Annotated in this window: 53 protein-coding genes (1 of these 53 cut by a window edge); 21 read left to right on the forward strand and 32 right to left on the reverse strand. The window is 70.2% G+C overall.

The genetic code is table 11. The features are described from left to right. Together NTM_RS05345 and NTM_RS05350 are read left to right on the forward strand one after the other, a co-directional pair. On the forward strand, positions 1–817 hold the 3' portion of the coding sequence (locus NTM_RS05345) for an acyl-CoA dehydrogenase family protein (RefSeq protein ID WP_435405119.1). Its footprint begins 359 nt before the window's first position; only the last 817 of its 1,176 coding nucleotides appear in the window; its start codon lies beyond the left edge, outside the window; its stop codon occupies positions 815–817. Continuing rightward, complete coding sequence (locus NTM_RS05350; RefSeq protein WP_163765679.1) at positions 817–1,539, forward strand: GntR family transcriptional regulator; 723 nt, start codon at positions 817–819, stop codon at positions 1,537–1,539. Before NTM_RS05345 ends, NTM_RS05350 begins: the two co-directional genes overlap by 1 nt. Before the next feature lie 52 nt (positions 1,540–1,591). Here NTM_RS05350 and NTM_RS05355 read toward each other — a convergent pair whose 3' ends face one another. From NTM_RS05355 to NTM_RS05365, 3 genes are read right to left on the reverse strand one after another with little or no spacing between them, the layout of a single operon-like run. After that, the gene (locus tag NTM_RS05355; RefSeq protein ID WP_163765680.1) at positions 1,592–2,479 is read right to left on the reverse strand and encodes an enoyl-CoA hydratase/isomerase family protein; all 888 of its coding nucleotides are present in this window, start codon (positions 2,477–2,479) and stop codon (positions 1,592–1,594) included. Continuing rightward, a complete protein-coding gene (gene fadD4, locus NTM_RS05360) occupies positions 2,476–3,996 on the reverse strand; it encodes a fatty-acid--CoA ligase FadD4 (protein ID WP_104864565.1) in 1,521 nt (506 codons plus the stop codon). The genes NTM_RS05355 and fadD4 overlap by 4 nt, the downstream gene beginning before the upstream one ends. 53 nt (positions 3,997–4,049) lie before the next feature. After that, positions 4,050–5,573 carry a carotenoid oxygenase family protein gene (locus NTM_RS05365; protein ID WP_163765681.1) on the reverse strand — a complete coding sequence of 508 codons (1,524 nt, stop codon included), beginning with the start codon at positions 5,571–5,573 and terminating at the stop codon, positions 4,050–4,052. A 97-nt stretch (positions 5,574–5,670) separates the two neighbouring features. Here NTM_RS05365 and NTM_RS05370 point away from each other — a divergent pair, with 97 nt between their 5' ends. Continuing rightward, positions 5,671–6,228 carry a TetR/AcrR family transcriptional regulator gene (locus tag NTM_RS05370; RefSeq protein WP_104864641.1) on the forward strand — a complete coding sequence of 186 codons (558 nt, stop codon included), beginning with the start codon at positions 5,671–5,673 and terminating at the stop codon, positions 6,226–6,228. A gap of 88 nt (positions 6,229–6,316) precedes the next feature. Here NTM_RS05370 and NTM_RS05375 read toward each other — a convergent pair whose 3' ends face one another. The 3 genes from NTM_RS05375 to NTM_RS05385 form a co-directional block, all read right to left on the reverse strand. Beyond that, a complete protein-coding gene (locus NTM_RS05375; RefSeq protein WP_163765682.1) occupies positions 6,317–8,149 on the reverse strand; it encodes a phosphoenolpyruvate carboxykinase (GTP) in 1,833 nt (610 codons plus the stop codon). 197 nt (positions 8,150–8,346) lie between these two features. After that, on the reverse strand, positions 8,347–9,528 hold the full coding sequence (locus tag NTM_RS05380; protein WP_179963887.1) for a hypothetical protein: 1,182 nt from the start codon (positions 9,526–9,528) through the stop codon (positions 8,347–8,349). Continuing rightward, entirely contained in the window at positions 9,525–10,499 is a 975-nt protein-coding gene (locus NTM_RS05385) for a hypothetical protein (RefSeq protein WP_232079624.1), read from the reverse strand. Before NTM_RS05385 ends, NTM_RS05380 begins: the two co-directional genes overlap by 4 nt. A 167-nt stretch (positions 10,500–10,666) precedes the next feature. Here NTM_RS05385 and trmB point away from each other — a divergent pair, with 167 nt between their 5' ends. From trmB to NTM_RS05400, 3 genes are all read left to right on the forward strand, one after another. Next, complete coding sequence (trmB, locus tag NTM_RS05390) at positions 10,667–11,464, forward strand: tRNA (guanosine(46)-N7)-methyltransferase TrmB (RefSeq protein WP_104864643.1); 798 nt, start codon at positions 10,667–10,669, stop codon at positions 11,462–11,464. 2 nt (positions 11,465–11,466) lie between these two features. Beyond that, complete coding sequence (locus tag NTM_RS05395; RefSeq protein ID WP_435405120.1) at positions 11,467–12,171, forward strand: NYN domain-containing protein; 705 nt, start codon at positions 11,467–11,469, stop codon at positions 12,169–12,171. Positions 12,172–12,233: 62 nt separating this feature from the next. Further along, entirely contained in the window at positions 12,234–15,587 is a 3,354-nt protein-coding gene (locus tag NTM_RS05400; protein WP_104864569.1) for an MMPL family transporter, read from the forward strand. A 19-nt stretch (positions 15,588–15,606) separates the two neighbouring features. On the opposite strand, the gene NTM_RS05405 is transcribed toward NTM_RS05400, so the two are convergent. Beyond that, complete coding sequence (locus NTM_RS05405; protein ID WP_104864570.1) at positions 15,607–16,758, reverse strand: AI-2E family transporter; 1,152 nt, start codon at positions 16,756–16,758, stop codon at positions 15,607–15,609. 77 nt (positions 16,759–16,835) lie between these two features. Between NTM_RS05405 and NTM_RS05410 the strand changes: the two genes are divergently transcribed. From NTM_RS05410 to NTM_RS05420, 3 genes are read left to right on the forward strand one after another with little or no spacing between them, the layout of a single operon-like run. Then, positions 16,836–17,969 (forward strand): lysylphosphatidylglycerol synthase transmembrane domain-containing protein, encoded by a 1,134-nt coding sequence (locus NTM_RS05410; protein WP_163765683.1) that lies wholly within the window; start codon positions 16,836–16,838, stop codon positions 17,967–17,969. 9 nt (positions 17,970–17,978) lie between these two features. After that, positions 17,979–19,229 (forward strand): M23 family metallopeptidase, encoded by a 1,251-nt coding sequence (locus NTM_RS05415; RefSeq protein ID WP_179963888.1) that lies wholly within the window; start codon positions 17,979–17,981, stop codon positions 19,227–19,229. Continuing rightward, on the forward strand, positions 19,216–19,608 hold the full coding sequence (locus NTM_RS05420) for a DUF3054 domain-containing protein (RefSeq protein ID WP_163765685.1): 393 nt from the start codon (positions 19,216–19,218) through the stop codon (positions 19,606–19,608). Before NTM_RS05415 ends, NTM_RS05420 begins: the two co-directional genes overlap by 14 nt. Before the next feature lie 8 nt (positions 19,609–19,616). Here NTM_RS05420 and NTM_RS05425 read toward each other — a convergent pair whose 3' ends face one another. The 4 genes from NTM_RS05425 to NTM_RS05440 form a co-directional block, all read right to left on the reverse strand. Next, positions 19,617–20,984 carry a sensor histidine kinase gene (locus NTM_RS05425; protein ID WP_170311966.1) on the reverse strand — a complete coding sequence of 456 codons (1,368 nt, stop codon included), beginning with the start codon at positions 20,982–20,984 and terminating at the stop codon, positions 19,617–19,619. A gap of 48 nt (positions 20,985–21,032) precedes the next feature. Beyond that, the gene (locus NTM_RS05430) at positions 21,033–21,701 is read right to left on the reverse strand and encodes a response regulator transcription factor (RefSeq protein ID WP_170311967.1); all 669 of its coding nucleotides are present in this window, start codon (positions 21,699–21,701) and stop codon (positions 21,033–21,035) included. Positions 21,702–21,784: 83 nt separating this feature from the next. Beyond that, positions 21,785–22,186 (reverse strand): heme-binding protein, encoded by a 402-nt coding sequence (locus NTM_RS05435; protein ID WP_163765686.1) that lies wholly within the window; start codon positions 22,184–22,186, stop codon positions 21,785–21,787. A gap of 146 nt (positions 22,187–22,332) precedes the next feature. Next, complete coding sequence (locus NTM_RS05440; protein WP_163765687.1) at positions 22,333–22,764, reverse strand: hemophore; 432 nt, start codon at positions 22,762–22,764, stop codon at positions 22,333–22,335. A 271-nt stretch (positions 22,765–23,035) separates the two neighbouring features. On the opposite strand from NTM_RS05440, the gene NTM_RS05445 reads away from it, so the two are divergent. Both NTM_RS05445 and NTM_RS05450 read left to right on the forward strand, forming a co-directional pair. After that, positions 23,036–25,972, forward strand: coding sequence for an MMPL family transporter (locus NTM_RS05445; RefSeq protein WP_163765688.1), 2,937 nt, complete (start codon positions 23,036–23,038; stop codon positions 25,970–25,972). An 8-nt stretch (positions 25,973–25,980) separates the two neighbouring features. Continuing rightward, entirely contained in the window at positions 25,981–26,451 is a 471-nt protein-coding gene (locus NTM_RS05450; protein ID WP_232079896.1) for an XRE family transcriptional regulator, read from the forward strand. A 13-nt stretch (positions 26,452–26,464) separates the two neighbouring features. On the opposite strand, the gene NTM_RS05455 is transcribed toward NTM_RS05450, so the two are convergent. From NTM_RS05455 to NTM_RS05475, 5 genes are all read right to left on the reverse strand, one after another. Beyond that, on the reverse strand, positions 26,465–27,736 hold the full coding sequence (locus tag NTM_RS05455; RefSeq protein ID WP_163769379.1) for a glycosyltransferase: 1,272 nt from the start codon (positions 27,734–27,736) through the stop codon (positions 26,465–26,467). Next, positions 27,727–29,886 (reverse strand): MMPL family transporter, encoded by a 2,160-nt coding sequence (locus tag NTM_RS05460; protein ID WP_163765690.1) that lies wholly within the window; start codon positions 29,884–29,886, stop codon positions 27,727–27,729. The genes NTM_RS05455 and NTM_RS05460 overlap by 10 nt, the downstream gene beginning before the upstream one ends. A gap of 101 nt (positions 29,887–29,987) precedes the next feature. Beyond that, positions 29,988–31,436: a glycosyltransferase family 39 protein gene (locus tag NTM_RS05465; RefSeq protein WP_163765691.1), complete on the reverse strand. Its 1,449-nt coding sequence runs from the start codon at positions 31,434–31,436 to the stop codon at positions 29,988–29,990. An 11-nt stretch (positions 31,437–31,447) separates the two neighbouring features. Further along, positions 31,448–32,137 carry a hypothetical protein gene (locus NTM_RS05470; protein WP_104864582.1) on the reverse strand — a complete coding sequence of 230 codons (690 nt, stop codon included), beginning with the start codon at positions 32,135–32,137 and terminating at the stop codon, positions 31,448–31,450. Next, positions 32,134–32,721: an Rv1363c family protein gene (locus NTM_RS05475; protein ID WP_163765692.1), complete on the reverse strand. Its 588-nt coding sequence runs from the start codon at positions 32,719–32,721 to the stop codon at positions 32,134–32,136. The genes NTM_RS05470 and NTM_RS05475 overlap by 4 nt, the downstream gene beginning before the upstream one ends. A 58-nt stretch (positions 32,722–32,779) precedes the next feature. On the opposite strand from NTM_RS05475, the gene NTM_RS05480 reads away from it, so the two are divergent. Beyond that, positions 32,780–34,780: a M13 family metallopeptidase gene (locus NTM_RS05480; protein ID WP_163765693.1), complete on the forward strand. Its 2,001-nt coding sequence runs from the start codon at positions 32,780–32,782 to the stop codon at positions 34,778–34,780. A gap of 7 nt (positions 34,781–34,787) precedes the next feature. Here NTM_RS05480 and NTM_RS05485 read toward each other — a convergent pair whose 3' ends face one another. From NTM_RS05485 to NTM_RS05515, 7 genes are all read right to left on the reverse strand, one after another. Continuing rightward, positions 34,788–35,216 carry a thiol-disulfide oxidoreductase DCC family protein gene (locus tag NTM_RS05485; protein WP_163765694.1) on the reverse strand — a complete coding sequence of 143 codons (429 nt, stop codon included), beginning with the start codon at positions 35,214–35,216 and terminating at the stop codon, positions 34,788–34,790. A 67-nt stretch (positions 35,217–35,283) separates the two neighbouring features. Beyond that, entirely contained in the window at positions 35,284–35,688 is a 405-nt protein-coding gene (locus NTM_RS05490; RefSeq protein WP_163765695.1) for a hypothetical protein, read from the reverse strand. After that, positions 35,685–36,899, reverse strand: coding sequence for a DUF58 domain-containing protein (locus NTM_RS05495; protein WP_163765696.1), 1,215 nt, complete (start codon positions 36,897–36,899; stop codon positions 35,685–35,687). The genes NTM_RS05490 and NTM_RS05495 overlap by 4 nt, the downstream gene beginning before the upstream one ends. Before the next feature lie 4 nt (positions 36,900–36,903). Continuing rightward, positions 36,904–37,857, reverse strand: a complete 954-nt coding sequence (locus tag NTM_RS05500) for an AAA family ATPase (protein WP_163765697.1) — start codon at positions 37,855–37,857, stop codon at positions 36,904–36,906. Beyond that, a complete protein-coding gene (locus NTM_RS05505; protein WP_163765698.1) occupies positions 37,854–38,336 on the reverse strand; it encodes a hypothetical protein in 483 nt (160 codons plus the stop codon). The genes NTM_RS05500 and NTM_RS05505 overlap by 4 nt, the downstream gene beginning before the upstream one ends. After that, on the reverse strand, positions 38,333–39,295 hold the full coding sequence (locus NTM_RS05510) for a DUF4129 domain-containing protein (protein ID WP_163765699.1): 963 nt from the start codon (positions 39,293–39,295) through the stop codon (positions 38,333–38,335). The genes NTM_RS05505 and NTM_RS05510 overlap by 4 nt, the downstream gene beginning before the upstream one ends. A 98-nt stretch (positions 39,296–39,393) precedes the next feature. Further along, positions 39,394–40,410 (reverse strand): L,D-transpeptidase, encoded by a 1,017-nt coding sequence (locus NTM_RS05515; protein WP_163765700.1) that lies wholly within the window; start codon positions 40,408–40,410, stop codon positions 39,394–39,396. A gap of 178 nt (positions 40,411–40,588) precedes the next feature. Here NTM_RS05515 and NTM_RS05520 point away from each other — a divergent pair, with 178 nt between their 5' ends. Beyond that, positions 40,589–40,888 carry a thiamine-binding protein gene (locus NTM_RS05520; RefSeq protein ID WP_104864592.1) on the forward strand — a complete coding sequence of 100 codons (300 nt, stop codon included), beginning with the start codon at positions 40,589–40,591 and terminating at the stop codon, positions 40,886–40,888. Positions 40,889–40,900: 12 nt separating this feature from the next. On the opposite strand, the gene NTM_RS05525 is transcribed toward NTM_RS05520, so the two are convergent. The 4 genes from NTM_RS05525 to NTM_RS05540 form a co-directional block, all read right to left on the reverse strand. Next, positions 40,901–41,977 (reverse strand): glycosyltransferase, encoded by a 1,077-nt coding sequence (locus NTM_RS05525; protein WP_337781385.1) that lies wholly within the window; start codon positions 41,975–41,977, stop codon positions 40,901–40,903. Between the two features lie 553 nt (positions 41,978–42,530). Beyond that, the gene (locus NTM_RS29120; protein WP_435405032.1) at positions 42,531–43,211 is read right to left on the reverse strand and encodes a DUF222 domain-containing protein; all 681 of its coding nucleotides are present in this window, start codon (positions 43,209–43,211) and stop codon (positions 42,531–42,533) included. Positions 43,212–43,265: 54 nt separating this feature from the next. Next, a complete protein-coding gene (ricR, locus tag NTM_RS05535) occupies positions 43,266–43,580 on the reverse strand; it encodes a copper-sensing transcriptional repressor RicR (RefSeq protein WP_104864593.1) in 315 nt (104 codons plus the stop codon). Then, the gene (locus tag NTM_RS05540; RefSeq protein ID WP_163765701.1) at positions 43,577–44,200 is read right to left on the reverse strand and encodes a DUF305 domain-containing protein; all 624 of its coding nucleotides are present in this window, start codon (positions 44,198–44,200) and stop codon (positions 43,577–43,579) included. Before NTM_RS05540 ends, ricR begins: the two co-directional genes overlap by 4 nt. 76 nt (positions 44,201–44,276) lie before the next feature. Between NTM_RS05540 and ilvD the strand changes: the two genes are divergently transcribed. From ilvD to NTM_RS05560, 4 genes are all read left to right on the forward strand, one after another. Further along, positions 44,277–45,986, forward strand: coding sequence for a dihydroxy-acid dehydratase (gene ilvD, locus NTM_RS05545; protein WP_104864595.1), 1,710 nt, complete (start codon positions 44,277–44,279; stop codon positions 45,984–45,986). Between the two features lie 123 nt (positions 45,987–46,109). Beyond that, positions 46,110–46,544, forward strand: coding sequence for a hypothetical protein (locus NTM_RS05550; RefSeq protein WP_104864596.1), 435 nt, complete (start codon positions 46,110–46,112; stop codon positions 46,542–46,544). Positions 46,545–46,646: 102 nt separating this feature from the next. After that, the gene (locus tag NTM_RS05555) at positions 46,647–47,339 is read left to right on the forward strand and encodes a chymotrypsin family serine protease (protein ID WP_104864597.1); all 693 of its coding nucleotides are present in this window, start codon (positions 46,647–46,649) and stop codon (positions 47,337–47,339) included. 79 nt (positions 47,340–47,418) lie between these two features. Then, complete coding sequence (locus tag NTM_RS05560; RefSeq protein ID WP_232079625.1) at positions 47,419–48,600, forward strand: YbfB/YjiJ family MFS transporter; 1,182 nt, start codon at positions 47,419–47,421, stop codon at positions 48,598–48,600. Here NTM_RS05560 and NTM_RS05565 read toward each other — a convergent pair. Then, positions 48,542–49,465: a LysR family transcriptional regulator gene (locus NTM_RS05565; RefSeq protein ID WP_104864599.1), complete on the reverse strand. Its 924-nt coding sequence runs from the start codon at positions 49,463–49,465 to the stop codon at positions 48,542–48,544. The two genes, NTM_RS05560 and NTM_RS05565, sit on opposite strands and share 59 nt — an antisense overlap. A gap of 125 nt (positions 49,466–49,590) precedes the next feature. Between NTM_RS05565 and NTM_RS05570 the strand changes: the two genes are divergently transcribed. The 3 genes from NTM_RS05570 to NTM_RS05580 are packed head-to-tail and all read left to right on the forward strand — an operon-like array spanning position 49,591 to position 51,545. After that, positions 49,591–50,304, forward strand: a complete 714-nt coding sequence (locus NTM_RS05570) for an SDR family NAD(P)-dependent oxidoreductase (protein WP_163765702.1) — start codon at positions 49,591–49,593, stop codon at positions 50,302–50,304. 1 nt (position 50,305) lies between these two features. Further along, a complete protein-coding gene (locus tag NTM_RS05575) occupies positions 50,306–50,686 on the forward strand; it encodes an SgcJ/EcaC family oxidoreductase (protein ID WP_163765703.1) in 381 nt (126 codons plus the stop codon). Between the two features lie 31 nt (positions 50,687–50,717). Beyond that, complete coding sequence (locus NTM_RS05580; protein WP_163765704.1) at positions 50,718–51,545, forward strand: nitroreductase family protein; 828 nt, start codon at positions 50,718–50,720, stop codon at positions 51,543–51,545. An 11-nt stretch (positions 51,546–51,556) separates the two neighbouring features. On the opposite strand, the gene arr is transcribed toward NTM_RS05580, so the two are convergent. From arr to NTM_RS05600, 4 genes are all read right to left on the reverse strand, one after another. Continuing rightward, positions 51,557–51,985 (reverse strand): NAD(+)--rifampin ADP-ribosyltransferase, encoded by a 429-nt coding sequence (gene arr, locus NTM_RS05585; protein WP_163765705.1) that lies wholly within the window; start codon positions 51,983–51,985, stop codon positions 51,557–51,559. 112 nt (positions 51,986–52,097) lie between these two features. Further along, positions 52,098–52,535, reverse strand: coding sequence for a hypothetical protein (locus NTM_RS05590; protein WP_163765706.1), 438 nt, complete (start codon positions 52,533–52,535; stop codon positions 52,098–52,100). Positions 52,536–52,565: 30 nt separating this feature from the next. Beyond that, the gene (locus NTM_RS05595) at positions 52,566–53,462 is read right to left on the reverse strand and encodes a formylglycine-generating enzyme family protein (protein ID WP_163765707.1); all 897 of its coding nucleotides are present in this window, start codon (positions 53,460–53,462) and stop codon (positions 52,566–52,568) included. A 26-nt stretch (positions 53,463–53,488) separates the two neighbouring features. Further along, positions 53,489–53,764 (reverse strand): hypothetical protein, encoded by a 276-nt coding sequence (locus NTM_RS05600; protein WP_104864607.1) that lies wholly within the window; start codon positions 53,762–53,764, stop codon positions 53,489–53,491. A gap of 149 nt (positions 53,765–53,913) precedes the next feature. Here NTM_RS05600 and NTM_RS05605 point away from each other — a divergent pair, with 149 nt between their 5' ends. Continuing rightward, a complete protein-coding gene (locus NTM_RS05605) occupies positions 53,914–56,277 on the forward strand; it encodes a PEP/pyruvate-binding domain-containing protein (protein ID WP_163765708.1) in 2,364 nt (787 codons plus the stop codon). Positions 56,278–56,495: the final 218 nt, after the last annotated feature.

Genomic DNA, 56,495 nt, shown 5'->3' on the forward strand with positions numbered 1-56,495 from the left:
CACCGGTGCGATTCGCGCGACGATGGCCCTGACCGAACCCGGCGGCGGTTCCGACCTGCAGGCGATGGGCACCGTCGCCCGCCGCGACGGGGATGATCTGGTGATCTTCGGGGCGAAGACGTGGATCTCCAACGCCCGCCGCTCGGGGCTGATCGCGCTGCTGTGCAAGACCGATCCCGACGCCACCCCGAAGCACAAGGGCATCTCGGTCGTGCTGGTCGAGAACCCGACCCCGGGGCTGACGGTGTCGCGGGATCTTCCCAAGCTCGGCTACAAGGGCGTCGAGTCCTGCGAGTTGTCGTTCGACGGGTGCCGGGTGCCGGCCACCGCGATCCTCGGCGGCACGCCGGGTGAAGGCTTCTCTCAGATGATGAAAGGGCTTGAGACCGGCCGTATCCAGGTCGCGTCTCGTGCTCTCGGGGTCGCGTCGGCCGCCCTGGAGGACGCGCTGGCGTATGCGCAGGACCGGGAGAGCTTCGGCCAGCCGATCTGGAAGCACCAGGCCGTCGGGCATTATCTCGCCGATATGGCGACCAAACTCACCGCCGCACGACAGTTGACGCTCTACGCCGCCGACCGCTACGACAGCGGTGCGCGCGCCGACATGGAGGCGGGCATGGCCAAGCTTTTCGCATCCGAGGCCGCGATGGAGATCGCACTGAACGCGGTCCGAATCCATGGCGGCTACGGCTATTCCACCGAGTACGATGTCGAACGCTACTTCCGGGATGCGCCGCTGATGATCGTCGGCGAGGGCACCAACGAGATCCAGCGCAACGTCATCGCCGGACAGTTGGTGGCCCGGGGCGGTATCTGATGCCCCCGGCCTATCAGGTTCTGCGCGAGCGCCTCCGCGAGGAGATCGCGGCCGGGCGCTATCCCGACGGCATCCGGCTGCCCACCGAGTCCGAACTCGTAACGAGGTACGGACTTTCACGCCAGACGGTACGGCGGGCATTCCAAGATCTGGTCGCCGATGGCACCGTCTTCCGGGTGCCGGGACGGGGGAGCTACGCCAGCGAGCACGGCCGCCGTTACCTGCGACAGCTCGGTTCCATCGAGGACCTGATGAGCTTGTCCGACGACACCACGATGGAGGTGCTCGACGGTCTGCACCGCCGCGTCGACATCGACGCGGCCAGTCGGCTGCGCCTCGACGGCGACGTCGTGTACACGGTGGTGTTCCGGCGGCTGCACGACGGTGTGGCGTTCGGACACACGACGATTCACCTGCCTCCTGCGGTGGCCGCCGCGGTACTGGACTCCCCCGACCTGGCGTCCGGCGCCGTCAGCACGCACACCGTGATAGGCCTGCTCGAACCGCACCTGCAACACCCGATCGCCGAAGCCGCGCAGTCGATCACGGTGACCGCGGCCGACCCGGCCGCGGCAGCCGCGGTCGGATGCGGGCCCGGCCATCCGATGCTGCGGGTGGACCGGCTCTACGCCGACGAGCAGGGCCGCCCGGTCGAGTTGGCGGTCAGCCAGTTCCTGCCCGAGCAGTACACCTACCGCGTCACGCTGCGCCGGTCGAGTTAGTTGGCGGATCGGGCGCGCTTTACGACGCCTGGCGTCGTTTTGCGCGCCCGATTCACCCGAGCTCGTCGACGAGACGCCACCGCAGCGCCGTCGCGGCATCGATCGACCGGCCCGACAACACCAGATACGCGGTGCGCCAACGTCCGATCCGCCTGGTGATGCTCACCGTGCCGCCGGCGCCCGGGATCAGACCAAGCGCCAACTCGGGCAACCCGAGTACCGCATCGGGGTGACACGACACGGTCCCGCAGAACGCCGCCATCTCCAACCCACTGCCCTGCACCTGACCGTGGATCTGCGCGCGGCATCTGCCCCCCAACCGCGCGGTGATCTCGTCGAGCACGAGGGCGGGGCTGTGCCGGGTGCGGGCGAGGTGCGCACTGGCCGGGTCGGCGAACGTGCCGAACTCCGCGAGATCCCCACCACTGCAGAAGGACGGCCCGTTGCCGGCCAGCACCACCTCGGTCACCGACGGATCGAGCCGGGCCACCTCCAGCGCCTCCAGCAGCGCCGCCCTCGCGTCGGTGGAGAACGCGTTGTGCCGCTGCGGCCGGTTGAACCGGATCGTCAGCCGATCGCCGTCACGTTCGGCGACAACGGGATTCGGGATCACGGGGACCTGCTTGGGTCCGCGTTCGGAGAGCCAGCGCGCGAACTCCGGCCCGGACTGCAGCGTCGAGTACGCCAGCGATTCGGTGACCACCCCGGTGAAGGTCGCACCGCACGGGTCGAACGCCCGCAGTACGTCGTCGCAGACCGCGGCCGCCTGCGGCCAGCGTGCGCAGCGCTCGGTCAGCTCGGCGAGCGCGTCGGGCACGGAACCCACCGTGACCGCGCGCCGGTCGTCGGTCGCGGCCTCGGTCAGCGTGAATGTCGCTTCGTCGGTGGGTGTTTGGAGACCGACGACGATCCCGCCGGCGAGCTCGACCAGATTGCTCACGAGTACTTCTTGATGAGCTCCTGCTTGTACAGCTTGCCGGTGTCGGTGCGGGGCAGCTGCGCCTCGAACGACAGCGACCGCGGACACTTGTAGTGCGCCAGGCGATCCCGCAGCCAGGCGATGAGCTCGTCGGCGAACTCTTCGGTGGCGTCGGCCGGGTCGACGGTCTGTACGACGGCCTTGACCTGCTGGCCCATCTCGTCGTCCGGCACGCCGAACACGGCCGCGTCCATCACCTTCGGGTGCGTCACCAGCAGGTTCTCGGCTTCCTGCGGGTAGATGTTCACCCCACCGGAGATTATCATGTGGTGCCTACGGTCGGTCAGGTACAGGAAGCCCTCGTCGTCGAGATAGCCGATGTCCCCCACCGTCTTCCAGCCCTTCGGGTGGCGGGACGACTTGGTCTTGTCGGGGTCGTTGAGGTACTCGAAGTCGTAGCCGCCCTCGAAGTAGATCTCACCGGCCTGCCCGGGCGGCAGCTCCTCGCCGTCCTCGCCGACGATGTGGATCACGCCGGTCAGCGGCTTGCCGACCGAACCGGGATGCTCCAGCCACTGTTCGGCGGTGATCAGCGTCGAACCGTGCGCTTCCGAGGATGCGTAGTACTCATCGACGATCGGTCCCCACCAGTCGATCATCTGCTTCTTGACCTCGACCGGGCACGGCGCGGCCGCGTGCATGACGCGCTCCAGGCTCGACACGTCGTACTTTTCCCGGATCTCCTCAGGCAGCTTCAACATGCGGGTGAACATCACCGGCACGAACTGCCCGTGCGTGACCTTGTGCTTCTGGATCGCGTCGAGCGCGCCCTCGGCGTCGAACTTCTCCATGATGACCGTGGTGATGCCCCCGGCCTGGGTCTGCATCGACCACACCGACGGCGCGGTGTGGTACAGCGGCGCGGGGCTCAGGTACACCGCGTCGGGATGCATCCAGAACGACACCAGCATGGCCATCATGCCCGGCACCTCGGCCGGCGGCAGGTGCGGCAGTTCGCGTTTGATGCCCTTCGGGCGGCCGGTGGTGCCCGACGAGTACTGCAGCAGGTCGCCGTCGATCTCGTCGGCGATCGGTGTGTCCGGCTTGTCGGCCACGCACTCGGGGTAGCTCTGCCAGCCCTCCAGCTCTCCGCCGGCGACCAGCCGCAGCGGAGGGAGACCGTTGGGCAGTTCGGCTTCGAGACCGGCGAGGGTGTCGGCGAGCTTGGCCGAGCCGACGATCGCCTTGGCGCCGCAGTTGTCGACGATGTAGGCGACCTCGGCGGCGGTGAGGTGGGTGTTGATCGGGACGTAGTACAGCCCGGCGCGGCGCGCGGCCCACATCACGGCGTGGAAGTGCTCGCTGTTCTCCATCAGCAGCGCCACGGCGTCACCCTCGACGAGTCCCGCGTCGCGGAACAGGTGCGCCAACCGGTTGGCCCTGGCTTCGAGCTCTCCGAACGTCACCACCGTCCCGGACGGATACATGATGACGGCGGGCTTGTCGGGCGTGGCGACGGCAGTGTCACGGATCTGCATGGGCTGACTTTACTTGGCTCCACTTGACACGTGTCAAGATCCCGACGAACCCCTCAACGCCGGCGCGCCACGAAGTTCCCGTGGAAACCCTGCGGAAGGTGGCTGGTGAGCTGCGCGGTCGCCACCGGCCCGCGACTCGGGTCCGCGGCATCGAGGACGACCAGCCGCGACGTCTGCTGCGCGGCGCGGAACTCGACCGTCAGCAACCAGCCGTCGTCCTCCGCGGTGGCCCCTGGCCGCGGTACGAACACCGGCTCGCAGAAGCTGTTCCCGGGTTCGGTTGAGCTGTAAGTGCGCTCGGTGCGGTCGGTGAGATCGAGCTTGGTGACCGAGTCGTAGAACGCGCACAGCCGCGTCCTGGTGTTGTAGTACGCGTAGCGATGCGGCCGACCCTCGTACGCCGGGTGATGCCGCGGGAATTCACACGAGTTGTCCGACAGCGGCTCGGTGAGCACCCGCCCGGACGCGGTGATCCGGAACCGGGTGAACACCGACGGCGCGTCGTCGAGCGGGCTGGTCTGGAACCGCGCGATGCGTTCCAGCAGGCATGCGTCGCCGTAGGTGATGACGTCGACGACGACGTCACCGCCGTCGTCGAAGGCGTTGCTGAGGTGGAACTGCAGTATCGCGGCGTGGTCGATACGGCGGATCTTGCCGCCGTCGCGGGGCACCAGGATGAACGTGCTGCCCTTCTCGGGGCGATAGCGCAGGGTGTCCCCGATCGGTGCCCGCCCCAGCAGCACCGCCATCGCGTCGGGCAGGATCGGCGAGACCAGGAACACCAGATAGCGCTCGGTGAGCGCGAAATCGTGCACCATCGCCGGATACGGCAGCGGCGTCGACCGGAAGTGCCGCAGACGTCCGGTCCGGTCGGTGTGATAGATCCGCAGGTGCGGCCGCGGTATCAGCTCGACCCCGAAGTTGAACATCGCCCCGCTGCTCGGGCAGAAGCACGGATGCGCGGAAAATGATCCCAGCCAACGCAATTCACCGCCGAAGCGTCGGACCCCGATGGTTTCCAGGGTGTCCGGGTCGATCTCGTGGGGCGGGCCTGCCTCCCACAGCGCGTAGAGGTGCCCGGCATGTTCGACGACGCCGGTGTTGGCCAGGTTCGGCGGAACCCGGCCGATGTTGGCCCGCCAGCCACCCGGTGCGGCGGTCCCCATGTGGGTGACACCCGTGCGGCCCTGGAAGTGCCGGGTGCGCACGTAGCGGTTGCGATAGCGCACCCCGGCACCGTCCGCCCCGCCGCCGATGGTGAACGCCGACAGCATGCCGTCGCCGTCGAACAGGTGGTGCAGCGGCCGGCCGGTGTGGTCCTGCCAGCGTCCAGGGCCGTTGCGATACAACGTCCCGCAGAGCCCGTCGGGCAGGGTTCCGGTGATCTCGTCGACCCGATAGTCGTGCTCGACCAGTTGCGGTTCGCTGGCGCCGAAGCTGAGCAGGTCCTCGAGCGAGAGCGCCGCGAGCCGGCCAAGCGCGCAACGGCGTTCGTCGCCGGACAGGTGGTCGAGGTAGCGGCGCAACGAGGGGAGCGAGGTCAGATCGACCGACGGCGCCACGGACATATCGGTCATCGATTCCCCCGCTTCTGAGACTGATTTCGAAAGTAGTCTCAGTCGGAGCTGATCGTCAACGCCTCTGCGGCGAGTCGGCTGCGGCAAAATGCGGGTGATGCCCTCGACCCGGTCGTTCGACGCGATGGTGACCTCGGCGCTGCAGCTGATCGCACGCAGCGGCGTGGACTCGTTGACGCTGAGCCAGGTCGCGTCGCACGCGCAGGTGTCGCGCGCGACGGCCTACCGGGAGTTCGGCGACAAGGACGGGCTGATCGGGGCGATCGCGCGCCGCGAGATCGAGCTGATGCTCGCCGCGGTGGGCGCCGACATCGATCCCGCCGCCGACCCGCCGCAACTGGTCGCCTCGATCGTCGTCTCGGTGTTGCGCTACCTGCGCGGTCACGACGCGTTCACCTACGTGCGCGACCACGAGCCGCAATGGCTGCTCAACGCCGTGCTCGCGGTCGGCGATTCACGGATGAACCTGGTGCACACCGTCGCGACGGTCGTCGCGCCGGCGGTCGCGGTCGACGCCGCGCACCTGAGGCTGCCGGTGCTGCAGTCGACGGAGGTGATGGTGCGCGCGATCCTGTCGCACAGCCTGATTCCCGACAGCGCGCTGACGGATCAGGAGGTCGGCGAGGCGGTCGCGCACGCCGTCATCGCCGACTGAGCGCGCCCGAAAAGCACACCGCGAGCGGCGTGTCCCTGTGCAGACACGCGCGCTCGCGGTGCGAAGTGCGGTACGAAACCTCCGGGACCTACTGGCCCTCTTCGGCCAGGCGGGTCTTCAGCGCGTCGAACTCGTCCTTGATGCCGGTCGGCAGCTTCTCGCCGACGAACTCGAACCACTCCTCGATCAGCGGCACCTCGGCCTGCCACTCGTCGACCTTGACGGCCAGCGCCTCGTCGACGTCGGCGGGGTCCACGTCCAGACCCTCGAGGTCCAGATCGGCCGCGGTCGGGACGATGCCGATCGGGGTGCTCTTGCCTTCGGCCTTGTGCTCGATGCGCTCGACGGCCCACTTCAGCACGCGGCTGTTCTCACCGAAGCCCGGCCACAGGAACCGGCCGTCGTCGCCACGGCGGAACCAGTTGACGAAGAACACCTTCGGCAGCTTCGACTCGTCGGCGTTCTTGCCGATGTTGATCCAGTGCGCGAAGTAGTCGCCGACGTTGTAGCCGAGGAACGGCAGCATCGCCATCGGATCGCGGCGTACGGTGCCGACCTTGCCCTCGGCGGCGGCGGTCTGCTCGGAGCCAAGGGTGGCGCCGATGAACACGCCGTGCTGCCAGTCGCGGGCCTCGGTGATCAGCGGGACGGTGGTCTTGCGGCGGCCGCCGAACAGGATCGCCGAGATCGGCACACCCTGCGGGTCGTCCCACTCCGGGGCCAGCGTGGGGCACTGCGAGATCGGGGTGCAGTAGCGCGAGTTCGGGTGCGCCGCTTTGGTTTCCGTCTCACGCAGGATCCAGTCGTTGCCCTTCCAGTCGATCAGGTGATCGGGCTCGCCCTCCAGGCCCTCCCACCACACGTCGCCGTCGTCGGTCTTGGCGACGTTGGTGAAGACGGTGTTGCCTGCGGCGATCGTCTTCATCGCGTTCGGGTTGGAGTCCCAGTTGGTGCCGGGCGCGACGCCGAAGAAGCCGAACTCCGGGTTGGTCGCGTACAGGCGGCCGTCCTTGCCGAAGCGCATCCACGCGATGTCGTCGCCGACGGTCTCCGCGCGCCAACCGGGGATGGTCGGCTGCAGCATCGCGAGGTTGGTCTTACCGCACGCCGACGGGAACGCCGCGGCGATGTAGTACGCCTTGTTCTCCGGGCTGATCAGCTTCAGGATCAGCATGTGCTCGGCGAGCCAGCCCTCGTCGTGGGCCATCGCCGAGGCGATGCGCAGCGAGTAGCACTTCTTGCCCAGCAGCGCGTTGCCGCCGTAGCCCGAGCCGTAGCTCCAGATCTCGCGGGTCTCCGGGAAGTGGGTGATGTACTTCGTGTCGTTGCACGGCCACGGCACATCCTTCTCGCCGGGCTCCAGCGGCGCGCCGATCGAGTGCAGCGCCTTGACGAAGAAGCCGTCGTCGCCGATCTTCTCCAGCGCCGCCGAGCCCATCCGGGTCATGGTGCGCATCGACACGACGACGTACTCCGAGTCGGTGATCTCGACACCGAGCTTGGGATCCTCGGCGTCCAGCGGACCCATGCAGAACGGCACCACCCACAGGGTGCGGCCGCGCATCGAACCGCGGTACAGATCGGTCATGATGCCGCGCATCTCGGCCGGGTCCATCCAGTTGTTGGTCGGGCCGGCGTCGATCTCACGCTCGGAGCAGATGTAGGTGCGCGATTCGACGCGCGCGACGTCGGACGGGTCGGACAGCGCGAGGTAGGAGTTCGGCTGCTTCTCCGGGTTCAGCTTCTGGAAGGTGCCGGCCTCGACGAGCTGCTCGCAGAGCCGGTTGTATTCCTCCTCGGAGCCGTCGGCCCACGCGACCCGGTCGGGCTGGGTCAGCTCGGCGACTTCGCGAACCCACGCGAGGAGACCCTCATGCTTGGTCGGTGCGGAATCCAGTCCCGGGATGGTCGCTGCGGTCATGCTGTGTTGTCTCCCCTGCATCTGCTGAGCGATCGGTCTGCCGGGCACGGGCGCCAAGGGTCGGCGCCTTGGCCCAAATGTTCGGCAGCCGCGGCCGTCACTATCCAATGAGGTTAACGCGGGTCACATACCCGCGGGAATTCAGGACTATGTCCAATCACTCACAGGAACGATTCAGATGACGCTCACCGGGTGGTCTACCGCCCGGTAACTTCCGCGGGCGGGTCCGCGGGCCGCGTGAGCTGGCGAAGTTCGGCCTCGACGGCGGCGATCCGGCGCCCGATTTCCCGGTCCGCGGAGGTCTCAGCGACGGCCGCGGTTTCGGCGGCCAGCAGCCCGGTCCCGATCCGCTCCTCGGCCGCGGCGCGCACCGCCGCGGCGACCTCGCCGGCCCATCCCGCCAGCACCGCCCGGTCGTGCAGCAGAGTCCGGGCCCGCACCACCCACGTCGTGGTCGCCAACCCGACGGCGGCACCGGCCCCCAGCGCCGCCGCGGTCAGCCCCGGTGCCAGCCCTGCCACGAACCGGGTGACCACCAGCGCGACCCCGAGACCGAACCCGGCGCCCAGCACCGCGGTCAGTCGGCGCTCCAGCCGCCACGGCTGCGTGGGCGGTTCCCCGAGGTCGAGTTCGGGATCCCCGGCAGACGGCAACTGCCGGGTGTGCGCGGCGATGTCGGCGTCGACGCCGGCGAGGACGTCCGCGCAGCGGTGCCGCGCCCGGGCCGGGAACCGCGCCAGCGCGCTTCGGTCGGCCGCGGCCGCGTCGTGCAGGAGTTCGGTGCGCAGCGCCGCGCACCGGCGCCGGGCGGCGTGGGTCAGGGCCAGCCGGGCCTGCTGGGCGTCGCGGCGCCGCGCGGCCGCCTCGTCGAGGCGTGCCTGTCTGCGCCTGCGCACCAGCCGGTCGCGTTCCTCACCGAGCCGGCCCAGGCGCGTCTGGGCAGCCAACCGCACCGCACGGGCGTGCCGTTCCGGGTCGGCCAGTGCCACGTCGAGCGCGGCGAGCACGTCGTCGACCTGGGGCGATCCGAGCCGTGGCGCTGCCGCGGCACCGACCCAGGGCACCCCCGCGAGCCGTACCGACCACCGTCGCACGGCGGCCAGGTTGGCGTCACGCACCCGCCGCCAGTCCCGGTGGTCGTCGATCTTGGCCAGCACCGGGATCGTCACCGGCGCCTGGGCGGCGACGAGATCGGCCAGCGCACAATCGGATTCGGTCATCGGCGCGACGGCGGAGACGACGAACAGCACCGCGGCCGGACAATCCTGCGGCTCCGGGTGCTCGATGAACCGGTAGGCCGAGGCCGGGCGGTTCAGAGCGGCCACCATCGCGCTGACCCCGGCCCGTGGCGGCCCGGCCACCACGACCAGCGCGCTCACCGGGACCTCGCCAGCAGGCGCAGCGAACCGCGGCTGACGTCGGCGGCGCCGCGGCGGTACAGCGCTGCCAGCGGGCCGTCGGCGTAGCGGCGCCATCGCAGCGCGCGCCGCAGATGGGCGTCGGGGTCGTCGCCCCGGTCGATGCGCAGACCGCAGCTCTCCAGGTGATCGACCGCGGCGGCCATCACCGCGACGACGACGGCGTCGGACACCAGGAACGCGCCGAGTTCGTCGTCGCGGGTCTCGATCGCCTCCCGGGTCAGCTCGGTGACCACGGCGCACACCCGGCGGTAGCCGACCTCCGGGGCGAACCCGGCCAGCGCGGCGACCACCTCGCCGCTGCGGCTGAGGGTCCGCAGTGCGGCCTCGACGTCGACCGGGGTTGCGCCGTCGGCCACCGCGAGGACGGCACGAGCGGTGCCGTAGCGGTCCAGCCGGGTGAGCAGCCGCTGCCGCACCTGCGCGGGCACCGGATGCTCGCCGGTGACGAACGCGTCCACCGACGACAGGTCGGCCGGTGTCGCCGCGAGCGCACGCAGCGCCGCGAACAGCTCGTCGTCGATGTCCGCCCCGGCCAGCAGCGCGACCATCGGCACCACGGGACGGCCCAGCGCCGCGGCGAGCCGGGCCGCGGTGCGATCGGCCTCGGCAGGCGGCCCGCCCGGCACCCGGCCCGCCAGGTCGGCCTTGTTCAGCACGACCAGCGCCGGCCCGTCCGTCGCGAGCAGCGCCCGGTCCTCGGGTTTGACCGCTTCGGCGACCACGACGACCCGCACGTCGGCGCGCGCCGAATCGGCCACGACCGGCAGCCCCGCCGCGGCCAGCGCCGCCGCCACCGCGTGCCGTCCGGTGCCCGGACGGCCGCGGACCTCGACCGTCAGCGGCGCGCGCACCCGTTCGGCGGCCGCCGCCACCGCGCGGCGCTGCGTGCGCTCGGCGTACTCCGTGAGTACATCGGTGAAAATCGGCATGTCCCGCTCCCCGGGTCGGCACGGCGTCCTCACCGAAATCGTGGCACCGGCCGGAGGTGGCCGACGACACATCTTTTTGCCGATCGGCAGGTGGGGTACTTGCATGTACCAGGAGAAGGCAACTGTTGGGTATCAATCTGTAACACGATGCGGGGAGCATGCTCTTGATGAGCGACCATGGACGGATGGATTCGACGGGTTCTGAGGTCGCCGCGTCCGTGGCGCCGGAGCCCGACCGATCCGACAGGGAAGCCGCGCACCCCCATTTCCACCGACGGGTGACCAGCTTCCGCGCCCGCCGCTCCTCCATCTCGGACAACCAGCAGGCGGTCTGGGACCGGCTGTGGCCCCAGCTGGGCACCGAGGCCCGCGACGGCGACGAACCCGCCGGACCGCTCGACACCGATGCCTGGTTCGGCAGGCACGCCCCGGTGATCCTGGAGATCGGCTGCGGAACCGGCACCTCGACGCTGGCGATGGCCCAGGCCGAACCCGACCTCGACGTCGTCGCGGTCGAGGTCTACCGCAAGGGCTTGGCGCAGCTGCTCAGCGCGATCGACCGCACGGGCACCACCAATATCCGGATGGTCCGCGGCGACGGCGTCGACGTCCTCACCTATATGTTCGGCCCCGCGTCGCTGACCGGGGTGCGGGTGTTCTTCCCCGACCCGTGGCCCAAGGCCCGCCACCACAAGCGGCGGCTGCTGCAGACCGACACCGTCGCGCTGATCGCCGACCGGCTGCGGCCCGGCGGCGTGCTGCACGCCGCCACCGACCACCAGGGTTACGCCGAGCACATCGCCGAGGTCGGCGACGCCGAACCGCGGCTGCGCCGCATCGCGATGGACGACGCGACGGAACCGGGCCGGCTCCCGATGTCGGTGCACCGCCCCGTCACCAAGTACGAACGCAAGGCCCTCGCCGGCCCGGTCGTGACCGAGCTGCTGTGGGAGAGAACGCCGTGAGCATGACCGAGATCCCGTCGGTCACCGAGGTGGTCGACACCGCCGACGACGTCGGGAACACGCCCACCGAAACCGTGGCCCGGGTGCTGCTGGTCTGGGATGCGCCGAACCTGGACATGGGGCTGGGCTCGATCCTCGGCGGCCGCCCCACCGCCGCGCACCGCCCACGCTTCGACGCCCTGGGCCGCTGGTTGCTCTCCCGCACCGCCGACCTGTCCTCCTCCTACGCCGAGCGCGGCCGGTCGGTGTCGCTGGAACCCGAGGCCACGGTGTTCACCAACATCGCCCCCGGCAGCGCGGACGTCGTCCGGCCCTGGGTGGAGGCGCTGCGCAACGTCGGCTTCGCGGTGTTCGCCAAGCCGAAAATCGACGAGGACAGCGACGTCGACAGCGATATGCTGGCCCACATCGCGCTGCGTCACCACGAGGGTCTGGCGGGTCTGATCGTGGCCTCGGCCGATGGTCAGGCGTTCAAACTGCCGCTGGAGGACATCGCCAGAACCGGCGTCGAGGTCCAGGTGCTCGGATTTCGCGAACATGCCAGTTGGGCGTTAGCGTCGGATACCTTGGAGTTCGTCGACCTGGAGGACATCCCTGGTGTCTTCCGGGAACCGCTACCGAGAATCGGACTCGATTCGCTACCCGAGCAGGGCGCATGGCTGCAACCATTCCGGCCGCTGTCGTCGCTACTGGCCTCGCGCGTCTAGACATGACAAGAGTTTCGGTTTCGACGTGCGCGGACCGATGACATGAACTGAAGGAGCTGAACGTGTTCGCCTGGTGGGGTCGAACGGTGTACCAGTACCGATACATAGTGATCGGTGTCATGGTCGCACTGTGCCTGGGCGGCGGCGTCTACGGCATGAGCCTGGGACAGCACGTCACCCAGAGCGGTTTCTACGACGAGGGCAGCCAGTCCGTCCACGCGTCGCTGGTGTCCGACGAGGCCTACGGCCGCGACCGGACCAGCCATGTCGTCGCGATCCTGACGCCGCCGGACGGCGAGAAGGTCGACAACCCGGAGTGGATGAAGAAGGTCACCGGGGAGCTCGACGATCTGGTCGCCGACCACGAGGACCAGGTCGTCAGCTGGGTCGGCTGGCTGCGCGCCCCCGACGCCGACTCGGCGACCGTGCAGCAGATGAAGACCGAGGACCTGTCCAAGACGTTCATCAGCATCCCGCTCAAGGGCGATGACGACGACACGATCCTGAAGAACTACCAGGCCATCGAACCGCAGCTGTCCGAGGTCAACGACGGCCGCATCCAGCTGGCCGGTCTCAACCCGCTCGCCAGTGAGCTGACGGGCACCATCGGCGAGGACCAGAAGCGCGCCGAGGTGGCCGCCATCCCGCTGGTCTGCGTGGTGCTGTTCTTCGTCTTCGGCGGCGTGATCGCCGCGGCGCTGCCCGGCATCATCGGCGGCCTGACCATCGCCGGCGCCCTCGGCATCATGCGGCTGTTCGCCGAGTTCATGCCGGTGCACTTCTTCGCCCAGCCGGTGGTCACGCTGATGGGCCTGGGCATCGCGATCGACTACGGCCTGTTCATGGTGAGCCGGTTCCGCGAGGAGCTGGCCGAGGGCTACGACACCGAGGCGGCCGTGCGCCGCGCGGTGATGACCTCGGGCCGCACCGTGATGTTCTCGGCGGTGATCCTGGTGGCGTCCTCGGTGCCGCTGCTGCTGTTCCCGCAGGGCTTCCTGAAGTCCATCACCTACGCGATCATCGCGTCGGTCATGCTCGCGGCGATCCTGTCGATCACCGTGCTGCCTGCCGCCCTGGCCATCCTCGGGCCCCGGGTCGACGCGCTCGGCGTGCGCTGGCTGCTGAAGTTCATCCAGAACCAGGTCGCCTCCGATCCCGCCAACACCCGCACCAACCCGCTGGCGATCGCGTCGATCCCGGCCGGTGTGCTGGTCCCGCCGGCCGGTATCGCGCTGGGACACCTGGCCCGCAAACGCATCAAGACCTCCGGTGAGCAGGGCCTGCCGCTGACGGTGATCGGCCTGACCCTGGGCTACGTCTGCACCCTCGGCGGGCTGGCCGCGGTGATCATCGCGAACAAGGACGCGCTCGGCACCGGCCTGTACTGGGTGCTGCTCGGCGTGGTCATCTTCGTCGCGGTGATCGCCGGTGGCCTCGCGCTGGCACGCTACGTCCCGCTGGCCCGCGGCCCGATCGAGTGGTGGGTCGAGTGGCTGGCCGAGAAGACGCAGAAGACCAAGACGCGCGCCGAGGTCGAGCAGGGCTTCTGGGGCCGGCTGGTCAACGTCGTGATGAAGCGCCCGATCGCGTTCGCCGCGCCGATCCTGATCGGCATGATCCTGCTGGTCATCCCGCTGGGCCAGCTGTCCCTCGGCGGTATCAGCGAGAAGTACCTGCCGCCGGACAACGGGGTGCGCCAGGCGCAGGAGGACTTCGACCGCAGCTTCCCCGGCTTCCGCACCGAACCGCTGACCCTGGTGATCGAGCGCACCGACGGCGAACCCGTCACCGATCAGCAGCTCGCCGAGGTCCGCGCCAAGGCGATGACCGTCAACGGCTTCATCGACCCGGACAACGACCCGTCGAAGATGTGGCAGGAGCGCGCGGTCCAGGAGGGCGGTTCGAAGGATCCGTCGATCCGGGTGATCCAGAACGGCCTGATCAACCGCAATGACGCGTCCCAGAAGATCGACGAGCTGCGCTCCATCCAGCCGCCACGCGGTCTGGAGATCTCGGTGGGCGGCACGCCCGCGCTGGAGCAGGACAGTATCCACAGCCTGTTCGACAAGCTGCCGCTGATGGCGGTGGTGCTGATCGTCACGACGACGATCCTGATGTTCCTCGCGTTCGGCTCGGTGGTGCTGCCGATCAAGGCCGCGCTGATGAGCGCGCTGACGCTCGGCTCGACGATGGGCATCCTGACCTGGATGTTCGTCGACGGGCATGGCTCAGGACTGATGAACTACACACCGCAGCCGCTGATGGCGCCGATGATCGGCCTGATCATCGCGGTGATCTGGGGCCTGTCCACCGACTACGAGGTGTTCCTGGTGTCCCGCATGGTCGAGGCCCGCGAACGCGGCCTGTCGACAGCCGAGGCGATCCGGATCGGCACCGCGACCACGGGCCGCCTGATCACCGGTGCCGCACTGGTGCTCGCCGTGGTGGCCGGCGCGTTCGTGTTCTCCGACCTGGTGATGATGAAGTACCTGGCCTTCGGCCTGCTGATCGCACTGCTGCTGGACGCGACGATCATCCGGATGTTCCTGGTGCCCGCGATCATGAAGCTGCTCGGCGACGACTGCTGGTGGGCGCCGCGCTGGATGAAGCGCCTGCAGGAGCGCATGGGCCTCGGCGAGACCGAGCTGCCCGACGAGCGCAAGCGCCCGGTGGTCCGTGAAGAGCGCGCCGAGCCGGCCGAGGCGCTGGTCGGTGCCGGTGGACCGCCGGTGATGACCGCCGCGCGGGGCCTGCCGCACGACCCGACCCATCCCGCACCCGGACGTCCGGCCCCGGTTCGTCCGCCGGCCACCACGACGCGGATGAACACGCCGGGTTACCCGGTGGACCCGGCGGTTGCGGGGACCACGCGGATCCCGGCCCCGCCGCGACCCCCGGTCGCGCCTCCCCCGCCGCCTCCGCCCGCCGACGAACCGCAGACCACGCGGCTGTCGGTCGCGAAGAACGCGGTACGCAACGCCGTCAGCGGCGCCGCCGCGGCTGCGCGGGGAGCCATGCCGTCCTCGACGCCGCCCGCCTCGACGTCGCAGCCCTCGCCGACGGCGCCGGGTCGCGAGGACCGCGAGATCGAGTCCTGGCTCGGTGATCTGCGTGGCGGCGACAAGCCGGATGCGGCTGCACCACAGCCACAGCCACAGCCGCTGCGCCCGTCGGCCGAGCCGACCCGGGCGATCGGCAACGCCGACGACACGACTCAGTCCGAGGACGACTCCGACGACGCGGCGACCAGGGCTATCCCGGCGCAGCGCCCACCGGACGCCGAGACCGCGACCGAGAAGCTCAACACCCGGCCCGATACCGACGCACCGCCCCGCAGTGGTGACGAGACCACCCGCCGCGGCAGCGGTCCCGGAGTCAGCGCGCAGGATCTGCTGCGCCGCGAAGGCCGGCTGTAGCCGCTTCGCGAGACGGCGGCTATTCGCGCGCCTCGACGTCGTCGGGTTCGGCGTTGACCAGGCCCTCGTCCTCGGCCTCGAACGCCTGCTCCCGGGCGACGGGGTCGTCTGCGAGCAGCACCCGGATCGCGCTGTTCAAGAACGCCAGCACCGGCACGGCCAAGAGTGCACCGACGATCCCGGCCAGCACGCCGCCGCCGGCGATCGCGAGCACGATCGCCAGCGGGTGGATCGCGACGGCGCGGCCCATCACCAGCGGCTGCAGCACGTGGCCTTCCAGTTGCTGCACCGCGATGATCAGCCCGAACGTGATCAGCGCGTAGATCCAGCCCTTCGCGATCAGCGCGACGATGACCGCCAGGAAGCCGGTCACGACGGCGCCGACGAGCGGGATGAACGCGCCCATGAACACCAGCGACGCCAGCGGCAGCGCCAGCGGGACCCCCATGATCGCCAGGCCGACGCCGATACCGATCGCGTCGACGGCGGCCACCAGGAAGGTCGCCCGCACGTAACCGATCAGCGAGCGGAACCCGGCCCGGCCGGCGTCGCGCACCCGGTCGCGGACGTGCACCGGGAAGATCCGGGTGACGAAGCCGAAGATGTTGCGGCCGCCGTGCAGCAGGAAGATCAGCGTGAAGAACACCAGCAGCGCGCCGGTGACGATCTCGGTCAACGTGCCCGCGGTGGACAGCGCCCCGCTGGTCAGCTTCTCCTGGTTGCTCTGCAGCGCTTCGATCGCCGTGTCGCGGGCCTGGTTGATCTGCTGGTCGCTGACCTGCAGCGGCCCGTCGGTGAGCCATCTGCCGACCCCCTCGATGCTGGTCGAGACCTGGCTGACCAGATCGGGCGCGCCCTCGACGAACTGGGTGACGACGAACGCCAACAGCCCGCCGAACAGCGAAAAACCGGTCAGCAGCACGAGCGCCACTGCGCCGCCGCGCGGCGCGCCGCGCCGGTCCAGGAAGTCGACGACGGGCAGCAGCAGCGCCGCGATGATCGTCGCCAGTGCCACCGGCACCACCAGGATCTCCAGCCGCAGCACCACCCACAGCACCGTGACCACCGCAGCGAAGATCACCAGCAGGCGCCACGACCATGCGGCGGCGCGGCGGACGACGGGGCTGACCGACTCGTCGGCGAAAGAGTCAAAGGACGGACGAGCAGACATTCCGGTAGCGTAACGGCGCTGCGCTGCCGCGCCTTGGATCTGCGATTCCTGTGAATCCGCGGCTTACTCTGTAGGGCGTGTCACAGGACGTGCCGGCGAGCGACACCCAGGCCGCGACGGCCGGGGCGCAGCGGACCCGCGGCAAGTACTGGTGGGTGCGCTGGGCCGTCATCGCGGTGGCCGTGATCGTGTTGGCCGTCGAGCTGGCACTGGTGCGCGATCAGCTGGCCCAGGCCTGGACGAGCATGCTGTCGGCGAACTGGGTGTGGCTGCTGGCCGCCGCGGTCGCGGCGATGGCCTCGATGCACAGCTTCGCCCAGATCCAGCGCACTCTGCTGCGGTCGGCCGGGGTGCGGGTGCACCAGTGGCGCTCGGAGGCGGCGTTCTACGCGGGCAACGCCGTGTCCACCACGCTGCCGGGCGGCCCGGTACTGTCCGCTACGTTCCTTTACCGCCAGCAGAGACTCTGGGGCGCAACACCTTTGGTGGCTTCCTGGCAGCTGGTGATGTCGGGTGTGCTGCAAGTGCTCGGGCTGGCGCTGCTCGGTTTGGGCGGGGCCTTCCTGCTGGGCGCCAGCAAGAACCCGATGTCGCTGATCTTCTCCCTCGGCGGATTCATCGCGCTGCTGCTACTCGCGCAGGCGGTGGTCAGCCGGCCCGAACTGATCGACGGGATCGGCGCGCGGGTGCTGGGTTGGTTCAATGCGGTGCGCGGCAAGCCCGCAGGCACCGGGCTGGCGAAGTGGCGCGAGATCCTGGCCCAGCTGGAGTCGGTGCAGCTCGGCCGCCGGGACCTCGGGGAGGCCTTCGGCTGGTCGGTGTTCAACTGGGTCGCCGACGTGGCCTGCCTGCTGTTCGCGTGCTACGCCAGCGGCGGGCATCCGTCGCTGGCCGGCGTCACCGTCGCCTACGCGGCGGCCCGCGCGGTCGGGTCGATCCCGCTGATGCCGGGCGGGCTGCTCGTCGTCGAGGCGGTACTGGTGCCCGGCCTGGTCTCCAGCGGTATGCCGCTGGCCGCCGCGATCTCGGCGATGCTCATCTACCGGCTGATCAGCTGGATCTTCATCTCCGCGATCGGCTGGGTGGTGTTCTTCTTCATGTTCCGCACCGAGGGCCGGCTGGACCCGGACTCCACCGGCGACATCCCCGAGGAGGCGGCGCAGCCCCCGCAATTCCACCCGCCGGACGATCCGGACCATCCACGAAAGTAGTTGCGCCACATGAAGGTACCTGCCCTTCTCGCCGTCGCCGCAGTATCGGTGCTCGCTGCCGGCTGTTCGTCGGCGCCGGAGACCACCACCGCCGCCACCAGCATGGCGGCACCGGCGAACGGCCCGGTCCCTCCACCCCCGTCCGCGGTGCCGCCGCCGGGACCGTCGACGGCCACCCCGGTGGTGGGGAGGGTGCTGGCCGCACCGATCCCGGTGCGGGCCAGCGACGGCAAGACCCACCTGGCCTACGAGTTGCAGCTGACCAACACCCTTTCCCAGGACGTCACGCTGACCTCGGTCGACGTCCGCGCCGGGGACCGCACACTGCTTCGGCTGCCCGGTGACCGCCTCGCCTACTGGACCCGTGTCCTCGGAAACCCCGACCCGGCAACGGTCATCGGTCCCGCACAGACCGCGACCGTGGTTCTGGATGTCGCGCTGCCACCGGACGAGGCGGTGCCCGAACAGTTGATCCATGCCGTGGGCATCACCGTGCCCGAGCCGATGCTGCCGCTGTTCCCTGCGGCGATGACCGCCGACATCGCCCCCGTCGCCGTGCAGACCCGCAAGCCGGTGACCATCTCCCCGCCCCTGGCCGGGCCGAACTGGCTGGACGCCAACAGCTGCTGCGATATGACGGCGCACCGGTCGGCACTGAACCCGATCAACGGTCAGATCTGGGCCGCAGAGCGTTTCGGGATCGACTACCTGCAGATCGGCCCGGATGGCCGGTTGTTCACCGGGGCCGAGGACAACGTCGAGAGCTACCCGTTCTACGGCAGCGAGATCCTGGCCGTCGGCGACGGTCCGGTGGTGGACGTCCAGGACGGGCTGCCCGAGCAGATCCCCGGCGTGACACCGACGGGGCTGGCCCTGAACGAGTACGGCGGCAACTACGTCGTCCAGGATCTCGGCGACGGCAACTACGCGTTCTACGCGCACATGCAGACCGGATCGGTGCGGGTCAAGCCGGGTGAACAGCTCACCGCCCGGCAGGTGATCGGCTCGCTGGGTAACAGTGGCAACAGCGATGCGCCGCACCTGCATTTCCACGTGATGGACTCTCCGGACCCGTTGGGCTCCAACGGGCTGCCGTTCGTCTTCACCGAGTACTCACTGGACTCGCGGGTGACCTCCGACGTCGCCGTCGAGGGCTTGCTGGCCGGTGACGCGGCGGAGCTTGAGCCGGGCTTCGCGCCGCGTGACGAAAAGGGCACCAGCCCACTGGTTTACGATGTGATGACCTATGCCGAACGATGATCTCCCCGACCGGGGCCTGGTACTGAAGGCGCTTGCCGCCGACCTCGTGTGCGTCGTGGTGTTCTGCACGATCGGGCGGCGCAGTCACGCCGAAGGGCTGAGCCTGGCCGGGATCGCCGAGACCGCATGGCCGTTCGTGACCGGGGCCGGTGCCGGCTGGCTGCTGGCCCGTGCGTGGCAACGGCCGACGGCACTGGTGCCGACGGGGCTGATCGTGTGGGCGGCGACGGTGATCGTCGGGATGCTGCTGCGCAAGCTGACCTCGCAAGGCACCGCGCCGAGCTTCATCGTCGTCGCGTCGCTGACGACGGCGGCGCTGCTGCTCGGCTGGCGCGGCGCGGCGCGGGCGCTGGCGCGCCGGTCGACGACCCGGTCATGACATCCCGGTCACGGTACTGAATCGTCGCGTGCGACAGGCGAAGTCGAGATCGTCAGCGTCGCCCGCAGGCCGCCGAGCGGACCGTCGCTGAGCGCGATCGTGCCGCCGTGCAGCGCGGCCTGCTGAGCGACCAGCGCCAGGCCGAGCCCGGAACCGCCCGGCGCGGCGGTGCTGCCGCGGGAGAACCTGCCGAGCACCGCCTGGTGTTCTGCGGCGGGCAGCCCCTGGCCGTTGTCGTCGACGACGATGGTGATGTCGGACTGGTCCCGGCGGCCCGCGAGCACGATGTGCGATGCGGTGCCGTGGGTGACGGCGTTGCGCACCAGGTTGTCCACGGCCAGCCGTAGCCCGGTCGGCCAGCCCAGCACGGTCCCGAGGTCGTCGGCGGCCTCGATGTCGATGCGGACGTCCCGGTTGACCCGCATGTTCTCCCGCGCCACCCGCTCGAGCAGATCGGCGATGTCGATGACCTCGCGGTCCTCGGCCTGGGCGAGCTCGCCGGATGCGAGCTGGCCCAGCGCGGTGATGATGCTCTCGACGCGGCGCTGTGCGCGGGCCAGGTCGCCGACGACCTCGGCGCGTTCGTCCTCGGGCAGGTCGTGGATGCGCAGGGTGTCCAGATCGGCGCGCATCGCCGTCAGTGGGGTGCGCAGTTCGTGGGCGGCGGTGGCGGCGAAGTCCTGCGCGGCCTGCAGTGAGCTGGTGGTGACGCGCTGGGCGGCGGCGAGCCGGTCGAGCATCGCGCTCATCGCCTCCGACAGGTCCTCGGCCTCGCGCACCCCGCGCACCGCCGGGATCTTCTCGGCGCCGTCGCCGAGCCGCTTGGTGTGTTCGGTCAGCCTGCGCAGCGGCCGGATCGCCGGACCGGCCAGCAGCCAGCCCAACACGCCGGCGATCAGCACCGTGACGACCCCGACGCCGATGTAGAGCGGGATCCGCGCCCGGCTCAGCAGGATGCTGTCGGCGCGGATCCCGACGGACATCAACACCCCGCCCTCGTCGGCGACCGGGATGGTCCGCACCCGGTACTCGACGCCATTGACGACGACGGTGTCGGTGCCGGGCGGCAGCGGCGGCAGCTGGAAGCCGCGCTGGAACACCACCTGCCCCGAGGACCGGGACCGGCCGGTCTGCAGCACCCCGCGCCGAGGATCGGTCAGCTGGTCGGGAAACACACTGGCGTCGACGATCGCATCGAGCCGCCGGTCGAGCTGGGCGTCGTCGTTGTTGGCCAGGACCACCGAGGTCAGCAGCGTGAAAGCGGCCACAACGGCCGCGGCGGCCGCCGCGGCGGCGATGGCCACCCGGGTGCGCAGGGAGGCCGAGCTGAGGAACCTCGGGACTCGCGGCACCTCACGATCCTCGCTCGACGCCATGGCCCTTGCAGACCGTGCTCTTGCCGACCGTGCTGCCCTTGCAGACCGTCACGCCTCTTCCCGCAGCACGTACCCGATGCCCCGCACCGTGTGGATGACCCGCGGCAACCCGTCGCGCTCCAGCTTGCGGCGCAGATAGGACACGAACACGTCGGCGACGTTGGTGTCGACGTCGAAGTCGTATCCCCACACCAGCTCCAGCAGGCGCTGGCGGCTGAGGACCACGCCGGCGTTCTCCGCGAGTGCGGCGAGCAGGTCGAATTCGCGTTTGGTCAGCTCGACGCGCTCCCCGGCGACGAACACCAGCCGGCGTGCGGTGTCGATGGTCAGCGACCCGACCGTCATCGTGTCCGACGTCGGATCGGAGTGGTGGGCCCGGCGCAGCAGTGCGTGCAGCCGGGCCACCAACTCGCCGAGGTCGAACGGTTTGGTCAGGTAGTCGTCGGCACCGGCCTCCAGACCGGCGATGCGGTCGTTGACGGTGTCGCGGGCCGACAGCACGCAGATCGGGATGTCGTTGCCCAGCGCGCGCAGCGCGGTCACCACCGCGACGCCGTCGAGCTCCGGCATCTGCACGTCGAGCACCAGCGCATCGTGGGATTCGCTGGACAGCAGCCGCAACGCCTCTTTGCCCGTCGCCGCGACGCGAACGTCGAACCCGGAGTGGCGCAGACCCCGGGCCACCGAGGTCCGCACATCCGGGTCGTCGTCCACCATCAGGACCGTCCGGCCCGCGCCGTCCTGGGCGGACGACTCCCCCCACGAGCGGGAGGAGTGTCCACCCTGTCTCGCATCAGCGTCTAGAAACCGGGGCCGTCCGGGTCCTCCGGCGTGAAGCCGCAACGGTGCTTGATGTCGGCCAGCGGCTGGCGCACGCCGCGCAGCTCCGCCTCGATCTGCGGGTTGTCGGCGAGGTACTCGGCGATCTCGGCGTCGAGCTGAGCGCGCGGGGCGCCGTGCAGGCTGGTGAAGAAGTTGTTCACCTCGGGGTGGGTGAACAGGTATGCCGACGTGCCCGCCGAGACACCGGACGCGACACCGGCGAAGTCAGCCGCGGTGCAGTTCGGCGGCGGCGGAGGCGGAGCGGGCTGAGCCGAGGCCGGAGCGGCGCCGAGCACGCCGAACAGCACAGCACCCGTAACCGCACCAGCGCCCAGCGCGCCTGCAACCGCACGGCGCACGATGGGGGCCGAGTTCAACATGGAGGCTCCTTCTTCAGGGTTGACGAGCCGGGACCCATTCCAGTCTCCGACGACGACCATCCTAGGAAGCTAAGCAGAACCAGTACGCACTTTCCTGTCTAGCGGTTAACCAATCGTGAGAAAGTCCGGTTCGCCGGGCGCCGCCGCTACGGCTGCGCCGCCGGCACCGGGGCCTGCGCGGCGGCCTGCACCAGCCCGAACAACTGGGGCAGCGTGACCGGCAGCGTGCAGGTCCGCGACAGCGTCACCAGCGGCTGCTGCAGCCGTTGCAGGTCGGCGGCCACCTTCGGGTTCGCATCGAAGTAGGCCGTCAGCGCCGCGACCGCTTCCGGGCCGCTGGGCTTCTGCGAGATCGCGGTGATCGCGGAGTTGGCCTTCGGGTTGGCCTCCAGATAGTTGCCGGTGTAGGTCGCGACCTCGGCGACGGTCTTGGCGACCTCGCTCGCCGCGCACGGATCCGGCGCGGCACCGGCGGTGGGCGCGGAATCGACACCTGCGATAATTCCGATCAGTGTGAACCCGGCTGCCACGGCCCCCCAACGGGCCGGAAACGGCCGGAAACCGGCGGGTGAATTCATTGCGAACTCCTAACGGTTTGCGAACACGTCACCCGTCTCGCAAACCTGCTGTGATCATTGGCAGAGGATCCCCGACGCCGCCCGCGGCTGTCTGGCCATAGTGCCACCGAGCACGCCGGGGTGACCGGTCACACCGGCGAACCCGCAGGTATTAAGGCTGCATGAGGCATTTCTGGCAGCGCTTCTGAGGACCGCCGACCTACAGAAAGCTGCTGTACGCTTCCGCTACGAAGCGCCCGGGAGAAAGTGGGGAGTTCCGATCCAGCAGTTCATGATGCGCGTGAGCAGCAACCTGCGCAGGTTCCGCTGGGCGGTGTTCGCGGTCTGGCTGCTGCTCCTCGTGCCGTCGATCTACCTGGCGATGAACCAGGCCGGCAATCTGACCGGCGGTGGGTTCGAGGTCGAGGGCTCCCAGTCGCTGTACGTGCAGCAGCAGCTCGAGGCGCAGTTCCCGGATCAGGGCGCGTCCCCGCTGGCGTTGGTGGCGGCACCGCGCCCGGACGCGACGTTCGAAGACATGAACAACGCGGTCGCCCACCTGGAGAGCCTGGCCGCCGAGATCCCCAGCCTCAAGGTCGTCCCGACCCCGCAGCAGCCCCCGCCACAACCCGACCGGCCGTATGTGATCACCCTGCAACTGGACTTCGAGAACACCGGCGCCGTCGACATCGCCAAGCAGCTGCGGGAGAAGGTCGGCGTCGACGGCGAGGAGCCGGGCGAGACGGAGAACGGCAAGGTCCGGCTGTATGTGATCGGGCAGGGCGCGCTCGGCGCCGCCGCGACCGAGGCCACCAAGCACGACATCGCGCAGGCCGAGAAGTGGAACTTCCCGATCGTCCTGGTCATCCTGCTCGCGGTGTTCGGCTCACTGGCCGCCGCGGCGATGCCGCTGCTGCTCGGCGTATGCACGGTGGTCGTGACCATGGGCGTGGTGTTCGTGCTGTCGATGTACACGACGATGTCGGTGTTCGTCACCTCGACGGTGTCGATGTTCGGCATCGCGGTCGCGATCGACTACTCGCTGTTCATCCTGATGCGGTTCCGAGAGGAACTGCGCGCGGGCCGAGAACCCGAGGACGCCGCCGACGCCGCGATGGCCACGTCGGGTCTGGCCGTGGTGCTGTCCGGGTTGACCGTCATCGCGTCGGTCACCGGCATCTACCTGATCAACACCCCGGTGCTGCAGTCGATGGCGACGGGCGCGATCCTCGCGGTCGCGATCGCGGTGTTGACCTCGACGACGCTGACGCCGGCGGTGCTGGCGACGTTCGGCCGCCGGGCCGCCAAGCGTTCGTCGTACCTGCATTGGGGGCGCGGGGCGGAGGCGACGCAGTCGAGGTTCTGGAGCCGCTGGACCGGCTGGGTGATGCGCAGGCCGTGGCTGTCGGCGATCGCAGCGGCGGCGGTGCTGCTGACCTTCGCCGCCCCGGCCTTCTCGATGCTGCTCGGCAACAGCATGCAGCGGCAGTTCGACGCCACCCACGAGATCCGCGGCGGCGTGAACGCGGCCGCGGAGGCACTCGGCCCCGGCGCGCTGGGCCCGATCCGGGTGCTGGTCACGTTCCCCGAAGGCGGTGAGGGCGCGGTGGCCGCCAAGGAGCCGCTGCTGGCCGAGCTGCGCCAGACGATGTCGGAGGCGCCGAACACGGTGTCGGTGACACCCCCGGTGTTCGGCACCGACTACCGCAGCGCGCTGCTGTCGGCGGTGCTGTCGGTCGACCCGGAGGACATGGGCGCCCGCGAGACGATCGACTGGATGCGGGAGAAGCTGCCCCCGGTGGCCGGGGACGCGGCGCGCGTCGACGTCGGCGGACCGACGGCGCTGATCAAGGACTTCGACGACCGGGTGTCGGCGACCCAGCCGCTGGTGTTCCTGTTCGTCGCACTGATCGCGTTCGTGATGCTGCTGGTGTCGATCCGGTCGGTGTTCCTGGCGCTCAAGGGCGTCCTGATGACCGTGCTGTCGGTGGCCGCCGCGTACGGCTCGCTGGTGGTGGTGTTCCAGTGGGGCTGGCTGTCGGACCTCGGCTTCGACCAGATCTCGTCGCTGGACAGCACCATCCCGCCGCTGGTGCTGGCGCTGACGTTCGGCCTGTCGATGGACTACGAGATCTTCCTGCTGACCCGGATCCGGGAGCGGTTCCTGCAGACCGGCAACACCCGCGACGCGGTCGCCTACGGGGTGTCCACCAGCGCCCGCACCATCACCAGCGCGGCACTGATCATGATCGCGGTGTTCATCGGTTTCGCGTTCGCGGGGATGCCGCTGGTCGCCCAGCTGGGCGTGGCGTGCGCGGTCGCGATCGCGGTGGACGCGACGATAGTCCGGCTGGTGCTGGTGCCCGCGCTGATGGCGATGTTCGACGAGTGGAACTGGTGGCTGCCGCGCTGGCTGGACCGCATCCTGCCGTCGGTGGACTTCGAGAAGCCTTTGCCCAAGGCCGATATCGGCGACCTGGTCATCATCCCCGACGACATCTCCGCCCTCGCCCCGTCCGGCTCCGACCTGCGCACCGTGGTGAAGTCCGCGGCGAAGCTGAAAACCCTTGCCCCCCAAGCGATCACCGTCGCCGATCCGCTGGCGTTCAGCGGCTGCCTGCCGTGCGGGAAGATCAGCGGCACCCGGGTGGGCCGCGACGAGCGGATCACCGCGGCGGTCAGCAACCGGGCGCACGGCAAGACCGTCGCGGTCAAGCTGCCCAAGCATCCGGTGACGATGTGGCGCGGCAGGCTGGATGTGGCGCTGGACGCGCTGGCAGCCGAGCGCGCGGACGCCGAGCACAGCCACCAACTCATCCAGCGGATCAGCCCGATGGAGACCACCAACGTGCTGTTGCCGACCGGGGACCGGCTGCAGATCCCGACCGGCGCCGAGACACTGCGGCTGAAGAGCTACCTGATCCTGCAGCGCAACCGCTCCCGCGATTTCCAGGAGCTCGCCGAGCTGGTGGACTCGATGGACACCAGCACCGCTGCCGAAGTGCTCGCCGGTATGGACCGGTACTACGCTGGACAGTCGGCACGCGGGCAGGAAACCGCCCGTAACCGGCACTGGGTGGCCACCCAGCTGGTGCGCCGACTGGCCGAACCCCACCCCACGGACGGGCCGGACCTCGCGGAGGCGGGAGCCGACGCCGAGAGGCAGTGGGCGCAGGTCAGACAGCGCTGCCTGGCTGTCGCAGTGGCCATGTTGGAGGAGACGAGGTGACCCCCAGTATGTCCAAGACCGCCGGCTCCCCGACCCCTGCGCCCGACAGCCGGCCGGTCGAGTTCTGGCCGACGGCGGCGATCCGCGCGGCGCTGGAGAGCGACGACCTGAGCGTCTGGCAGCGCATCGTCGTCGCGATCAAACGCGATCCGTACGGCCGCACCGCCCGTCAGGTCGAGGAGGTCCTGGAGACCGCCCGACCCTACGGGGTGTCGAAGGCGATGCAGGAGGTGCTCAGCCGCACCCGCGAGCACCTCGAGGCCAACGAGTGCGCCGAGGTGGCCCGCCACGTGCATCTGCTGCTGGAGCGTTCCGGGCTCGGTGAGCAGGAGTTCGCGTCCCGCATCGGGGTGCCCGCCGAACAGTTCGCCGAATACCTGCGCGGCACCACCAGCCCGGCCGCGTCGCTGATGATCCGGATGGGCCGGCTGTCCGACCGGTTCGCCAAAATGCGCGCCCAGCGCCCCGTCGAACCCTGATCTCCGCGAAATATCATTCCGGGCTGCACTCCGGCGACAGATCACGACCATGGCTTAACGCCGGCGAGTCGGCGAGTCGGCGCTCGATGACGTCGGCGCCGCGCGCCACCCCTCCGGTCGCGGCGAAACCGGCGGCCACCCGGGCGGCGCCGCCGGTCATCGTCATCGCCGTCTGCACCGCCGCACGCAGCCGGGGGACGGTGAGCCTGCTCGCCGGCAGCCGGGTGCCGCAGCCGGCCAGCTCGACCCGGCGGGCCACCTCGAACTGATCGCGGCCGAATGGCACCACGCACACCGGCACACCGCGTTCCAGTGCCTTCTGGGTGACCCCCATTCCGCCGTGGGTGATCACACACACCGCGCGCTCGAGGAGCAGCGAGTGTGGAGCGAACCGCACCTGGGTCACCCCGGGCCGTGACGACACGTCGACGTCGGTGGTCGGGGCGGTGACCACGACGTGGACGGGTTCGTCGCGCAGCGCCGCGACCGCGGTCTCGACCAGCGCGGCGTCCGGCTGCCCGACCGAGGACGTGGTGACCAGCACGATCGGGTCGTCGATGACGTCCAGCCAGGGCGGCCGTGCCGCGGGCGCGGGATCGAAGCCCGCAGGGCCGATCATCGTCACCGTCGGGCCCCAGTCGGTGTGCGCGTACTCCAGCGGCTTACCGGTCGCGACCAGCACGGCCGGAGCGCGCAGCAGCAGTTCACCGGCGGTGCGCACCGGGGTCAGCCCGAGCGCGCGCCGCAGCGGTGTCATCGCCCGCGCGAACGGACGGTCGAACACCGCCTTGGTGACCAGGCCGATGCCCCAGTCCCGGATCCGCCCCAGCGGCCCCGGCCACGGTGCGGCACCCGGGCCGAACGGCGGGCTGCCCGGCGACTGCAGGTACGGCGTGAACGGTGACAACACCACCCACGGGCGGCCGGTGGTCTCCGCGGCCGACATCGCCCCCCAGCAGTTCGCGTCCACCAGCACCAGATCCGGGCGCACCTGGTCGACCGCGGCCAGCAGGTCCGCGACCTCGAGGGGGGCCCGGCGGGTGAGCACGTCGACGGTGTTGCTCGCCGACCGGACCGTGCCGTCCAGGTCGTCGTCGGCCTGGACGGCCTCGATGCGGGGGTCGACCGGGGCGGTCGCGAACCCTTCGGCGCGACCGATTTCCAGGCCGGACGCGAGGGTGCGGACATGGACGTGGTGCCCGCGGGCGGCCAGTTCCCGCAGCACCGCGCAGAACGGGAAAAGATGCCCGAGTGCTGGCGCCGTGTAGGCCAGGATCACCGCCATGAGGGCGCCCACCAGTTCAACCGGCCCATCAGTTTCATGTAGGCGGGCAGCAACACCATCCGCACCAGCGTCGCGTCGACCAGTACCGCCAGCACCAGCCCGACGCCGAACATCCGCATGAACGACACCTGCGCGGCGATCAGCGCCGCGAACGAGATCGTCATGATCGCCGCCGCCGCGGTGACCACCCGTCCGGTGTAGGCCAGCCCGAGCACCACGCTGCGGTCCAGATCACTCGCGGATTTCGCACTGCGCAGCCAGAATTCGCGGATCCGCGCCAGCAGGAACACCTCGTAGTCCATCGAGAGCCCGAAGGCGATGCAGAACAGCAGCACCGGGACGGTGGCCACCAGCGTGCCCGTGGGCGTGGTCCCGAATGCCCCGAGATGCCCTTCCTGGAAGATCCACACCAGTGCGCCGAACGCGGCGCTCAACGAGAGGATGTTGAGGACAAGCGCTTTCAGCGGCAACACCACGCTGCGCGTCAGCACGAACAGCACCGCGAAGATCACCAGTGCGGTGATGCCCAGCACCAGAGGAAGTTTCGCGGCGATCGAGTCGATACTGTCTCGGTTGACCGCCGCCGAACCGGTCATCAGCACCGCGCGCTCGCCCGGGCCGGGCACCGCCCGCAGGCTCGCCAGTTGCGTCTCGGATTCGGGTGAGAACAGCGCCGCCTGGCCCGATATGGTGAGATAGGCGCTGCCACCGGCGATCTCGGCGCCGGCCGGGGCGGGCCCGACGGGCTGCCCGTCGACGAAAGCGCCCACCGGCGCCGCGACCGCGGTGACCTCGCCGACCCGGGACAGCGCCGCCGCGTAGTCCGCCCAGTCGGCGTCGGTGAGTCCGTCGGCGTCGGGCACGACGACGGTGGTCTCGGTGCCGGACCGGTCCACGAAATCCGCGCGCAACCGGTCGCCGACCTGGTGCGCCGACGCGGTCGCGGGAAGCACCCGGTCGTCGGGATAGCCCCACTTCACGTTCAGGAACGGCAGGCCGACCGCGACGAGCAGCACGGTGCCCGCCAGTCCGATCGGCAGCGCGTGCCGCAGCACGAATTCTGTACTGCGGAACCAGAACCGGTGCTGCACCAGTTCGGGGCCGTCCCCGCGCCCGTGCCGTCCCGGCGGTTTCGCCAGCCGGGTGCCGAGCAGCGTCATCAACGCCGGCGAGAACACCAACGCCGCGGCCGCGGACAGCGCGACGGTGATGACCCCGGCGTAACCGAAGGACCTCAGGAACGGCACGTCGAACAACAGCAACGTCGACATCGACAACGCGACGGTCAGCGCCGAGAACACGATGGTCCGCCCGGCGGTGGCCATCGTGATGCGCAGCGCGGTGGCGGGATCACGACTGGCCGCGAGTTCATCCCGATAGCGACTGACGATCAACAGCGTGTAGTCGATCGCCAGCGCCAGCCCGAGCGCGGTCGCGAGGTTCAGCGCGAAGATCGACACCTCGGTACCGAGCGCGATCAACCGCAGCAACGCCATCGAGCCGACGATCGCGACCGCCGCCACCAGCACCGGCACCGTGGCGGCCACCAGCCCGCCGAACACCCACACCAGCACCGCGAGGCTCAGCGGGACCGCGATCGACTCCATGATCAGCACGTCGCGCAGCGTCTGCTCGGTGATCTGGCTGAACACCATCGCCGACCCACCCGCGGTGACCGTCACCCCGCTGTCCGCGACGATGTCGGCGTCGATCCGCTCCAGCAGCGCACGGGCGAAGCCGGGCCCGTCGCTCTCACCGCCGCGCAGGTCCGCGACGATCAGACCGGCCGCCCCGTCTTCGCTGCGCAATCCCTGCGCGACGGCGGGCGGCGACGTCCACGGCGACATCACGCCCAACACGTCGGGGCTGTCGGCCAGTGCGTCGGCGATCCGGCGCCCGACGTCGGCGCCGGGTCCGCCGAGGTCGGTTTCGGTGACGAGCAGGACCAGCTGGACGTCGCCTTTACCGAATTTCTCGGCGAGAAGCTGGTTGGCACGCGACGATTCGGCACCGGGATCGGCGAATCCCCCGGCGGACAGGTCCGAGACGACCGGAAACGCGAAGATCGCCGCGCCCACCACAAGCAGCGCGACGCACGCGACGACGCGCCTTGGCGCTTCCAGCGCCCACCGGGTAGGGCATGACAACACAGGACCTCAATGTCGAGCGGGTTTCGCTCATCGCCGGACCCAGCCTGTTTACCCGTGAATGGCCGCGTTGCAGTCCCGCGGATCGCGACGTCATCGATCCGTCACGATCGGTCGCGCACCGACCGCGCCACCTGCGTCTGGTTGAAGCGCCACACCTCGGTCGCCGCGAACCCCGGGACAGCCGCCGGGGTACCCGCGTCGGTGACGGTCCACAGCACCGCGCAACCGTCCACCGCGTCGGCGCCGACCAGGCGCAGCGCGTCGCCGTGCGTACGGCGCGCACCGGCCAGAGCCGTCGGCGCCGACGGCGTGCCGTGGACGCGGACGCACTCCCCCTCCCCGCCGCGTTCGGCCAGCAGCGCGGCGACTTGGCTGTAGTCCGATCCGAACTTCGCGTACGGCCCGCGCTGGGCCACATAGTTCGGTGCTGCCGCGACGGCGATGATCGCCAGCACCACGGTGAGGCGTCGTGTGTCGCGACCCACGGTGGCCGCGCACAGGCCGACGAGCAGCGCGACGGCCGGGGTGGTGAAGGCCAGGTAGTGGGGTTGGTACAGCGGGCGCGCCACCAGCGAGTAACCCACCAGCGCAAGCGTCGGCACCACGATCCAGGCCGCGCACGTCCAGACCAGCACCCGGTCGGACTCCCCGCGGCGGCGCCGGAGCCGCACCGCCAGCGCGCAGACCGCGACGATCACCACGATCAGCGGCGCCACCCGCGCCCACGCCCGGACCGCGACCTTGAGCTCCTCGGCGCCGAACTGCTGCTGATCGGGCCCGACGGCGCGCACGCTGTCGGAGTAGACCGACGGGAAGTACTGCTCGCCGGCGATCTGCCCGGCCGTCACCGGCCCGACCGGCCAGATCCAGGCGACCTGGTCCTGCTGGGCCACGATGACCGCGATCACCGGGCTGACCAGCACCAGCGCCGCGCCGGTGGCGACCGCCCAGGACCGCAGCGTGGCCCGATCGGCGCGCAGCGCCGCCAGCATCGCCGCATGCGCGGCGAGAATCAGCAGCACCAGCACGTTCACCGCCGCCGCCACGGTCAACACCGCCGCGTAGCCCACCCACCGGCGCCACCCGCCGCGACGCATCGCGGTCAGCGCCAGCACGGTGAGCCACACCGCACACGCGATCGACAGCGCGTAGGGCCGGGCCTCCAGACCGGCCCACGTGGTGCGGGGCAGCACCGCGAAGACCACGCCGGCGGCGAGGCCGACCCTGCGTCCGGACATCCGGGCCCCGAGCACGCACGTGCCTGCCGCCGCGACCCCGACCATCAGCGCACTGGGCACCCGCGCCCAGAACTCGCTGACCGGGAATACCGTGAACCATCCGTGTAGCAGCAGGTAGTACAGCCCGTGCACCGCGTCGACGTGCCCGAGCAGATTCCAGAGATCGCCGGCAGGCAGGGTGGCCGCCGAGATCGTCGCGGATTCATCGGCCCACAGCGACGGCCGGCCCGCCGCCGCCACGCTCAGCGCGCAGGCCAGCAGCCCGATCAGGACGGCGTCGGCACGGGGGGACGGTCGGTCGGGCAGGGGCACGCGTTGGTTCGCTAGCGGGCGTGGATCGGTGCGACGTCCTCGACAACCCACCGTCCGTCGGTCTTGGACAGCGCGACTCGCAGGGCGAGCACCGCGGTGTCGGGTTTCTGCCCAGGCGTGGACTGCGTGCCGCGCAGGATGACGGCGACGCTGGCGGCGTCCGGGCCGATGGCCTCGACTCCCGCCGACACCGTGCGGGCCTGCGCCGAGACGTTCCGCTTGCCGAGATCCTGGGCCACCGTGGCGAATTCGTTCTTGAAGCGTTCCGCGCTGGCGGCCGACATCATGCTGGTGGCTCGGTCGATCGAGCCGGTCGGGTTCTGCGGGGTGAACGTCGCGGACGCCTCGGCGACGCTGCTCGCGATGCCGGCCACCTCCGCGGTGTCGTCGCGCAGCGCGCGGTCAGGAAGGGTCCACTGCACATATCCGACGACCGCGGCGGTCACCACCGCCGCGGTGGCGGCGCCGACGACGGCCAGCCGCAGCCCGGGCCCGTCGTCGTCGGTGCCGACGGTGACGGCGTCGCGGCGCGCCAGCACGAAGTTCACCGCGACGCCCTCGACGATCAGCAGGCACAGCACCGAACACACCGACACCCACCACAGCGGCCAGCCGAGCGCGACACCGAGGTACACCAGCGCCGCGATCGCGGCGGCGGGTGCGAGCAGGTCGAACGCGAGCACGCGCAGCCTGTTCCTCATCGGATCGACTCCAGCCGGGAGACCATCAGCTCGCCGTCGACGTCGGTGATGTCCAGGCGCAGATTCCAGCGCACGGTCTGCGGCTGCTCGGTGCCCGCGTTCTCGCTCAGCGACGTCGCGACCACCATCACGGTGTCGGTGCGTGACGCGAGCCCCTCAAGATCGGACTCCTGCGATTGCGGCGCCCCGGGGTCGTCGTGGTGGATCGTCTCGATCGCGACCGAGTCCACTTGCCCGGTGGTGCGTGACTGCAACGTCTGCACCAGCTTGCGGAACGGCGCCATGCTGGTCTCGAAGTCGGCGTTGAGTTGCCCGACGGTGCCCTCGTGCAGTCTGGCCATGTCGGCGTCGACGGAGTCGGAGTTCAGGTTGATCAGCACCCCGGTCCATTCCGCGGCGGTCTGCAGCACCTGGGTGCGGTAGCGCAGTTCGTCGGTCTCGGCGCGGTGACCGGACCAGATCACGGCGGCCAGGACGACGGCGACCACGGCCACCACACCCAGCACCGCGGACGCGACGCCGTAGCCGCTGAAGACACCGCCGGCGTGCGGTTTCTGCTCGGGGACGTGCTCGTCGTCGGGCATGCGCGTGAGGGTACCTGGGCGCCGGCCGTGGTCCCGCGCCGTCTGGCACCCTGGTGGGGTGACGGTAGAAGCGACCTCTCCTACATCCCTGAAGTCCGGTATCGACCTGCGCTACGTCGACGCCGACGCCCGCCCGCAGGACGACTTGTTCGGTCACGTCAACGGCCGCTGGCTGGCCGAGTACCAGATCCCCGGTGACCGGGCCACCGACGGCGCGTTCCGCACGCTCTATGACCGTGCCGAGGAACAGATCCGCGATCTGATCACCGAGGCCGCCGACTCCGGTGCCGCCGACGGCACCGACGAGCAGCGGATAGGCGACCTGTACGCGAGCTTCATGGACGAGCAGACCGTCCGTGAGCGCGGACTGGCACCGCTGCGCGACGAGCTGGCGCCCGTCGACGACGCGTCCTCGCCCGCCGACCTGGCCGAGGCCCTCGGTGGCCTGCAGCGCACCGGAATCGGCGGCGGCACCGGTGTCTACGTTGACACCGACTCGAAGAACTCCACCCGCTATCTGCTGCACCTGACGCAGTCCGGGATCGGGCTGCCCGACGAGTCCTACTTCCGCGACGAGCAGCACGCGGAGATCCTGGCCGCCTACCCCGGCCACATCGCGGCGATGTTCGCGCTGGTCTTCGGCGGGGATCCGGCGGACCATGCGGGGACCGCCGAGCGGATCGTCGCGCTGGAGACCAAGATCGCGGCGGCGCACTGGGACGTGGTCAAACGCCGCGACGCGGACCTGACCTACAACCTGCGCACGTTCGCCGAAGTCGTCGAGCAGGCGCCGGGCTTCGACTGGACCCGGTGGCTGGCAGGTCTGGGTGCCGGCCCCGACAAGGCCGCCGAAGTGGTGGTGCGCCAACCTGATTTCTTGACCGCGTTCGCCGGCCTGTGGGCGAGCGAACCGCTGGAGGACTGGAAGAACTGGCTGCGGTGGCGCGTGATCCACGCGCGGGCGGGCCTGCTGACCGATGAGCTGGTCGCCGAGGACTTCTCGTTCTACGGCAAGCGGCTCTCGGGTACCGAGGAGATCCGGGACCGCTGGAAGCGCGGTGTGTCGGTGGTCGAGAGCCTGATGGGTGAGGCGCTGGGCCGGATGTACGTGGACCGGTACTTCCCACCGCAGGCGAAGGCCCGGATGGACGAGCTGGTGGCCAATCTGCGGGAGGCCTACCGGGTCAGCATCAACGAGCTGGACTGGATGACGCCGCAGACCCGGGAAAAGGCGCTGGCCAAGCTCGACAAGTTCACGCCGAAGATCGGTTATCCGAAGAAATGGCGCGACTATTCGGCGTTGGTGATCGCCCGCGACGACCTGTACGGCAACTACCGCCGCGGTTATGCGCTGGAGTATGACCGGGAGTTGGCCAAACTCGGCGGACCCGTGGACCGCGACGAGTGGTTCATGACTCCGCAGACGGTGAACGCGTACTACAACCCGGGGATGAACGAGATCGTGTTCCCCGCGGCGATCCTGCAGCCGCCGTTCTTCGACGCAGACGCCGACGACGCCGCCAACTACGGCGGGATCGGCGCGGTCATCGGCCACGAGATCGGGCACGGCTTCGACGACCAGGGCGCCAAGTACGACGGCGACGGAAACCTGATGGACTGGTGGACCGACGAGGACCGCGCCGAATTCGGCAAGCGGACAAAGGCTTTGATCGAGCAGTACGAACAGTTCACCCCGCGCGGGCTGGATCCCTCGCATCACGTCAACGGCGCGTTCACCGTCGGGGAGAACATCGGCGACCTCGGCGGGCTGTCCATCGCGCTGCTGGCCTACCGGCTGTCGCTGAAGGGCAAGCCGGCCCCGGTGATCGACGGATTGACCGGTGAGCAGCGGGTGTTCTTCGGCTGGGCGCAGGTGTGGCGAACGAAATCCCGTGAGGCCGAGGCGATCCGGCGACTGGCGGTGGACCCGCACTCACCGCCGGAGTTCCGGTGCAACGGGGTGATCCGCAACATGGACGCGTTCTACGACGCGTTCGAGGTCACCGAGGACGATGCGCTGTACCTCGAACCCGAACGCCGGGTGCACATCTGGAACTGAGGACCACTCAGTCCAGGAAGCGGGCGCGTACCTCCGGCGGCGGGATCGGGCAGGTGTCGTGGGTGCCGAAGACGCGGTACCGGACACGGGCGAATCCGTCGTAGAGCCGGTCGCGCAGCGGTTCCGGGATCACCGCCGCGGCGCGGAACGCGTGCCAGGGCCCGCCGAGGTACTTCGCGACGCGAAGCGCCGCATCGGTTTTGATCGCGACCTGTTCGGCGGGGCCGCCCGGGTCCTCGACGAACACGATCGAGTCGACGCCCGACAAGTTCGGGTGGCGATCGATCACCCCTTCGGCGAACTGGCCCTGCAGCGGCGCGAAACGCAGGCTGCCGTGCGGGTCGAGACGCAGGATGGTCTGCACCGCGCCGTTGCAGACCCCACAGATGCCGTCGTAGAGCAACACCGGTGCGGGAGCGGTCTTCACATCGGCCATGGTGTACCTCCTTTGTGCCGGGTTCCCCGCAGACCATGAACGACACGCGATGTGACGGACGGAACTGCTATCGGGTGAACTGCCGCACCGCCAGCAGATACCCGGCGAGCATCGCGGGCGGGGCGGCCAGCGGAAGCCACGCCACCTGCACGGGCAGTACCACCACGGCGGCAGCCGCGGCGGCGAACCCGACCGCGAACGTCATCGTCGGCACGGTCGGATCGGTGTGCAGCACCACGAGATACACCGCGGCAGCGAGCCCGGCCAACACGGCGTGCATCGGCGCCGGCGCCCCGAGCACGACCGTCAGCACCGCCAGCAGCACCGCCGCGGACGCGGCGGGCCGCACCCATGCCGACGCGAGCACCGCGGCCGCGGCGGTCCCCGCGGCCACCAGAGCGAATCCGTCCGCCCGGTAGGCGACGGCTCCGGCCATCAGCAGCCCGAACGCGACGGCCGCGAGCCTGCTCATCGGCGGCTCCGGTGCACCGGGACCAGTGCCATCGCCTGGTCCAGCGTCGCGTCGGCCGGCCAGCGCACGATGTCCACGCCGACGGTCGCCATATCGCGGTACATGAAGGAGCGCTGCATCGCCCACATGCGGTGCACCAGCGGGTCGTGGTCGCCCTCGACCGGACTGCCGTCGAGGACGTCGACCGCGATCACCGGGTGTCCGCGTCTGCGTAGGTCGATCAGCGCCAGCGCGAACTCGGTGTCCAGCATCGTCGAGAACGCGATCACGATCGCGCCGGTCGGCACCGCAGCGCGCGGCGCGAGGGTGCCGGTCGCGTGCTCGAACGTGTCTGCCGCGCCGAGCATGGTGTCGAGGATGCGGTAGAACTGGCGCCGGCCGATGTCGGCGCCCAGCCAGCGGGTGGTGCGGCTGCCCAAGGCGACCAGGCCGGCGCGGTCGCCGTAGCGCAGCGCGCTCTGCACCACCTGCGCGGCGCCGCGCGCGGTGCGTTCGGTCGCCCGGGTGGCCGGGCCGGGCGGTTGCGGGTAGGTGTCGACGAGGACCACCACGTCGGCCGCCCGGTCGGTGAGCCGCTCGGTGACGTGCAGGCTGCCGCGGCGGGCGCTGACCGGCCAGTTGACCGTGCGCAGCTGGTCGCCGGGAACGTAAGGGCGGATGTCGGCGAACTCCACGCCCGGACCGGTGTGCCGGGTCAGGTGTGTGCCGAGCCGGTCGAGCAGATCGGACTGCGGGATCCCGGTGGATTGGCTTGGCGCGACCGGGAATACGCAGACCTCGGCGGCATCGACGGTGCCGTGGCCTTCGAGCAGTCCGCCGCGGCCGGGGACCCGCACCGCGGCCCGGATCGGATACCGGCCCCACCTCGACGCACGTGCCACCACCGCACCGGTGTCACCGGGTTCGAGGTCCATCCCGGGCACAGGGTGACAGTCCACCGCCACCGCGGTGCCGTCGCCGGTGCCGGCTCGCACCGTCACCCGCGCGGGTTCGTCCTCGAAGCAGCGCTGAAATTCCGGGTCGGCGTGCACGGTGACGGTCGGAGCGCGGCGCTGCCATCCGAGCGAGCACAGGATCCCGGCCAGCGGCGCGGCGAAGCCGACGAGCTCCCAGCGCCCGGTGACCACCGCGACGACCATCGCCGCCGCGACACACGTCGCAGCCGACTGCGTGAGCGCCGAAGCGCGCCAACGCAGTTCGACTTCAGGCATCCCGCTACCCGGCCCTGGGCACCGGGGTGCGGCGCAACAGCTCCTCGACGACGTCGGCACCCTGCACCTTGCGCACCCACATCTCGGGCCGCAGGCTGATGCGGTGCGCCATCGTCGGTACGGCGAGCGCCTTGACGTCCTCGGGGATCACGTAGTCCCTGCCTGCCAGCAGCGCGCGGGCACGCGCCAGCTGCACCAGGTCGAGTTCGGCGCGGGGGCTTGCCCCGACGGCGACCTGCGGGTGCTGCCGGCTCGCCGCGGCCAGCGAGACCACGTAGTGCACCACGTCGTCGTGCACGCTGACCTGCTCCACGGACTCCTGCATGTGCAGCAGCTCGTCGGCGTCGACGACCCGCCGGACCGGCACCGGTTCCGATCCGCGGTCGAGCCTGCGGCGCAGCATCGTCGCCTCCTCCGGCTGCGACAGGTATTTGAGCTCGAGGCGGATCGCGAATCGGTCCAGCTGCGCCTCGGGCAGCGGGTAGGTGCCCTCGTACTCGATCGGATTGTCGGTGGCCAGCACCAGGAAGGGCTCGGGCAGCCGGTGTGTCGCCCCGTCGATGCTGACCTGACGCTCGGCCATCGCCTCCAGCAGCGCCGCCTGGGTCTTGGGCGGGGTCCGGTTGATCTCGTCACCGAGGAGCAGGTTGGTGAAAATCGGTCCGCGGCGGAATTCGAAGCGGCCCGACTGCATGTCGTAGATCGTCGAACCGAGCAGGTCGGCGGGCAGCAGGTCCGGGGTGAACTGCACCCGGGTGAACTCCAGACCCAGTGCGGCGGCGAAGGATTTGGCGATCAGCGTCTTGCCGAGGCCGGGCAGGTCCTCGACCAGGATGTGGCCGCGGGCCAGCACCGTGATCAGGATCAGGTTCAGCGCGGCGCGTTTACCGACCACGGCACGGCCGATCTCGTCGAGCACCGCCTCGCAGCGTTCGGTGGTCACCGCCGGCGTGCTCACAGCCGCTCCAGTCGTCGCAGGATCTCGTCGAGTGTGCGGCGACCGGGTCCCAGCTCGGCGGCACCGGTGCGGCTGATGTTCTCCGGATCCACCCACGGCCACAGCGCGTCGCCGAACACCATCCGCCCCGTCGCCTCGAATGCCCTGGCGTCCTTGGCTTTACGGCGCCCCGAGGCGAGTTCGAACTGCCGGGCCAGCATCGGGCGCAGCCTGCGGTCCCAGTCCGCGCGCGACGACTCCGCCCAGGAGATCAACGTCTCGGTGCGCGCCAGCCACCGCTGGATCGCCGCCGCCGCATCGTCGGCCACCCCGTCGTCGGGCGGTGCGTCCTCGTGGGTCATCCGGGTCCGCACCGCGATCAACGCACACGCCAGCGCCGCCCCGGTCACCGCGATCACGACATCGCGCTCCAACTGGGTCAGCGCGAACAGCTGCACTGCGACTACCAGAATCACCGCGCCCACAACGATTTTCGTCATGCCGAGACCCGCAGCTCGACGAGCACGGCCTGCAGCGCGGCCACCGCGTCGGCGCGGTGCCCGCCGTCCATCACGTGCGGGCTGAACCGCGCCTCCTCGAACAGCTCGACCAGCCGGGTCGCGTGCCCGGCCTGCAGCACCTGGCGGTGGATCGCGCGGGCCAACACCTCCGACGGGGTGTCGGAGTCCTGCGGTGTGGTGCCGGGCGATTTCCCGAGTTCCCGTTCCATCGCCAGGTAGCACGCGATGATGGCCTCGCGCGGGTCACGGTCGGGGTCGTCCATCTCGGCCAGGCCGAGCTCGGCGGCACGGGCCAGATCCGGGCCCGGCACCCGGGGGCGGGGCCGCCGGCGGTCGGGGACCGGCGGCGCGACGGGTTCCCGGGGCCGGCGCCGCAGCAGGGTCGCGGTCACCGACAGCGCCAGCAGCACCATCGCCGCCACGGCGAGGATGCCGAACACGTTGCCGCCCTGCGGCGCAGTCGGTCGCTGCCGCCCCGGTTCGGCGGCGTCGCGTGGGCGTGACGGGTCGTCGGGCACCGGGACGTCGCCGGCCACCGCGTCGTCGACCGGCGCCGAAGCCCAGCGCATGAGCATCAGCAGCACCAGCGCCCACGCGACCAGGACGGCGGCGGCGATCAGCAGCTGGCGCCACGGCAGGGCGCCGCGGCGCGCGCGCATCTCACGGTGGGGGTCCGCAGGGGCCGGGGCGGCGGACCGTCGCAGGGCCTGCGCCAGGATCGAGATCGCAAGGGCCGCGATCGACAGCGTCAGCATCGCGATCACCGCGACGGTGCCGGAGCCGCCATCGACGGGTTCGGGGTCGGGGCGGCGTTGTTCGCCGGGCAGGTATCCGCGCAGCGAGACCATCGCGAGGGTGAGCAGTACGACCACCGCGATCGCGCGCGTCAGCGCCCTGTGGTCACCGGACTCGGTCGTATCGGACTCGCTGTCGGGCATCGCCCACCCTCGGCTCCAGCGCCGACGGCCGGGCCGCCGTCGGCCTGCCCCCATCGTGGCACGCCGGAGGCGCCACGGACCGCGAAAGGGCTATCCGGTCAGAACATCTGCCAATCGGACGCACCGTCGGGCAGGTCGTACAAGGGGCCGTCGGTGTTCTTGATGACCACCGCGTCGCCGCTGCCGAAGTTCTTCCGGAACCACGCCGCATCCTCGGCGCTGAGGTTGATGCATCCGTGGCTGACGTTGCTGTTGCCCTGCGCACCTTCCGACCACGGTGCGCCGTGGACGAAGATTCCGCTGTTGTCGATGCGGACCGCGTCCTTGACCTTGAGCTTGTAGCCCTCACCGGACGGGTCGTCGACGGGAACCCCGTACGTCGAGGAGTCCATCACGATCTCGTCGAACTTCTCCAGCACGTAATAGGTGCCGTTCCTGGTGTCGTAGCCGGGCTTGCCCATCGACACCGGGAAGGTCTTCTCCAGCACACCGTCGCGATGGACCTCCATCTGCTTGGTGTCGTTGTCGATGGTCGCGACCAGCTGCTCGGGGACGGTGAAGCTCGACTTGGTGCCCGCGGCGTCGATGGTGACGACGGTGCCCGCCGGCCAGAAGTCCTGCGGACGCCAGCGCAGCTGGGTGTCGGTGACCCAGTAGAACCGGCCGGGGACCGGCGGGTTCGACGAGATGTGGACCGCGTCCTGGGCCATCTGCTTGTTGGCGATCGGACGCTGGAAGTTGATGTAGATCGGCTTGGCCGCGCCGACGATCGAACCGTTGGTCGGGTTGAACGACGGCGGCACGAACGGCGGCTGCCCGACGAACGGGTTCGGGTTCTGTCCGGCCGGCGTGCCCTCGGGGATCGGCATCGGGGTGCCGGGGATGATCGCGAACGGATCCCTGGCCGGGGCGGCCGCGTCGACGGAGGTGGCCGCCGCGGGTGCGGCGCCCGGGTTCGGCAGCGCGACCGGATCCGCCGGCGGTGCGGGCACCGGGGCCGGGACGGGTTCGGGCGCCGGCTGGGCCAGTGCCGACGGCGCGCCGAGCGTCAGTCCCGCGACCACGCCCGCTGTCGTCAGCAGGGCGATGAGCCGTCTCCTGTTTCGCTGCCGCATGCGTTACCTCCAGTCCGGCGACTGACCCCAGTGTGGCACAGCGCCACGGCCGTTCCTGCTGGCGAACGCTGCGGCCGGACTCCGGCACCGTTCATGGAAGGGGTGTTGACCTGCACTGTTGTTCGCCGCCGGGGGACGATCCGTTACCGGGTGGACGAGGGCGGTCACACTGGTCACCATGATCGTCGCGTTCAGCATCAGCCCATCCGCCGGAGACGACACCGGCGGTGTCAGTGCCGCGGTCGCCGAGGCCGTCCGGGTGGTCCGCGCGTCGGGCCTGCCCAACGAGACCAACGCGATGTTCACCAACATCGAGGGCGAATGGGACGAGGTGATGGCGGTGGTCAAGCAGGCCGTCGACGCGGTCGCGGCGGTGTCGCCGCGGGTGAGCCTGGTCCTCAAGGCCGATATCCGGCCCGGCTTCACCGGCCAGCTCACCGCGAAGGTGCAGCGCATCGATGCTGCGTTGTCTCAGTAGCTGCGCGTTGTCTCAATAGCTGCCGCGTTCGGCGACCAGCGCCTGATAGAGCGTGACGTAGTTGTCGACCATCGCCGCCAGGCCGTGTTCGGCGACCGCGACCTTGCGCACCAGCGGCCGGGACAACCGTGCGGCGTCGGCGACGGCGTCGGCCATCGCGTCCACGTCGCCCGGCGGGACCAGGCATCCGCACCGCTCGTCGACCAGTTCGGGCAGGCCGCCGGTCGCGAACGCGACCACGGGCGTCCCGCACGCCATCGCCTCCGCCGCAACCTGACCGTAGGGCTCGTCCCATACCGGGGTCACCAACGCGGCCGCGGCGCCCCCGATCAGCACTGCCAGTACTTCGCGGTCCAGGTGCCCGGCATAGGTGACCCGGTCGTCGAGGCGCGGTTCGATGTCGAGCCGGAAGTAGTCGGGGTCGGTGACCGGGCCTGCGAGCACGAGTCGGCGCCCGGCGCGCTGCGCCGCGTCGATCGCCAGGTGCGGGGCTTTCTCCGGCATGATCCGGCCCGACCACACGAGGTGGTCTCCGCCCGCGCCGAGCGGCCAGTCCTCGACGTCGATGCCGTTGCGCACCACCGTCAACCGCCGGATGCCGACGTGCGCCCACGAGGCCGCGGACCGCTCGCTGACCGCGGCGAACATCAGCCGGGTGCGCGCGACCGCTCCGACGGCGGCCTCCAACATCGGAAACGGCGGCGTGTGCAGGGTGGTCAGCACCGGGGCGCGCAACCGGGTCGCCGCACGCACCGGGACCGGGTTGAGGCTGTGGTTGTGTACGACGTCGAACGAGTCCTCGGCGGCGGCGAGGTCGGCCATCAGCCCGGTGAACGCGCGGTGGTGGGACTCCTTGACCGCACCGGGCAGCGGCCACGGCAGCGAGGCGGCCTCGGTGCGGGGCAGCTCTCGAATCGTCAGCGCCGGATCATTGCAGCCGAGATCGGTGCCCGGGGCGGCGAACAGCGTCACCGCGTGACCGCGGGCCACCAGGGCGCGGGTCAGGTGGAAGACGTGGGCCTCGATGCCGCCCGCGAACGGTTCCCGGATCGGGAAGTGGGCGTGTGCGATCAACGCGATGCGCAGCAATCGGGTACTTCCTCGACGGTGGTGGTCAGCAGTAACGCTGTCCCCATACCCACCGCGCCGGACTTACATTCCGCACCGATATCTGGGTCGCCTCGAACAGGGCGAGGTCGATGCTGAATTGGTCTTCGACGACGCTACGACGGATGGTGCGGGTGCCTGGTTGCGGCGGGGCGATCGAGTGGTACACGGCATGGGTGGGAGTGCGGAACTCGGGCAATGGGAGCCGTCGTCCTCGCGGGTGTGCACCACCCATCCGGGCGCCTCTTTGGCGTAGTTGCACGCCTCGCACAGTCCAAGTCCGTTGCGCGCGCTGGTTTTTCCGCCGCCGCGGTCGGGGGTGGCGTGATCGTGGTGGCGGATCGGGGCGTTGCAGTAAGGGGTTCGGCACGTCTGGTCGCGTAGCCTGAGCAGGCGCCGCACCACCTCGGCGGGGACCGGCCCGTAGCCCTGCAGGTGGCCGGGGCAGTCGTCACCGCCGAACAAGGTGGTGTCGGCCAGCACCAGGTTCAGGTTGAGGTCTACCGGCGTGGTCACTGCGCGTCCGGTGATGCGTTCATAGGCCGTGTCGGTCATCACCTGCCCTCGCCGAGCGACCGTCGCCGGTCACGGTGGCCGCGCGCTGGAGTGCGGCGTACATGCCGATGCCCTGCGACAGCGGCATCAGGAACGTCACGTAGACCATGCCGTTGGGGGCGGGCCGGGTCGTGACACAGCGAGCGCCGGCGGCTCTGTTGTTGCGCTCGACCACGGCCGCGGCGTCCAGGCGGGCGGTGATCTGTTTGGCTTCACCGGCCACCCGGCTGTCGCCCCACCCCGTCAGCCTCCTCATGTCGGCGCACATCTCGGCATCAAGCTGTCGCCGGTGCGCCAGGGACAGACACGCCGATTCGCGCACGATCAGCGTGGCGCGATACTCCGACAACGCGCCGGCCTGCAGCGCCGCGAGGGTGTATGGCATCTCGAGGACCAGCGCCTTGGCGACACCGAGATGCGTGTTGCCCTTCACTGGGGCGTCGCGGCGTGCCAGCGCGATCTCCGACGCCAAGCCCTTTCCGCGCCGCTTCTGCGGTATTCCGGCGGCCTGTTCGGCGGCTGCGTGCTTGGCGGCCCACAGCGCCGTTGCCCGGGCCTGGGCCGCGGCGGCCTTCGACTTGAGCTGTTCGCAGCGCTCGACGAGCATCCGGAGGTCCTCCTCGGATGCCCCCGGGTCGATGCCGAACAGCCCGTCGAACATGTGTTCGACAGTACTCCCCGCCTCCGACACGCGACGGCGGCGCGTCGAGCCCGGTCAGGAACGGACGAGCCGCGCGATCGCCGCGGAGGCCTCGGCGAGCTTCTCCTCCGCCTCGGCGCCGCCGGCGGCGACCGCGTGGCTGACGCAATGTCCCAGATGTTCGTCGAGCAGACCGAGCGCCACCGACTGCAACGCGCTGTTCACCGCGCTGATCTGGGTCAGCACATCGATGCAGTACTTGTCCTCGTCGATCATCTTCGCGATCCCGCGGACCTGGCCTTCGATGCGGCGCAGCCGTTTGGCGTAGTTCTCCTTCTGCGCCGAGTAGCCGTGCGCCTCGCCGGGCGCGGTGGTGGAACTGTCGGTCACGGCATGCCCTCCAGCATCTTCTTCATCTGAGCGATCTGAGGGTCCAGACCGGCCACGATCGTCCTGGCGATCGAGACCGCGTCCACGTTGGCGCCGTCGGCGATCTCGTCGTTGGCGATGGCGACACCTCCCTGGTGCTGGCCGACCATCGACTCCAGCCATAGTTTGTCGAATTCCGGCCCGGTCAGCGACTCCAACCGCGCCATCGTCGCGTCGTCCACCATCCCCGGGACCGACGCCCCCGTCGCCTCCGGCGCTTCCCCGCCGCCGTCGGTGCGGATGTCCGGGTTCTCGTCCCACTGCACCAGGAACACGTTGAGGATGTTGATCTCGGGTTGCTGGGTCGCGACGATCTGATCGGCCAGACCGTTGATCTCGGTGTTCGCCGACCGCGGCCCGGCCAGTTTCGCCAGCTCGATCGCCTGCTGGTGGTGTTTGATCATCAGGGTGGCGAAGGTGATGTCGGCAGAGTTGTAGCCGGCCGGGTTGCCGGTGATGACCGGTGACTCGGGGCTCGGCGAACCGGCGGACTCCTCCCCCGAGTTCTGCCCGCCACCACAGCCGGACACCAGCAGCACGGCGCACACCGCGGCGATCAGACGGACGAAGATCCACGTCATGTGGCCAGCGTACTAGTACCCCTCGGGGGTATCGATCCGCTCTTGGCGCGCAGCCGTCACGCGCATAATCAACCGCATGCCCTCAGGACCTGCCGAAACCCCGGACATCAAACCCCGCAGCCGCGACGTCACCGACGGGTTGGAGCGCACTGCGGCGCGCGGCATGCTGCGCGCGGTCGGAATGACCGACGACGACTGGGGCAAGCCCCAGATCGGCGTCGGGTCGTCGTGGAACGAGATCACCCCGTGCAACATGTCGCTGCAACGGCTGGCGCAATCGGTCAAGACCGGTGTGCACGCCGCGGGCGGCTATCCGCTGGAGTTCGGCACCATCTCCGTCTCCGACGGAATCTCGATGGGCCACGAGGGCATGCACTTCTCGCTGGTGTCGCGCGAGGTGATCGCCGACAGCGTCGAGACGGTGATGCAGGCCGAGCGTATGGACGGGTCGGTGCTGCTGGCCGGTTGCGACAAGTCGATCCCCGGCATGCTGATGGCCGCCGCGCGCCTGAATCTGGCGAGCGTCTTCCTCTACAACGGCTCGATCATGCCCGGCGTCGCGCGGCTCACCGACGGCAGCGAGAAGGAAGTCACGATCATCGACGCCTTCGAGGCGGTCGGCGCATGTGCGCGCGGGCTGATGTCGCGCGAGGACGTCGACATCATCGAACGCGCGATCTGTCCCGGTGAGGGCGCCTGCGGCGGCATGTATACCGCCAACACGATGGCCTCGGCGGCCGAGGCGCTGGGAATGTCGTTGCCGGGCAGCGCATCCCCGGTGGCCATCGACAAGCGCCGCGACGAGTTCGCCCGCCGCTCGGGCGAGGCGGTGGTCGAGATGCTGCGCCGCGGCATCACCGCCCGCGACATCCTGACCAAGGAGGCGTTCGAGAACGCGATCGCGGTGGTGATGGCGTTCGGCGGGTCCACCAACGCGGTGCTGCACCTGCTCGCGATCGCATGGGAAGCCGAGGTCGAGCTGACGTTGGCGGACTTCACCCGCATCGGCCAGAAGGTGCCGCACCTGGCCGATGTGAAGCCGTTCGGCGCGTACGTGATGAAACACGTCGACGAGATCGGCGGGGTGCCGGTGGTGATGCGCGCGCTGCTGGACGCCGGTCTGCTGCACGGTGATTGCCTGACCGTGACGGGTGAGACCATGGCGGAGAACCTCGCCCACATCGAGCCGCCGGATCCCGACGGCAAGGTGCTTCGGGCGATGAACAACCCGATCCACCCGACCGGCGGCATCACGATCCTGCACGGGTCGCTGGCCCCCGAGGGCGCGGTGGTCAAGTCGGCCGGGTTCGACTCCGACGTGTTCGAGGGCACCGCACGGGTATTCGAGCGGGAGCGGGCCGCACTCGATGCGCTGGAGGACGGCACGATCACCCACGGCGACGTCGTGGTGATCCGCTACGAGGGCCCCAAGGGCGGGCCGGGCATGCGCGAGATGCTGGCCATCACCGGTGCGATCAAGGGCGCCGGGCTGGGCAAGGACGTGCTGCTGATGACCGACGGCCGGTTCTCCGGCGGGACGACCGGGCTGTGCGTCGGACACATCGCGCCCGAGGCCGTCGACGGCGGACCCATCGCGTTCGTGCGCGACGGGGACCGGATCCGGCTCGACGTCGCCAACGGCACGCTGGACATCCTGGTCGACGAGGCCGAGTTCGAGTCGCGCAAGGCCGGTTTCGAACCGCTGCCGCCGGTGTACAAGACCGGGGTGCTGGCCAAGTACACGAAGCTGGTGCGCTCGGCGGCGGTCGGCGCTGTGTGTAACTAGCTGTCGGCGCCTGGCCAGGTGCCGCGCCGCCGCGCAAAGTTTGCCCTCAATTCACCCGTGCGCCTTGTCCGGACGTGAGAGCATCGCTGGACTGGAGATGCTCGCGCTCGACGTGGAGGCAGCATGGTTCGTGGGTTTGCCGCGATGTCGGCAACAGTGGCGGCTCTCGGTGCGCTCTCGGCGGCCCCAGCCGCCGCTGCGGCCGAGCCGGACCAGACGGTCCGGATTCTGGACGGCCAGATCCGATGCCTGATCAGTGCCGACTGGCAGGGGCGTGGACGTCCCGCCGCGGTCTGCGGCCGCGTCGACGGGCAGGCGTTCCAGGCGACACCGAAGGGGATGAACCTCGCGGTGGTGCTCGGGACGGGGGCGGTGTACTACATCGCAGGATCTGTTCCCGGCCCCGAGTCCGCCGACATCGTCCTCGGCGCGGGGCAGACCGACCACGTGAACGGATGGACCATCCGCTCCGAAGAGCTACGCGCGATCATCAGCTACGACATCGGCGGGCACGGCATGCGGATCAACCCGGTGGAAGCGACGTCACTGTGGGTGTGACCCCACGCCGATACCGCTGCGCCCGAAGCTTTTCGGTGTGAGCACACCGAGGCGAGATCGATCACAGCACGGTCGGGGGACAAAGTGGGTACGCCAATCGTGATGCGAAACCGACTCAAGGCCGCCGCGGGCGTCGTCGCCGCGCTGGCCGCGCTGACGTTCACCCAGTCGCCCGCCGCCCACGCGTTCGGTGAGTACCCCGTCGCCAGTCCCGGGGCCTACCTGGTCAGTACCACACTCGCCGGGAACGGCCAGCCGTTCCAGTGCACGGCGGGGTTCACCGTCCGCACCCCCAACGGATCGCCGGCGATGCTGACGGCAGGGCACTGCGACCGGGACCCCGTCAACGACACGGTGCTGCAGCGCACCCCCACCGGCGACCGCGTCGTCGGCCGCTATGTGCGCTGGGATGTGCTGCCCGGGGTGCGCGACGTCGGCCTGGTGGACCTGGCCGGCAGCACGGTGCCGCTGGTCAGCCAGGTCGACGGGATGCGGGTGTCGCGGGTGATGGATGCCGGTGAGCTGCGCGCGGCCAATCCAGAGCTGTGCAAGTCCGGGGCGCGCACGGGTGTGTCCTGCGGCCCGATCACGAACATCACCGACAACCAGGTGTCCTTCCGCGCCTGGGACGACCTGGGCGACTCCGGCGCGCCGGTGTACGCCCGCCTGCCCGACGGCACCGTCGCGGCCGTCGGCATCCTGTTCGCCCACAGCGACGACGTGTTCGGCCGCATCGTGCACGCATCGCTGGTATCGCCGGTGATGTCACTGTGGGGGCTGAGTAATTGGGGCTGACAGTCCTGCGAGCCGGCGCCTCATAGCTGGGAGGAAACCGGTCGTGGCGCGCCCATCGCGGCGCACCCAGCATGGCTGAATGCACCTGCATCGGTCACACCTCCACATCGCCTGTGGCGCCGCGGGGTTGGCGGCGGCCATGGGTATCGGCCGGTTCGTCTACACCCCGATCGTTCCGTTCATGACCGCCCAGGCGGGCCTCGCGCCGGGCGGCACCGGCCTGCTGGCGACCGCGAACTACCTGGGCTACTTCGCCGGCGCCCTCGCGGGTTCACTGCTCCCCCGGCTGGTCCGCACCGTGACGACGTGGCGCTCCGCCCTGACGGTCAACGTCGCCGCCCTCGCGGTGATGCCGGTGGCGCGCGACGTCCTCACCTGGGCGGTGATCCGTGCGGTCGCCGGCTTCGCGAGCGCGGTGTTGTTCGTGATCGCCGTCGACTGGATGCTCGATCACGCCAGGGGGCGGTCGGCGCAGCTGCCCGGCTGGGGTTTCGGCGGAGTGGGCCTGGGCATCGCGCTGTCGGCCGGGATGTTGCTGCTCCTGCCCGTCACCGGGTGGCGGGCGGCCTGGTGGGTGTCGGCCGCTCTGGCTGCCGCGACCGGTGCCGTGGCGTGGCGGATGCGCGCCGCGCGCGCACCTGCGTCCTCGGCGGCGTCGGCGACCGGGCGCCCGCGGACGTGGTTCCTGGTGCTTCTCGTGTGCTATTCGCTTGAGGGGGTCGGCTACATCATCGCCGGCACGTTCCTGGTCGCCGCCATCGGGCAGGCTTCTCCGGGACCGCTCGGCAACGCGGCGTGGCTGGTGGTCGGTCTTGCCGCCGCGCCGTCGGCGGCGTTGTGGGCGATGGCCGGCACGCGCTGGTCGCGGCCCGCGCTGCTGGTGGTCGCCCTGCTCGTGCAGGCGGCCGGAATATGCCTGCCGGCGTTGCTCGGTGGCGCGGCACCGGCATTGATCGGCGCGGTGGCGTTCGGTGGCACGTTCATCGGCGTGAGCACCACGGCATTGGCCGCGGGACGAGACCTGGCCTTCCCCGGCGCGGTGGCGTTGCTGACCGCCGGATACTCCGCCGGGCAGGTCCTTGGTCCGTTGCTCGTGAATCCTGTTGTCCACCACGGCTACCGCAGCGCACTGCTGGTGTCGGCGGCGGTGGTGGCGCTCTCGGCGCTCACCGCCGCGTGGCTGAGGTCGGGTTGCGCCGAACTCAGGCCGGCGCCGCGCGGTGCGGGTCGTCGGCGGGAAGCCACATCCCGGGCGCGGTGACCGGCGAGCCGTCCACACCGGCGGAGAGCGCGTCGACGACGTTGTGTACCAGCGGGTTCGGCTCGTCCCGCCGCCACACCAGCGACCAGGTCCACATCGGTGTGGGGTGCTGCACCGGCCGACGGATCAGGCCGGCCGGGATCGAATCGTTCTGCCCCTTCGGATTGTTCAGCACCGGGCGCCGCAGCCGGCGGACATGGTCATAGAAGGTGGATCCGGTCACCCCGCCGTCCTCGACGTGCTCCACCCGCGCGCCCGTCGCGTCCGCGAACTGCCCGGCGTAGCGGTTCCACGACGACCAGCCGGCCTCGTCGGCGTCCAGCAGCACCGTGACGTCGCACGCGGCGACCGGACCGCCGTCGCGCCCGAAGCTCACCGCGTAGAGGCGGTCGGCACCGACCAGTCGGGCGTCGAGTGACAACTCCCGCAGATCCTTTCGCTCGACCCAGCAGATCGCGAGATCCAGGCTGCCGTCGGCAACCCTGGCGGCCTGCGCGTGCGACGGCATCACCCAGGTGTCCACCCGGAGCTGGGCGACCTCCGCCGCTCGCTCCGCCCAGTCCGTCGGGCACCACTGCACATAGCCGATCCGGATCGGGTCTGAGGACGACAGGCCGAGCGCATGGCGACGCAACTCGTCGGCCTGTGCGATCAGGGCGCGGGCACGCGGGAGAAGCGCGGAGCCGGCCGGCGTCAACTCCACCGACCGCCGGTCACGGTCGAACAGCGCCACCTTCAGGTCGCGCTCGAGCGCCTTGATCTGTTGGGACAGTGAAGGACCCGCGATGCGCAACCGTTCGGCGGCCCGCCCGAAGTTCAGTTCGTCGGCCACCGTGACGAAGTAGCGCAGCTGTCGCAACTCCACCCTGGCCAGCGTAATGCAGTGAGAGCCTGCGCCTATCAGGAGCGAGCCGATTGGTCCCAGCCGCGCGGACTTCGCCGCCATCTCGCGGGCGTTCGACCAATCATCACCTGAGAAAGGACATCGACATGACCTCAACCCCGCGCGTCGCACTCATCACCGGCGCATCACAAGGAATCGGCGCCGGCCTGGTCGCCGGATACCGCAAGCTCGGGTACGCGGTGGTGGCCAACTCCCGCACCATCGAACCCGGTGACGACCCGATGGTGCTGGCCGTCCCGGGCGACGTCGCAAAGCATGGCGAAGGACGACGCGTGTTCGACGCGGCGATCGACCGCTTCGGGCGCATCGACACCGTCGTCAACAACGCGGGCATCTTCATCGCCAAACCGTTCGCCGACTACACCGACGAGGACTACGACGCCATCACCGGGGTGAACCTGCGCGGCTTCTTCGAGATCTCCCGGGCCGCGGTGGCCCGGATGCTCGATCAGGGTGACGGCGGCCACCTCGTCACGATCTCCACGACGCTCGTCGAGCACGCCAACGCGGCGGTACCGTCGGCGCTGGCGTCGCTGACCAAGGGTGGCCTGAACGCCGCGTCCCGTGCCCTCGCCGTCGAGTTCGGCTCGCGCGGAATCCGTTCCAACGCTGTATCTCTCGGCATCATCCGCACGCCGATGCACCAACCGTCGGAGTACGCGGGGTTCGAGGCCCTGCATCCCCTCGGCCGTGTCGGCGAGATCGACGACGTCGTCGACGCCGTCCTGTACCTCGAGGGCGCGCCGTTCGTGACCGGCGAGATCCTGCACGTCGACGGCGGCCAGAGCGCGGGCCGCTGACATGGCTGCCGCACAGATCGTCTCCGCGGTCATGGACGAGTGGAAGGCCGGGATCGACCACCACGATCCCGGCCGGGTGGCCGGTGTGTTCACCGAGGACGCGGTGTTCCAGGGCCTGCGCCCGTACGGCGTGGGCAGGCCGGCTGTCGCCGCCTACTACGCCTCCCAGCCCGCGGGGATGACGGTGGACTACCGCCTTCTCGAAAGTCGCCGCCTCACCGACCAGTCCGCCACCGGATATCTGTCGGCGACGTTCAGCTATCCGGACCGCGCCGACGTCGTGCTGGCGATCGGGGTCACCCTCGTCCGGCAGGACGGCCACTGGCTGGTCGCGCAGTACCAGGCGTCGGCGAGCGCTCCTCCTAGAATGGCGACGGACTGAGCAGCGGCGGCATCGGGTGGAGGTGAACGACATGCCCACGGCGTTCCCCGACATCGACGTGCTCGAGGAGGTGCTCGACGTCGCGGCGCGGGCGCCGTCGGCCGGTAACGCCCAACCGTGGCGCTGGCACGTCGACCGCGGCGGAATACGGCTGCTCGCCGACTGGACCCGCAGCCTCGGCGATTCCGACGACGACCGCCGCGACGTGATCCTCAGCTGCGGCGCGGTCCTGCACCACTGCGCGGTCGCGCTCGCCGCCGCAGGCTGGTCGAGCCGGATCCAGCGCACCCCTGACGACACCGTGCTGGCCGCGCTCGAACTGCACCGGTCAGAACCCGGTGATGGCACCCTCGAGCTGGCCAGGGCCATCACCGATCGCCGCGCCGACCGCCGCCCCTATCACGGGGCGCTGCCCGCGGGCACGGTCGAGCTGCTGGTGTTGCGGGCGGAGCGCTTCGGCGTCCGGCTGGCGGTGGTCCCGACGGCACGGTGGGCCCGACTCGGGGACACCGAGTTCGCGCTGCGCTACGGAGACGCGGCACCCGGCCGCGCCGGCGACGACGCCGTGATGCTGGTGCTGGCCACCGAGACGGACAGCGAGGCGGCGCGACTGCGGGCCGGGGAAGCGATCAGCGATCTGACGCTGGCCGCCGCCTCACTGGGCCTGGCGAGCTGCCCGCTGACCAATCCGCTGAAGGACCCGCGCAACCGGCTCGCGCTGACGTGCGAGGTGTTCGACGGCGAGGCGCACCCGCAGGCGCTGATCAAGCTCGGACCGCGGCCCGACGGCGAGCTGCCGCCGGCCGCCGCGCGGCGGTCCGTCGCCGAGACGACGGTTTTCGATCTCGGCCAGACCTGAACCGAGGCCGCTCAGTCGTAGATGACGTCGAGCCCTTTGCGCCGCAATTCGGCCAGGCTGTCGCGCATCGCCTGCAGTTGTTCGTCGGAATGCCCGACCCAGTCGGTGATTTCGCCGACGATCTTCACCGGTTCCCGGGTGCGGAACGACCGGGTCGGGTTGCCGGGCAGCTTCTTGTCGGTGACGTTCGGGTCGTCTTCGAGGGGTCCCTGCGGTTCGACGACGTAGATCCGGCCCGGGCCGTCGCCGGTGGCGAGCTCTGCTCCCCACGCCGCGGCGTCGAGCGTCTGGGTCACGTACACATGGTTCATCACTCGTCCGTCGTCGTAGTTCGACCGGTGCCCCGGCACCAGATGGTCCCCGACCGACAGGTCGGCTTTGGTGCCGTGCAGGTACGCACCGGACTCGTGGACTTCAAAAGGCTTGGGCCGCTGCGGCATAAGACTCCCCGTTCATCAGCTCGGTCGGACCGCGCGATTGTGCCCCAGCTCGGGGGTCTTGCCGCAAGCCCCCTGGTGTGCCCTAAAGTGAGAGTGGGACAAGGAGTTCAGGTCACGTGGTGACGCGCAGCTCGGCATCCGGATACGAGCTGAGCGTCACGACCACGGTGCCCGGGCCCGTCACGAACGTGGTGTTCGCGTAGCCGATGAAGCCGTAGTGGCCGTCGATGGTCGACACCGCGGTCAGGTCATGGCTGCCCGATGAGCCGGTATCCAGATTCGTCCATGTCACCGTCTCGGTCAGCGCGCACGATCCGTCGTAGATGCCCGCGTCGTAGTTGATCGCCACCCGCACCCCGTTCTCGACCTGGTAGTCGATCTGCACCGGTGTCACCATCGCCTCGCCACGGACCGTTCCGCCGCACGCCGGCGTCGGCTGGACGGCAACCGGGTCGAGATGGGCGAACTGCTCGGCCTGCGCCGGGGCGGCCGCGAGCCAGGGCAGCGTCACCGCGGCGGCGAGCGCGCCTGCCGCACGAAACCACGTCATGCTGGGTTATCGGCGAGCTGCTCGGCGGTGTTAGCCGCGCGAATGCCCGTCCGCGATGCAGCGGAACCCGATGTGGGTGGTGGCGCTGTCCTGGGACTGCGGCGAGCGCGCGGCGGGCCGGTAGCGGTGGCAGTACTCGGGGGCGCACAGATGCGAGCCGCCCTTGAGCGCCTGGTTGACCGTCGGATCGGCCGACGGGGCCGGCGGACAGCAGCCGTTCGTCGTGGGTTCGTCGAGCCGATGGTGACGCGAGTACGTCGTGGTGGTCCACTCCCAGACGTTGCCGATCATGTCGACCAGGCCGAACGCGTTCGGCGGGAAGGTGCCGACCGGGCTTGTCCCGACCCAGCCGAGGGCGCCGTCGTTGCGGTACGGGAACTCGCCCTGCCACGTGTTGGCCATCAGCTCTCCGCCCGGCGCGGCGTCATCCCCCCAGGCGTATCTGGACGTCGAGCCGGCCCGCGCCGCGTACTCCCACTGGGCTTCGGTGGGCAGCCGGCGCCCGGCCCATGCGGCGTAGGCCGCCGCGTCGGGGTAGGCCACCTGCACCACCGGATGGTCGGTGCGGTCGTCGATCGAGGACTGCGGTCCGAACGGCCTGCGCCAGCAGGCTCCCGGAACCCAGGTCCACCACTGCCGCCAGTCCCGCAGGTCCACCGGGCCGGCCGTGGGCCTGAACACCAGCGCACCGGGCAGCAGATCGGCTTCCGGTACTCCCGGGAAGTCGGCCGGGTCCAGTGCCTGTTCGGCGACGGTGACGTAGCCGGTGGCATCCACGAACTCGGCGAACTGGGCGTTCGTCACCGGGTGCCGTTCTATCGCGAACGGTTCCACGGTCACGGTGTGGACGGGGGCCTCCTCGGGGTAGAAATCGATCGACCCCATCCGGAACGCCCCACCCGGCAGGTCAACGAGGTCCGTCAGCACCCCGCCAGGCTAGGCGCATCCGAACGTCAATTGCGCACGCTGGTGTCGACCTGAGGCACCTTCACCCGCGGATACAGCTGGCCCAACCAGGGGTTGTTGCTGTCACGGCCGTACCCGAAGCCGAAGCCGGTACCGCCCCAGCCGGGGCCGGTCCAGCCGATGCCGGGGCCCCGGTCGTCCTGGCCCCCGAATACCGGGCCGGGTCCGTCAGCCTGGGCCGGTCCGGCGAATCCGATCACCGCCGCCGACAACGCTCCCGCTGTGACGCTGAGCAAGCCACTGAGCAATCCGATCTTCTTCACGGCTCTCGCCTCTTCCTTGCCGCTCGGGTCTGCGGGCTGTCGTCCCGCGATGTCTGCTGAAACCCCGGCGCACGCCGAAGAATTCCGTCCCCCGAAACACTCCGCCCGTTCCCGCCGACGATTTACGTGACTGGAGTAACGTTTTGCGGGTGTCTGACGCAGGTTCATCGGTCGTCGAACTCGTCGATGTGGTCGACGACCGATTCGGGGGCAAGGCGCTCGGGCTCGCCGAGTTGATCCGCCTCGGCGTGCCGGTGCCACCCGGTTTCGTGATCACCCACGCCACCGGCTGCGCCCTGACCGAGGTTCTGACCGACCGGTTCACCCGGATGCAGGCGGCCGGTCAGACGCCGGTCGCGGTGCGTTCGTCGGCGGCCGGAGAGGACGGCGCCCAGCTGTCCTTCGCCGGTCAGTACGACACCGTGCTCGGTGTCGGGTCAACGGACGAGCTCGCCGCCGCACTCGAAAAATGCGTCAGCTCAGCCGAATCCGTGCGTGCCACGGCGTATCAGGACGGTGCCCCGCCGGCCGCGATGCACCTGGTGGTCCAGCAGATGGTCGACGCGCGCGCTGCCGGTGTGGTGTTCACCGCCGACCCGGCGTCCGGCCGGCGCGACCTGCTGGTCATCGACGCCGTCCACGGTCTCGGCGAGAGCCTGGTCGACGGATCCGCGTCCTCGGATCACCACGTGCTGACCCACGCCGGCGAACCGGTGGCCGGTGAGGTCGGCCCGGAGTCGGCGCTCACGGCGGCCGACATCGACCGGATCCGCGACGGCGCACTGCTGGCCGCGCGGCGCTGGGGACGGCCGCTGGACCTGGAATGGGCGATCGACCGCACCGGTGCGCTGTGGTGGCTGCAGGCCCGGCCGATCACGACGCTGCCCGGTGACCTCAACGAGATGGACACGCCGGTCACCGGACCCACCCACGTCTACACGCGGTGCAACATCGGCGAGATGATGCCGGGTGCGTTCTGTCCGTTGACGGCGTCGGTGAGCGGCCACGCGATCGACTACGCGATGCAGATGGTGCAGGTCGCCGGTGGCGTGCAGAAGCGCTACGAGGACCGCTGCCGCCAGGTCGGGTACTTCTTCGGCCACATGTTCCTGAACATGACCGAGGGCACGGCGCTGAGCTCGGGAATCCTCGGCAACTCGCTCGAGCAGTTCTCGCTGTCGGTCTGCGGCCGGGTGATCGACGAACTGGAGCCCGGCCCGCCGAAACCCTTCGCGCGCAAGCTGATCAACACCGTTCGGCTCAGCACCTTCGCGCTCAGCTCCGGACCGGCGATCCGCAGGCTGCCCGATACCATCGCGCGGTTCCCGGCCATCACCAGCCGCGACCCCGCCGTCGTGCTGCGCCAACTCGACGCGGGGCTGGAGATGTACCGCTACGTCACACTGGTCCACGTGCGGTCCTCGTCGCGCTCGGCGGTGGCGGCCAATGTGCTGGAGAGCCACCTCGTGCGGCAGGCGGCCAAGCGGGGCGCGGGCGAGACCGCGGGCAGTGCCGAGGCGATCCGGTTGATGACGGGCGCCGGTGTCGAAAGTGCGCTGATGGTCGAGGAACTCAACGCCGTGGTCGACACCCTGCGCCACGACCCTGACGCAGTCGGGGAGTTCCTGGCCGCGTCACCCGGCGAGGCCGTGACCCGGTTGCGGGACAGCGGCAACCCGAGCGGCGCGGCGCTGCGGGGTTTCCTGGACCGGCACGGCCACCGCGGGTACCGCGAACTGTGCATGCGGGATCCGTCGTGGGCCGACGATCCGGAGGGTCTGGGGTCGATGATGCAGGTGATGCTGCGGGCCCCGGCGAGGCAGGATCCGTCGGAAACCGCCGCCCCCGAACCGGAGTCGCGCACGCTACGGATGCTCGCCCGGCTCGCCCAGGGCGGCGCGCGCGGCCGGGAGGAGACCAAATCCCGGATGGCGCTGGTCGCCCACCTGCTCAAGCGGGGTTACCGCCATCTCGGCGAGGTGCTCTGCGACAACGGTGTGCTTCCCGACGCCGACCTGGTGTTCTTCTTCGACCGTCGCGAGCTGCCGCGGCTGGTGTCGGGCGGCGATGTGACCGAGCTGGTCGAGCGGGCCCGGCTCCGTCGTGACGCACTCCCGTACCAGGCCGCCCTGGAGTTCGACGACGTCTCGGTCGGACGTCCGACACCGACTGTGCGCCGGCAGGTTTCGACTGACGGCCAGATCGCGGGACGACCCGCCGGGCACGGCTCGGTGGAAGGTGTGGTCCGGGTGGCCCGTTCGGTCGTCGAGGCCCGGGATCTGCAACCCGGCGAGATCCTGGTCGCTCCGGTCACCGATGTCGGGTGGACGCCGTACTTCGCGGTGATCGCCGCGCTGGTCACCGACATCGGCAGCTCGGTATCCCACGGCGCCGTCGTCGCCCGCGAGTACGGGTTGCCGTGCGTGGTGAACACGTTGGTGGGCACCCAGGTGCTGCGCACCGGCGACCGGGTGCGGGTGGACGGCGACCGCGGACTGGTGACGGTCCTCTAGTCGATCCGGTTCCTGGCATCCATCGATGCGATGCCCTGGGTGGTAGTACTCCGCCCACCTTCCCGGGATGCGCGATGTTGCCTCCCGAAGTTGTCCTCACCGGAAGGCCGAAGTGCGGCCGACCAGCGTCAGACCCCTGTTCGGGGTCATGGCCGCGACGGTGCGAGGGAGAACCAGATGGGCTGCGATCCCGCTGCTGACGGACACACCGACGATTC

Source organism: Mycolicibacterium parafortuitum (assembly GCF_010725485.1).
Classification (GTDB): domain Bacteria; phylum Actinomycetota; class Actinomycetes; order Mycobacteriales; family Mycobacteriaceae; genus Mycobacterium.

Excerpts from the sequence above, each read along its gene's own strand:
- NTM_RS05510 (WP_163765699.1), bottom strand. The coding sequence starts at position 39,295 with ATGCCCGACAGCGAGTCCGATACGACCGAGTCCGGTGACCACAGGGCG.
- NTM_RS05550 (WP_104864596.1), top strand. The coding sequence starts at position 46,110 with ATGGTTCGTGGGTTTGCCGCGATGTCGGCAACAGTGGCGGCTCTCGGT.
- NTM_RS05430 (WP_170311967.1), bottom strand. The coding sequence starts at position 21,701 with ATGGTGGACGACGACCCGGATGTGCGGACCTCGGTGGCCCGGGGTCTG.
- arr (WP_163765705.1), bottom strand. The coding sequence starts at position 51,985 with ATGCCGCAGCGGCCCAAGCCTTTTGAAGTCCACGAGTCCGGTGCGTAC.
- NTM_RS05570 (WP_163765702.1), top strand. The coding sequence starts at position 49,591 with ATGACCTCAACCCCGCGCGTCGCACTCATCACCGGCGCATCACAAGGA.
- NTM_RS05375 (WP_163765682.1), bottom strand. The coding sequence starts at position 8,149 with ATGACCGCAGCGACCATCCCGGGACTGGATTCCGCACCGACCAAGCAT.
- NTM_RS05350 (WP_163765679.1), top strand. The coding sequence starts at position 817 with ATGCCCCCGGCCTATCAGGTTCTGCGCGAGCGCCTCCGCGAGGAGATC.
- NTM_RS05440 (WP_163765687.1), bottom strand. The coding sequence starts at position 22,764 with ATGAATTCACCCGCCGGTTTCCGGCCGTTTCCGGCCCGTTGGGGGGCC.
- trmB (WP_104864643.1), top strand. The coding sequence starts at position 10,667 with ATGAGCGACCATGGACGGATGGATTCGACGGGTTCTGAGGTCGCCGCG.
- NTM_RS05395 (WP_435405120.1), top strand. The coding sequence starts at position 11,467 with ATGACCGAGATCCCGTCGGTCACCGAGGTGGTCGACACCGCCGACGAC.
- NTM_RS05445 (WP_163765688.1), top strand. The coding sequence starts at position 23,036 with ATGATGCGCGTGAGCAGCAACCTGCGCAGGTTCCGCTGGGCGGTGTTC.
- NTM_RS05415 (WP_179963888.1), top strand. The coding sequence starts at position 17,979 with ATGAAGGTACCTGCCCTTCTCGCCGTCGCCGCAGTATCGGTGCTCGCT.
- NTM_RS05420 (WP_163765685.1), top strand. The coding sequence starts at position 19,216 with ATGCCGAACGATGATCTCCCCGACCGGGGCCTGGTACTGAAGGCGCTT.
- NTM_RS05485 (WP_163765694.1), bottom strand. The coding sequence starts at position 35,216 with ATGGCCGATGTGAAGACCGCTCCCGCACCGGTGTTGCTCTACGACGGC.
- NTM_RS05555 (WP_104864597.1), top strand. The coding sequence starts at position 46,647 with ATGCGAAACCGACTCAAGGCCGCCGCGGGCGTCGTCGCCGCGCTGGCC.
- NTM_RS05515 (WP_163765700.1), bottom strand. The coding sequence starts at position 40,410 with ATGCGGCAGCGAAACAGGAGACGGCTCATCGCCCTGCTGACGACAGCG.
- ilvD (WP_104864595.1), top strand. The coding sequence starts at position 44,277 with ATGCCCTCAGGACCTGCCGAAACCCCGGACATCAAACCCCGCAGCCGC.
- NTM_RS05450 (WP_232079896.1), top strand. The coding sequence starts at position 25,981 with ATGTCCAAGACCGCCGGCTCCCCGACCCCTGCGCCCGACAGCCGGCCG.
- NTM_RS29120 (WP_435405032.1), bottom strand. The coding sequence starts at position 43,211 with ATGTTCGACGGGCTGTTCGGCATCGACCCGGGGGCATCCGAGGAGGAC.
- NTM_RS05370 (WP_104864641.1), top strand. The coding sequence starts at position 5,671 with ATGCCCTCGACCCGGTCGTTCGACGCGATGGTGACCTCGGCGCTGCAG.
- NTM_RS05490 (WP_163765695.1), bottom strand. The coding sequence starts at position 35,688 with ATGAGCAGGCTCGCGGCCGTCGCGTTCGGGCTGCTGATGGCCGGAGCC.
- NTM_RS05540 (WP_163765701.1), bottom strand. The coding sequence starts at position 44,200 with ATGACGTGGATCTTCGTCCGTCTGATCGCCGCGGTGTGCGCCGTGCTG.
- NTM_RS05385 (WP_232079624.1), bottom strand. The coding sequence starts at position 10,499 with ATGCCGATTTTCACCGATGTACTCACGGAGTACGCCGAGCGCACGCAG.
- NTM_RS05580 (WP_163765704.1), top strand. The coding sequence starts at position 50,718 with ATGCCCACGGCGTTCCCCGACATCGACGTGCTCGAGGAGGTGCTCGAC.
- NTM_RS05455 (WP_163769379.1), bottom strand. The coding sequence starts at position 27,736 with ATGGCGGTGATCCTGGCCTACACGGCGCCAGCACTCGGGCATCTTTTC.
- fadD4 (WP_104864565.1), bottom strand. The coding sequence starts at position 3,996 with ATGCAGATCCGTGACACTGCCGTCGCCACGCCCGACAAGCCCGCCGTC.
- NTM_RS05365 (WP_163765681.1), bottom strand. The coding sequence starts at position 5,573 with ATGACCGATATGTCCGTGGCGCCGTCGGTCGATCTGACCTCGCTCCCC.
- NTM_RS05470 (WP_104864582.1), bottom strand. The coding sequence starts at position 32,137 with ATGAGGAACAGGCTGCGCGTGCTCGCGTTCGACCTGCTCGCACCCGCC.
- NTM_RS05425 (WP_170311966.1), bottom strand. The coding sequence starts at position 20,984 with ATGGCGTCGAGCGAGGATCGTGAGGTGCCGCGAGTCCCGAGGTTCCTC.
- NTM_RS05520 (WP_104864592.1), top strand. The coding sequence starts at position 40,589 with ATGATCGTCGCGTTCAGCATCAGCCCATCCGCCGGAGACGACACCGGC.
- NTM_RS05590 (WP_163765706.1), bottom strand. The coding sequence starts at position 52,535 with ATGACGTGGTTTCGTGCGGCAGGCGCGCTCGCCGCCGCGGTGACGCTG.
- NTM_RS05435 (WP_163765686.1), bottom strand. The coding sequence starts at position 22,186 with ATGTTGAACTCGGCCCCCATCGTGCGCCGTGCGGTTGCAGGCGCGCTG.
- NTM_RS05495 (WP_163765696.1), bottom strand. The coding sequence starts at position 36,899 with ATGCCTGAAGTCGAACTGCGTTGGCGCGCTTCGGCGCTCACGCAGTCG.
- NTM_RS05560 (WP_232079625.1), top strand. The coding sequence starts at position 47,419 with ATGCACCTGCATCGGTCACACCTCCACATCGCCTGTGGCGCCGCGGGG.
- NTM_RS05505 (WP_163765698.1), bottom strand. The coding sequence starts at position 38,336 with ATGACGAAAATCGTTGTGGGCGCGGTGATTCTGGTAGTCGCAGTGCAG.
- NTM_RS05575 (WP_163765703.1), top strand. The coding sequence starts at position 50,306 with ATGGCTGCCGCACAGATCGTCTCCGCGGTCATGGACGAGTGGAAGGCC.
- NTM_RS05475 (WP_163765692.1), bottom strand. The coding sequence starts at position 32,721 with ATGCCCGACGACGAGCACGTCCCCGAGCAGAAACCGCACGCCGGCGGT.
- NTM_RS05405 (WP_104864570.1), bottom strand. The coding sequence starts at position 16,758 with ATGTCTGCTCGTCCGTCCTTTGACTCTTTCGCCGACGAGTCGGTCAGC.